The sequence below is a fragment of the Parabacteroides timonensis genome (genome assembly GCF_900128505.1).
GTDB lineage: Bacteria > Bacteroidota > Bacteroidia > Bacteroidales > Tannerellaceae > Parabacteroides > Parabacteroides timonensis.
In genome coordinates, this window is sequence record NZ_LT669941.1 from 1,424,048 (window position 1) to 1,481,718 (window position 57,671).

The 57,671-nt window shown below is 46.0% G+C and carries 43 protein-coding genes and 2 tRNA genes (1 of these 45 cut by a window edge); 10 read left to right on the forward strand and 35 right to left on the reverse strand.

Annotation, left to right across the window (positions count from 1 at the left end; genetic code table 11):
- Positions 1 to 377: 377 nt before the first annotated feature.
- Together BQ7394_RS13490 and BQ7394_RS13495 are read left to right on the forward strand one after the other, a co-directional pair.
- Positions 378 to 451: transfer RNA gene (locus tag BQ7394_RS13490), tRNA-Thr, on the forward strand.
- Positions 452 to 548: 97 nt separating this feature from the next.
- A tRNA-Tyr gene (locus tag BQ7394_RS13495) sits at positions 549 to 631 on the forward strand.
- 172 nt (positions 632 to 803) lie between these two features.
- On the opposite strand, the gene BQ7394_RS13500 is transcribed toward BQ7394_RS13495, so the two are convergent.
- The 24 genes from BQ7394_RS13500 to BQ7394_RS13615 form a co-directional block, all read right to left on the reverse strand.
- Positions 804 to 1,802 carry a glycoside hydrolase family 130 protein gene (locus BQ7394_RS13500; RefSeq protein ID WP_075557915.1) on the reverse strand — a complete coding sequence of 333 codons (999 nt, stop codon included), beginning with the start codon at positions 1,800 to 1,802 and terminating at the stop codon, positions 804 to 806.
- Positions 1,803 to 1,838: 36 nt separating this feature from the next.
- Positions 1,839 to 3,785: a sodium:solute symporter family protein gene (locus tag BQ7394_RS13505; RefSeq protein ID WP_075557916.1), complete on the reverse strand. Its 1,947-nt coding sequence runs from the start codon at positions 3,783 to 3,785 to the stop codon at positions 1,839 to 1,841.
- Between the two features lie 174 nt (positions 3,786 to 3,959).
- A complete protein-coding gene (locus tag BQ7394_RS13510) occupies positions 3,960 to 4,847 on the reverse strand; it encodes a beta-propeller domain-containing protein (protein WP_075557917.1) in 888 nt (295 codons plus the stop codon).
- 84 nt (positions 4,848 to 4,931) lie between these two features.
- The gene (lsrF, locus tag BQ7394_RS13515) at positions 4,932 to 5,804 is read right to left on the reverse strand and encodes a 3-hydroxy-5-phosphonooxypentane-2,4-dione thiolase (protein ID WP_075557918.1); all 873 of its coding nucleotides are present in this window, start codon (positions 5,802 to 5,804) and stop codon (positions 4,932 to 4,934) included.
- 36 nt (positions 5,805 to 5,840) lie between these two features.
- The gene (locus BQ7394_RS13520) at positions 5,841 to 6,455 is read right to left on the reverse strand and encodes a DAK2 domain-containing protein (RefSeq protein ID WP_075557919.1); all 615 of its coding nucleotides are present in this window, start codon (positions 6,453 to 6,455) and stop codon (positions 5,841 to 5,843) included.
- A 9-nt stretch (positions 6,456 to 6,464) separates the two neighbouring features.
- Positions 6,465 to 7,481: a dihydroxyacetone kinase subunit DhaK gene (locus BQ7394_RS13525; protein ID WP_075557920.1), complete on the reverse strand. Its 1,017-nt coding sequence runs from the start codon at positions 7,479 to 7,481 to the stop codon at positions 6,465 to 6,467.
- 36 nt (positions 7,482 to 7,517) lie between these two features.
- A complete protein-coding gene (locus tag BQ7394_RS13530) occupies positions 7,518 to 7,838 on the reverse strand; it encodes a VOC family protein (RefSeq protein WP_075557921.1) in 321 nt (106 codons plus the stop codon).
- Between the two features lie 45 nt (positions 7,839 to 7,883).
- Positions 7,884 to 10,331: a cytochrome c biogenesis protein CcsA gene (gene ccsA, locus BQ7394_RS13535; protein WP_075557922.1), complete on the reverse strand. Its 2,448-nt coding sequence runs from the start codon at positions 10,329 to 10,331 to the stop codon at positions 7,884 to 7,886.
- A 225-nt stretch (positions 10,332 to 10,556) separates the two neighbouring features.
- The gene (locus BQ7394_RS13540) at positions 10,557 to 14,561 is read right to left on the reverse strand and encodes an SUMF1/EgtB/PvdO family nonheme iron enzyme (protein WP_075557923.1); all 4,005 of its coding nucleotides are present in this window, start codon (positions 14,559 to 14,561) and stop codon (positions 10,557 to 10,559) included.
- A 37-nt stretch (positions 14,562 to 14,598) separates the two neighbouring features.
- Positions 14,599 to 15,336 carry a cupin domain-containing protein gene (locus BQ7394_RS13545; protein WP_075557924.1) on the reverse strand — a complete coding sequence of 246 codons (738 nt, stop codon included), beginning with the start codon at positions 15,334 to 15,336 and terminating at the stop codon, positions 14,599 to 14,601.
- 71 nt (positions 15,337 to 15,407) lie between these two features.
- Positions 15,408 to 16,502 carry a chorismate transformation FkbO/Hyg5 family protein gene (locus BQ7394_RS13550; RefSeq protein ID WP_075557925.1) on the reverse strand — a complete coding sequence of 365 codons (1,095 nt, stop codon included), beginning with the start codon at positions 16,500 to 16,502 and terminating at the stop codon, positions 15,408 to 15,410.
- A gap of 14 nt (positions 16,503 to 16,516) precedes the next feature.
- Positions 16,517 to 18,292, reverse strand: a complete 1,776-nt coding sequence (locus tag BQ7394_RS13555) for a YncE family protein (RefSeq protein ID WP_075557926.1) — start codon at positions 18,290 to 18,292, stop codon at positions 16,517 to 16,519.
- A 6-nt stretch (positions 18,293 to 18,298) separates the two neighbouring features.
- Positions 18,299 to 19,108 (reverse strand): IclR family transcriptional regulator, encoded by an 810-nt coding sequence (locus BQ7394_RS13560; protein WP_075557927.1) that lies wholly within the window; start codon positions 19,106 to 19,108, stop codon positions 18,299 to 18,301.
- A gap of 135 nt (positions 19,109 to 19,243) precedes the next feature.
- On the reverse strand, positions 19,244 to 20,341 hold the full coding sequence (locus BQ7394_RS13565; RefSeq protein ID WP_075557928.1) for an ABC transporter permease: 1,098 nt from the start codon (positions 20,339 to 20,341) through the stop codon (positions 19,244 to 19,246).
- A gap of 9 nt (positions 20,342 to 20,350) precedes the next feature.
- Positions 20,351 to 21,466 (reverse strand): ABC transporter permease, encoded by a 1,116-nt coding sequence (locus BQ7394_RS13570; protein WP_075557929.1) that lies wholly within the window; start codon positions 21,464 to 21,466, stop codon positions 20,351 to 20,353.
- Position 21,467: 1 nt separating this feature from the next.
- Entirely contained in the window at positions 21,468 to 22,202 is a 735-nt protein-coding gene (locus BQ7394_RS13575) for an ABC transporter ATP-binding protein (RefSeq protein WP_075560023.1), read from the reverse strand.
- Positions 22,203 to 22,601: 399 nt separating this feature from the next.
- Positions 22,602 to 23,507, reverse strand: coding sequence for an ABC transporter ATP-binding protein (locus tag BQ7394_RS13580; protein WP_075557930.1), 906 nt, complete (start codon positions 23,505 to 23,507; stop codon positions 22,602 to 22,604).
- A 20-nt stretch (positions 23,508 to 23,527) separates the two neighbouring features.
- The gene (locus BQ7394_RS13585) at positions 23,528 to 24,430 is read right to left on the reverse strand and encodes an HlyD family secretion protein (protein WP_075560024.1); all 903 of its coding nucleotides are present in this window, start codon (positions 24,428 to 24,430) and stop codon (positions 23,528 to 23,530) included.
- A 24-nt stretch (positions 24,431 to 24,454) separates the two neighbouring features.
- The gene (locus tag BQ7394_RS13590) at positions 24,455 to 25,747 is read right to left on the reverse strand and encodes a TolC family protein (protein ID WP_075557931.1); all 1,293 of its coding nucleotides are present in this window, start codon (positions 25,745 to 25,747) and stop codon (positions 24,455 to 24,457) included.
- On the reverse strand, positions 25,744 to 26,397 hold the full coding sequence (locus tag BQ7394_RS13595; protein WP_075557932.1) for a TetR/AcrR family transcriptional regulator: 654 nt from the start codon (positions 26,395 to 26,397) through the stop codon (positions 25,744 to 25,746). Before BQ7394_RS13595 ends, BQ7394_RS13590 begins: the two co-directional genes overlap by 4 nt.
- A gap of 150 nt (positions 26,398 to 26,547) precedes the next feature.
- Positions 26,548 to 27,492 (reverse strand): glycoside hydrolase family 43 protein, encoded by a 945-nt coding sequence (locus tag BQ7394_RS13600; RefSeq protein ID WP_235848834.1) that lies wholly within the window; start codon positions 27,490 to 27,492, stop codon positions 26,548 to 26,550.
- A gap of 66 nt (positions 27,493 to 27,558) precedes the next feature.
- Positions 27,559 to 28,761, reverse strand: coding sequence for an L-serine ammonia-lyase (locus tag BQ7394_RS13605; RefSeq protein WP_075557933.1), 1,203 nt, complete (start codon positions 28,759 to 28,761; stop codon positions 27,559 to 27,561).
- 28 nt (positions 28,762 to 28,789) lie between these two features.
- Positions 28,790 to 29,923, reverse strand: a complete 1,134-nt coding sequence (locus BQ7394_RS13610) for an acyltransferase family protein (RefSeq protein ID WP_075557934.1) — start codon at positions 29,921 to 29,923, stop codon at positions 28,790 to 28,792.
- A gap of 12 nt (positions 29,924 to 29,935) precedes the next feature.
- Positions 29,936 to 31,054 (reverse strand): acyltransferase family protein, encoded by a 1,119-nt coding sequence (locus BQ7394_RS13615; protein WP_075557935.1) that lies wholly within the window; start codon positions 31,052 to 31,054, stop codon positions 29,936 to 29,938.
- Positions 31,055 to 31,147: 93 nt separating this feature from the next.
- Here BQ7394_RS13615 and BQ7394_RS13620 point away from each other — a divergent pair, with 93 nt between their 5' ends.
- Positions 31,148 to 32,629 carry a cobyric acid synthase gene (locus BQ7394_RS13620; protein ID WP_075560026.1) on the forward strand — a complete coding sequence of 494 codons (1,482 nt, stop codon included), beginning with the start codon at positions 31,148 to 31,150 and terminating at the stop codon, positions 32,627 to 32,629.
- On the opposite strand, the gene BQ7394_RS13625 is transcribed toward BQ7394_RS13620, so the two are convergent.
- The 4 genes from BQ7394_RS13625 to BQ7394_RS13635 all read right to left on the reverse strand — a co-directional run bounded on the left by BQ7394_RS13625 (position 32,630) and on the right by BQ7394_RS13635 (position 34,667).
- The gene (locus tag BQ7394_RS13625) at positions 32,630 to 33,355 is read right to left on the reverse strand and encodes a tyrosine-protein phosphatase (protein WP_075557936.1); all 726 of its coding nucleotides are present in this window, start codon (positions 33,353 to 33,355) and stop codon (positions 32,630 to 32,632) included. It abuts the gene before it with no gap.
- A gap of 165 nt (positions 33,356 to 33,520) precedes the next feature.
- On the reverse strand, positions 33,521 to 33,688 hold the full coding sequence (locus BQ7394_RS25995) for a hypothetical protein (protein WP_165359875.1): 168 nt from the start codon (positions 33,686 to 33,688) through the stop codon (positions 33,521 to 33,523).
- A 35-nt stretch (positions 33,689 to 33,723) separates the two neighbouring features.
- A complete protein-coding gene (locus BQ7394_RS13630; protein WP_075557937.1) occupies positions 33,724 to 34,191 on the reverse strand; it encodes a glucosaminidase domain-containing protein in 468 nt (155 codons plus the stop codon).
- A gap of 17 nt (positions 34,192 to 34,208) precedes the next feature.
- Entirely contained in the window at positions 34,209 to 34,667 is a 459-nt protein-coding gene (locus BQ7394_RS13635; RefSeq protein ID WP_075557938.1) for an HU family DNA-binding protein, read from the reverse strand.
- Positions 34,668 to 35,046: 379 nt separating this feature from the next.
- Here BQ7394_RS13635 and BQ7394_RS13640 point away from each other — a divergent pair, with 379 nt between their 5' ends.
- The 5 genes from BQ7394_RS13640 to BQ7394_RS13660 all read left to right on the forward strand — a co-directional run bounded on the left by BQ7394_RS13640 (position 35,047) and on the right by BQ7394_RS13660 (position 42,154).
- Positions 35,047 to 35,271 (forward strand): DUF4248 domain-containing protein, encoded by a 225-nt coding sequence (locus tag BQ7394_RS13640; RefSeq protein WP_075557939.1) that lies wholly within the window; start codon positions 35,047 to 35,049, stop codon positions 35,269 to 35,271.
- A gap of 35 nt (positions 35,272 to 35,306) precedes the next feature.
- On the forward strand, positions 35,307 to 37,706 hold the full coding sequence (locus tag BQ7394_RS13645) for a DUF3987 domain-containing protein (RefSeq protein WP_075557940.1): 2,400 nt from the start codon (positions 35,307 to 35,309) through the stop codon (positions 37,704 to 37,706).
- Positions 37,707 to 38,097: 391 nt separating this feature from the next.
- Positions 38,098 to 38,391: an HU family DNA-binding protein gene (locus tag BQ7394_RS13650; protein WP_075557941.1), complete on the forward strand. Its 294-nt coding sequence runs from the start codon at positions 38,098 to 38,100 to the stop codon at positions 38,389 to 38,391.
- Between the two features lie 2 nt (positions 38,392 to 38,393).
- Positions 38,394 to 41,375, forward strand: coding sequence for a GLUG motif-containing protein (locus BQ7394_RS13655; RefSeq protein WP_161951800.1), 2,982 nt, complete (start codon positions 38,394 to 38,396; stop codon positions 41,373 to 41,375).
- A 590-nt stretch (positions 41,376 to 41,965) separates the two neighbouring features.
- Positions 41,966 to 42,154 (forward strand): hypothetical protein, encoded by a 189-nt coding sequence (locus BQ7394_RS13660; protein ID WP_075557943.1) that lies wholly within the window; start codon positions 41,966 to 41,968, stop codon positions 42,152 to 42,154.
- 9 nt (positions 42,155 to 42,163) lie between these two features.
- On the opposite strand, the gene BQ7394_RS13665 is transcribed toward BQ7394_RS13660, so the two are convergent.
- Positions 42,164 to 42,658 carry a UpxY family transcription antiterminator gene (locus BQ7394_RS13665; protein ID WP_075560027.1) on the reverse strand — a complete coding sequence of 165 codons (495 nt, stop codon included), beginning with the start codon at positions 42,656 to 42,658 and terminating at the stop codon, positions 42,164 to 42,166.
- A gap of 86 nt (positions 42,659 to 42,744) precedes the next feature.
- Here BQ7394_RS13665 and BQ7394_RS13670 point away from each other — a divergent pair, with 86 nt between their 5' ends.
- Positions 42,745 to 44,067 (forward strand): Gfo/Idh/MocA family protein, encoded by a 1,323-nt coding sequence (locus BQ7394_RS13670; protein ID WP_075557944.1) that lies wholly within the window; start codon positions 42,745 to 42,747, stop codon positions 44,065 to 44,067.
- Positions 44,068 to 44,172: 105 nt separating this feature from the next.
- A complete protein-coding gene (locus BQ7394_RS13675; RefSeq protein ID WP_075557945.1) occupies positions 44,173 to 46,755 on the forward strand; it encodes a hybrid sensor histidine kinase/response regulator in 2,583 nt (860 codons plus the stop codon).
- Between the two features lie 82 nt (positions 46,756 to 46,837).
- Here the strand turns inward: BQ7394_RS13675 and BQ7394_RS13680 are convergent, their stop codons facing one another.
- The 6 genes from BQ7394_RS13680 to BQ7394_RS13705 form a co-directional block, all read right to left on the reverse strand.
- On the reverse strand, positions 46,838 to 49,117 hold the full coding sequence (locus BQ7394_RS13680; protein ID WP_075557946.1) for a GH92 family glycosyl hydrolase: 2,280 nt from the start codon (positions 49,115 to 49,117) through the stop codon (positions 46,838 to 46,840).
- Between the two features lie 12 nt (positions 49,118 to 49,129).
- Positions 49,130 to 51,478 carry a GH92 family glycosyl hydrolase gene (locus BQ7394_RS13685; protein WP_075557947.1) on the reverse strand — a complete coding sequence of 783 codons (2,349 nt, stop codon included), beginning with the start codon at positions 51,476 to 51,478 and terminating at the stop codon, positions 49,130 to 49,132.
- Positions 51,479 to 51,644: 166 nt separating this feature from the next.
- The gene (locus BQ7394_RS13690) at positions 51,645 to 53,915 is read right to left on the reverse strand and encodes a GH92 family glycosyl hydrolase (protein WP_075560028.1); all 2,271 of its coding nucleotides are present in this window, start codon (positions 53,913 to 53,915) and stop codon (positions 51,645 to 51,647) included.
- A gap of 100 nt (positions 53,916 to 54,015) precedes the next feature.
- Positions 54,016 to 56,247: a hypothetical protein gene (locus tag BQ7394_RS13695; protein WP_087880603.1), complete on the reverse strand. Its 2,232-nt coding sequence runs from the start codon at positions 56,245 to 56,247 to the stop codon at positions 54,016 to 54,018.
- A gap of 104 nt (positions 56,248 to 56,351) precedes the next feature.
- A complete protein-coding gene (locus tag BQ7394_RS13700; RefSeq protein ID WP_075557948.1) occupies positions 56,352 to 57,110 on the reverse strand; it encodes a DUF3823 domain-containing protein in 759 nt (252 codons plus the stop codon).
- Positions 57,111 to 57,129: 19 nt separating this feature from the next.
- Positions 57,130 to 57,671, reverse strand: partial view of a RagB/SusD family nutrient uptake outer membrane protein gene (locus tag BQ7394_RS13705; RefSeq protein WP_075557949.1) — the end only. Its footprint extends 1,366 nt past the window's final position; the window shows 542 of its 1,908 coding nt (coding positions 1,367-1,908); its start codon lies off the right edge, out of view; it ends in the stop codon at positions 57,130 to 57,132.

Consider the following 57,671-nt stretch of genomic DNA (forward strand, 5'->3'; position numbering starts at 1 on the left):
CCCCTGGCGGGCGGACTGGTATCTTCGCCCTGAAGCGGTAAAACTCCTACTGCAGCCGGAGTAGATGCTCCCAGCTCTTTACCTACAACGATAGCAGCACTTCCGGCTAGCGATCTTCTTAGGAATTGTCTTCTGTTAATACTCATGATAATAGATTTATAGATTAAGTGAATATTATATGAATTGCCAAAATAAGAATTTATTTTCACACTTGCTATTTTATGAAAAAAAATAAACATTCTTTTTCAACTACAAATCAGACAGATAGATTGTTTTTGAAACGGAACAAGAGAAAAAACACAGAAAAAAACGGCCACTACTATTGCACGGTTTAAAATAATCACTACCTTTGCACTCGCAAAACAGAAATACTGAATGCCTCTTTAGCTCAGTTGGCCAGAGCACGTGATTTGTAATCTCGGGGTCGTTGGTTCGAATCCGACAAGAGGCTCAAAAAGAGTTGACAGTGGAAAGTTGACAGTTGACAGTTAATGTCACTTTCCAGTTTTAAATCTGTCAACTGTCAATTACCAACTGTCAACTTTTTAGGGCAGTTACCAGAGTGGCCAAATGGGGCTGACTGTAACTCAGCTGTCTTTCGACTTCGGTGGTTCGAATCCATCACTGCCCACAGAGAACCTCAGAAATTTATTTTCTGAGGTTTTTTTGTTTTGGTACGTTACGTATGGACAAGGTTATCATCCAGACAAAAAAGAAAGATTTCCAAAGTCAAAGAAATGTACTTTGACCCAGGAAATCCTTTATTTGAAAAGTAATTCTTATTTCAGTTATACCGAAATGAATTATACAATAGATGTCTTCTTCGTAAATTCAATGATTTCACTGATACGACCGAAGGCAAGCCCAGTTACAGTATCTGCACATCCGTAATAGATAGCGATACGGTCTGACTCCGGATCATGCAAAGCAGCACATGGGAATACCACGTTAGGAACATCTCCCATGCATTCATAATCTTTCTGCGGAGACAACAGGTATGGACCCGAACGGAATTTCACCTTCCAGGGTTCATCCAGATCCAACAGTGCGGAACCGAAGCTATATACATAACCGTTGCAGGAACGCAATACGCCATGATAGATCAACAGCCAACCTTCCGATGTCTCGATTGGAATAGGACCTGCACCGATCTTCATACACTGCCAGGCACTATCTTCGAACGCTGCCGGAGCCATTACATGACGATGTTTTCCCCAGAAACACATATCAGGCGATTCGCTGTAGAAGATATCACCGAACGGAGTATGACCGTTATCGCTCGGACGGCTCAACATAGCATAGTTACCGTTGATCTTACGAGGGAACATCACACCGTTACGGTTGAAAGGCAGATATGCATTTTCCAGCTGATGGAATGTTTCGAAATCGAATGTATAAGCCACACCGATCGTCGGGCCGTGATACCCGTTACACCAGGTAACATAATAACGGTCTTCGATGAAGCAGACACGCGGGTCGTATGCGTATACGAACTCTCCTATCTCTTTGTCGTCGCACTCAAATTCGAGCTTTGTCTCGGAGATACTCCAGTGAATAGCATCCGCACTAAAACCGACATGCAGACGCATACGACGGTTTGTATCGTCGCAACGGAACACACCGGCATAACCTCCCTTGAACGGAACGACAGCGCTATTGAATACACTGTTGGATGTGGGGAGAATATCGCGTGGAATTACAGGGTTCTGCGAATATCTCCAGATCACATCCTTACAATCAGCCGGGCGATCTTCCCAAGGCATATCAGGCAGCGGTTCGCCTACAATTTTCAGTTTATCCATTTCTTGTTGATTTATTTTATAATTGACAATGCAAAATTACCTCTTTTCATCCAGATTCAACTCTTTCATCAACGCATTATATTCCACTTCGTCCTTGCTCATCTTGTCATACCAGTTCTTCTTCAAGACCAAGGTAGTAATAGCCAGGATCAGGACACTGGTAAGCAGCGGCATTCCTTCGCGGATCACGATATACATCGGAATGATGGTCAGACACATCTGCCAGATGATACCGATAGCGACATTGAACATATCGCGTTTAAAGTTCTTATTGGCTTTCACCTGCGGATATTTGGCAACGACCTTATTGTAAACCGGTTTCCAGTAACCCCAGGGGCGTACGGTGATATAGAAGCGTTCCAGTGTTTCGTCATCCACCGGAGGAGCCGAGTAAGTTCCCACGATACAACCGATCAACGATACCACCAGCAACACCGGGAAGTAGAACAAAGGCAACATCGGTGCATTGTTGGCATACTCTCCTACTCTTTCTACGAAGTGTCCATCCACCATCGTGTAACCATCGAAGATAAACGGGCATACCATAGCAGCCAGGATACCGGTAATCATTCCCCAGAAATAACCGTTCCCGTTGAAACGCCACCAATGCCATTTCAATAAGTTAGCAGCAATGTATCCGCCGTACAGAGCCGAAGTGATCCATTGCAGGACAGAGTTTACACTCTCTACGAAGAACCCGATCACCACACTGACTACCACAACGCCAACCGTCACAATGTAACTGGCACGGATCATCGTCTTATTGCTGGCATTCGGATTAATATATTTCTTATAAATATCGTTCACGATATAAGCCGGAGCCGCATTGGCCGTAGAAGCGAATGTCGACATAAACGCCGCAAGCAATCCGGCAAGCAGCAAACCGCATACACCGACAGGCACGAACTGGTTGATCGCATTCGGAAGGATCAGCTCGAAGTCGATCGCTCCTGTTTTTGTTGTCAGATCCAGGTCTTTAAAGAAGGCCAAGGCAAGGATCGTAAAGCCCATGATCATCAGATAACGCGGTATTAATAGGATCACAGGAACGGAACCACTCATCAGGGCAGCTTCCTTACCGTTACGGCAGGAAAGGATCTTCTGCATATCGTAGTTCGGCGCAGGACCAGCCATACTATTGAATACACCTTTAAAGAGCATCATCATAATAAAGATACCGAACAAACCGTACTGGTCGTTCATGATCTTTTCGTTGACGTCACTGAATATATCCGTCCATTTCATATCGAGTGTCCATCCGGGCACCAGGCTATCCCAACCGGCAGGCACAATAGAGGCTATCGTTTCCGGACTTACTTTCATCATAGCAATAACGGCTATGGTTATACCTGCCACCGTCATAATAGCAAACTGGACCACATCCGTCCACACAATACTCAACATACCGCCCAACATCACATAAATAGTAGCAATAGCGGTAAAGAATATACCATAAGCATGCGGCACATATTCGGCCGGAATATTGAACGGAACATACTGGGAAACAAAATCCCAGGGGAAGAATATCTCCATAAACTTACCTACTCCGATAAAGCCGTAACTCAGGAAGCCCAGTACACCGATCAGGGCATAGATAACGACAATTGTATGCGACAAATTGGAGCCCCGGTTCTTTCCGAAGCGTGTCTGTATCCATTCGGCTCCGGTCAATACATTCGACCTTCTCAGCCAGACAGAAAGATAAACCATCAGGAAGATTTGGTTAAATACGGGCCACAGCCAGGGAACCCAGGCACTTTTTACTCCATAAATAAAGGCTAGTGTAACCATCCACATAGTGCCCGAGATATCGAACTGGCCGGATGCGTTAGACAAGCCTAACATATAAAAAGGTAATGTTTTTCCTCCTAAAAAGTAGGAGTCCATGTTTTTCGACGCCTTTTTCTTCAGTACAAGACCGATGACGATCATCGCCACCAGATAGAGTGCAATGATGAAAATGTCGATAGGTTGCAATTTCATGATATTGAATTTTGTTATTAGGTTTAACGTTTAGCAAAGATATATAAATAGTTGACAGTTGACAAGTGACAGTTGACAGTTATTTAGGCTTTCAGCCGAATAGATTCATTTTCATGAAACAAACTGTTACTTATCAATTGCCAACTGTCAATATAAGCTATAACTGTCAACTCGTTAATCGATTGTACTGATTGAAGAAATCATACCGAATGTATCATTGTCATTCAGGCTCCAGACAACCTTGTTGTTACCGTCGATTTCCATTAATTGCGGATTGTTCGATTCTTTAGCACTCGGATCATGTCCCTGCCAGTTACAGATATACAGACCGTTGTTAGATGTGGGCAGCAACTGAGCAACGAAGAACAAAGAAACACCGTCGATATCGTTTGCACCGATCTTACGAACCACTTCGCCTTTGTCCAGGTTTACTTCCATCAAAGAATGTCCGTCGCCACAAGCAACCATGTAGTTACCATTGTTCAGCAATACAGTGCTATACGGGGTACCTTCCAGTTTGGTTGTTTTAACCAGTTCGCCGGCCGGAGAGATTTCACGTACTTCAGAAGTAGCGAAAAGAGGCATCAGGTAGTTACCTGACTTGTTCTTGTTCACCTGGCGGAACTGGGCATGCGGGTTCTCGATACCTGTTTCATATACCGTTTCCGAAAGGATATCGCCCTTCGGGCTTACTTCCATGATCTTAGCCGGATGTCCACACCATGCCAACAGATAGTTACCATCAGGCAACACACGTGCAGTCTGCATTTCGCAAGTATCCGGAGCCGGAATGTTCCATAATTCTTTTTGATCGCGGGTGATCAGTTTTGCTCCTTTTTTATAAGCAAACAGGATGTTACCGTCCGGAGTAGCCACAGCCGAGTTACACTCCCAACCTTTTTGTATGGGATGTTCCCATTCGATCTGTTTTGTATTCTTGTCGATAATAACGATCTTATTCCAACCCGAGCCGGCCAGTAATAACTTCTGAGCTTTTTGCTGGCAGGATGTTGCTGCAAACAAGAAAAGAGCGGAGCACAGTAAAGCGAATATTTTTTTCATGGTAATTCAATGTGTGTATTATGTTATGTTCAGATACAACGAGGGGCAGAGCAGAGCCCCGCCCCTTCGGTGTTTATAGTTTGATTATTTTGATAAATCCTGGAACAATTCAAATCCTTGCTGAGGAGTCAATCCCTGATGAACCACTGCATGAACAGCCTGGATCATAGCAACCGGATTTTCAGACTGGAATACGTTACGTCCCATATCGACACCGGCAGCACCGTCGTTGATTGCTTTATAACACAGATCCAATGCTTCCAGTTCAGGCAACTTCTTACCGCCTGCGATAACCACAGGAACCGGACAAGCAGCAACTACCTTTTCGAAACCGTCACAATAGTAAGTCTTCACGATGTTTGCACCGTTTTCAGCACAGATACGTGAAGCCAGACCGAAGTAGCGGGCATCGCGAGCCATTTGTTTACCAACAGCAGTCACACCCATTACAGGGATACCATAACGAGATCCTTTATCTACGGCAGCAAACAAGTTGGCGATCGTTTTCGCTTCGTGTGCTTCGTCGCCGATAGCCAACATCACAGCCATAGCTGAAACGTTCATACGGATAGCGTCTTCGATATCGATCACTACGTTATCGTTGAGTTCTGTCAGGATAGATGTACCGGCATCCGAACGCAAACAGATCGGTTTATTTGTAGTTGTCGGGATAGTAGACTGAAGGATACCGCGTGTACACATGATACAGTCTGCATATTCTACCAGCGGTACGATATTCAGGTCGATACGCTCCAGACCGGAAGTCGGGCCCATAATGAAACCATGATCGAAAGCCAACATAACGGCTTTGCCTGTTTTCGGGTTGAAAATACGTGACAAACGATCTTTCATACCCCAGGGAAGGTTTTCAGCACCCTTTACATGGAAACTTTGTTTTTGAGAGTCAACACCTAACCCAAAGTTACTGCCTTCTCTCAAATCGTCTAAATCTGCCATTTTTCTATTTTCTAAATTAAAAAGTTAATTACTCAATTATAATGCTTCTGCGAAAGAAGCGAACATACAGCTCCAGGAGGTAGCACCGCTATCGGCATAACCGATAGAACGTTCGCCGTAGTTACGGGCACGTCCGAAGTTAGCTTTCATGTTTACGGTTTGTTCAGCACCACGCAGGGCTGCTTCAGCACCCGCCGTCATAATTTCCTTGATATCGTCGGAAGAAGATGCTTCGATCGCTTCGATAGCCGGGATCAGGGCGTCCATCATGGTTTTATCACCCTTCTTAGCCTGTGTCTGTTTCTGCACGTTTGCAAGACCTCCGGCGAACATCTTCTTAACAGCAGCCGCATCCAGTTCGGTTCCGGCAGCGTTGTCGCTCATACCCAGGAAAAATGCGCCTAACAAAGTACTTGTCGATCCGCTTGTTTCAAGCATTACGCCAAATCCCATATCATTCAGCATAGATTTGAATTCCGTACCTTTTTCCGAAGCCTTAACGACTACGGAGAAAGCAGTTACGATAGCTTGTCCGTGATCACCGTCACCAATTACCGCATCCAATTTAGAGAATTCGTATTCACGGGCTTTGATATGCTTTAAGGCGTTATTCAGCATAGCACGGAAGCCCTCGATTGTCAATTGTTTCATGTTATTTGTTTATTTACCGATAGTTGTCCAATAAGGTGCGTTTGCACTCTTGTTCTTTAAATAGTCAATATGATCTGCATCCAGAATACCCATGATCATCTGGAAACCGGCTTGTTCCTGTACTGTCAGGATTTCCTGGATACGGCCGAATACAACTTCCATACCACGGGCTTCCAGTTCTTTGTAAGCTTTGCGGAAGATGATATTCAATTCCATGTGGGTAGTTGCACCTACGCCGTTGATGATAAGCATCATTTTGTCGCCGGCTTTCGGTTGCAGTTGCTGACATAATAGGTCTACCATTTCAGCAGCAGTAGCATCGGCAGATACCAACGGTTTCTGGCCGCCACCACCTTCACCATGCTGTCCCATACCGATTTCCATAACACCGTCAGGCAGGTCGGTGATAGTTGCATTGTTCTGCGGGTGTGTACAAGAACGCATGGCCACAGCCAGAGTTGCTGTCTTTGCTGTAAAACGTTCACCGATCTCGATCAGTTCGTCCAGAGACTTACCTTCGTCGGCAGCAGCACCCAGGATCTTGAACAAAGGTACACAACCTGCCAGACCGCGACGATCGTTAGTCGGAGCACCGATACCGGCACTGATATCATCGTGAGTCAGGATCTGTTTTACTTTGATACCTACACGTTCAGCCAACTGGCAAGCCATGTTTGCGCTCATCACGTCACCTGAATGATTCAATACAACCAACAGGATACCGGCTTCACGTTTCATCAACTGCAAAGCCTGGAACAGACGCTGTGCACCCGGAGCTGCAAAGATATCTCCTACTACGGAGCAATCCAACATACCGTCGCCTACGAAACCACTCAGTGCGGGTTCATGGCCAGAACCGCCCAAAGTAACGATAGCAACTTTGTCTTCTCCTTTCGGATTGGCACGTACAACGATGTTTTCAGCAGCCAGTTTTACCTGTTCGGGATAAGCCAGTACATAACCTTCCAGTAATTCCGGAGTTACTTGTTCGGGGTCATTTATGAATTTAGTCTTAATTTCTGACATGGTGTTTTTCCTCCTTGTTTTGTTTAGGTTTATAAATTATTTGATTTCCATTAATTCGATAGCGATGCCTTCTTCTTCGATGAAAGCGATAGTCAGATGTTCGTCGCATACAGCCGGGCCAAAGATCACTTTAGTACCTTTCAGAGCTTCGTCCAGTGAAGGAACAGTGTAAGCCAGGTGACCATTAGTCTTTACCAGATCAGGTAAACAACTTTTAGCCGGATCATCAAATTTCAGGAATTCGATTTTATTAGGGCTCTTGCTGTAATCCGTTAACCATACGTTCAAACCTTCGTTGAACATAGCACCTTCTTTGTTTTCGTTGGTAAGAATACCTACATGATTAAATGTTCTCATGATCACTAAAATTTAATGTTAAACTACTATTTAATTAATTCTATTTTATTCTTTATCCTTCGTTTTATTATATCCGATCCGCGACAAGATACCGAGGACGATAACAAGCGCTCCGGCTATATACAGATAAGTGAAGATACCATGTACATTATCGTTCTGTCCATACGAGTGCATACCGCTCAGGAAATAATTCACACCGAAGAAAGTCATCAATACCGAGGAGAAAGCCACTACCGAGCAGAGGTTGAATAACCAGTCGCTATACCAGCGTTTCACCAGATGAAGGTGCGTTACGACCGCGTAAACAACCATTGTGATAAGTGCCCAAGTTTCTTTCGGGTCCCAACCCCAGTAACGTCCCCATGATTCGTTTGCCCAGACTGCTCCGAGGAATGTACCGATCGTCATCAAGGTAAGTCCGACCAGTAACGACATCTCGTTGACGATAGTCAATTCTTTCACGCGGGCTTTCAGCAAGTCTGTGTTCTTCTTTCCTGCAATGCTTGTCATCACCAGGTTTGTCAGTCCGATCAGGCAACTGATACCGAAGAAGCCATAAGCCGCCACGATCACCGCTACATGGAACATCAGCCAAGGCGATTTCAATACCGGAACCAACGGGTTGATCTCCGGATCCATCCAGTTCAGTCCCGACACAAAGAGGATAATGCCTCCGAACAGGGTAGCCAACGCAAAGGTCACCGTACTGCGCTTAACAAACAACAGACCGGCTAATACGGTAGCCCAGGCCACATAGACCATGGTCTCGTACGAGTTGCTCCACGGTGCATAACCGGCGATATACCAACGCATCCCCATCCCCAACATGTGGAAGAAGAAGACACCCAGGATAGCTATACCCAATATCCAGATACCTGCCGTCATCCATTTCTTCTGCTTGAACAGCATCACAAATGAGAATACGAGCAACAATCCGCCCAGGATCAGGTAACCGATCTTACAGTAGCGGAATATATCCATCTTGTTATATTTCAGCTCCGTTTCTATCTTTTTCGGAGAGATATCCAGTGTTTTGTTTTTGGCCTGCTGATAGGTAGCGATCATATCGACTACTTCATCCGATTTCGACCAGTCACCGGTTTGCAATGCATCCTGCACTTCGGCCAGATACCAATCCATGATACGGGATACAAACAGAGAGTCTTTGCCGGAGAAAGACGACAGGTCGTCACCCGGAGCATACCAGGTATGATTCGGATCGTCTTCTTTCGGGAAAAGATTCAACATCTGATGATTGATCAGTTGGTGGAAAATATTGATCTGTTCGTCCAGTTTAAGCAGGTCTTTATCGAAACGGTTGCGTTCGGCCGGCATCTTGTTGTAGGCCTCTTCCAGCTTTTCCTGTAACTTATAGTTTCCATTATTATCGAACACCTGAAGGTAAGCACACTCGCCGTCCGTCAGGTCATAGTAATTAGCCAGTTCCTTATTGGAAAGGGCAATAAACGGAACACGCATCCACATGTCCGGCATAGCCAGCATACTCAAGAGGAACTGGTCGGAATTCATCTTACCGATCTTATCCGCTTTATGCAACTTGCGAAGAATCTCCGAAGAGAATGTATTGACCGGCATCATACGGCCGCTACGCGATTGTATGGGCAACGAACCGAACTTAACGGCATGTTCCGGAGTAACCCTGTATTTCTGTACGGCGTCCAGCATGGGGGAAGCCTCCCCCTTTGCCTGTGCGGACACTGCCGAGAGAGCCAATAAGACCAATACGACCGTAGCCGACTTCGTAACCGAACGCAACTCTTTCATACGACGGCTCAGTTTCATAAAGCGGGTGTTCTTCCCTACAAGGGAAATAACCAATCCGATCACCAACAAAAGATAACCGGTATACGTTATATTCCGTCCTGCCACATCACGGTTGACAGAAAGGATGGTTCCACGTTCATCCGGGTCATAAGAAGCCTGGAAGAAGCGGTAACCTTTTACATCTAAAATATTATTCATGAATATCCGTTCGCGGCGTGTCGTACCATCTACATGAACCAAAACTTCGCTTTCATAAGAAGACGGACTCGAAGAGCCGGGATAACGGGTCAAAGTAAATTTCTCAAGTTCAACAGTGAACGGTAAGGTATGGAAAGTGGTCAGATCGCCCGAGCGGACTGCTATCTGATCGGTTGCTTCGCCTTCGCGAAGGTGAAGGATACCTTCTTCGCCAAACTGGAAAGAGGTAAGTGCGCCCAAAAGGATGATAATAAAGGAGGTATGAACAATCAACAGTCCCCATCTGCGTTGTTTGATGTATTGATATTTGACAAGAACGGCTATAAAATTAACTACTAAAAGGAATTGCAACAGAAAGAATAACGGGGAATAATAAACCATTGCTTTGGCTGCCGGCGTTCCATGGTACTTTTCTATAAAAGTAGCGATTGCCAGACCAAAACCATAAAGGAGTAACAGAACGATTGTCGTTACAAAGGAAGAGAGTATTCTTTCGAGAGTTGCTTTCATTTGTTGTTTTATTAAGTTATGTCGCCAAAGATAAAGAATTTCTGTTACAAGCCTGTTACTATTCAATCAGAGGCTGCTTTATTCTGATAAAAAACGTAAGCTTTTTTCCTGAAAGACGTACGCTTTCTCCACTAAAACTGCCGGGCTTTTTTATAAACAGTTGCCCGGAACTAGCCGGACAACTGTCTGATCTTCTATTTTTATCTTTTAGACATATCTTGTGGATTAGTCTTCAATTATTACACGGAAGCCTACGTTAAATACACGCTGGTACGGATAGTACGCCTTACGTGCATAAGAGGTAGAGAACTTCGGACGTTCGATATATGAACCACCACGAACCACTTTATGGTCTGAAGTGACCTTAGCCTTTTCATTATAAGGATAAGGAACATAATCTGAACGAGTCCATTCTGAAACGTTACCGTGCATGTTATACAAACCGAACGGGTTAGCCTGGTAAACCTTGTCACCTGTCTGGATCAACTGACCGTCGTCTACACCTTCTTCTTTAGGCAGGTAAGTATAATACTTATACCAATAAGAGTTAGGTGACATCGGTTTCGGGTCTACTCCACTTACTGCGAATAGTAAAGTAGTCTTGTCGGCCAGGTTCTCGAATTTACCAAAGTCTGTATTCATGTCGCCATACCAGAAATCACTGTCGCTACCTGCGCGGCAAGCCCATTCCCATTGTGCTTCGGTAGGAAGCGTAATGTTCAAGCCTGTTTTTTCGCTCAGTTGCTTACAATATTCCATAGCATCGTTGTAGTTTACACGGATAACCGGTTGTTTCGGTTCGTTAGCCGGATAACCCTGTACCACGTGGTCTTTCCACAACTGGTCAACGAAACGACTATCGTGATCCGGATAGATAACGTTGAACTGTTCGTTCGTTACTTCCATTTCACCCATCCAGAATGCTTTACCGATCTTCACCTTGGCAGTAGGATAAGCATCCGATTCGCCACGATAGCTACCCATTACGAATTCACCTGCAGGGATACGAACGAAGTTAATCTTCACACCCGGAGCGATTTCAACCTCTTTGCGGTTGCTCGTTTCTTTTGCAAGCATATCCTTGATAGCAGCCTTGTCGAACGGCCAGCCTTTAGCCTTCAATGTCTTTTCTTTTACAGGAGCAGACTTTTCAGGCATTACCGGAGTGATCGGACCTTGAGCTTTCAGATAATCGGCATAGTCGGCGATTTCTTTCTTCCAGTCTACACCCATGCCGTTAGCATATTTGTCAGTCAGTTCCTTACGACGTTTGATCTGATCGAATCCCTGGTAAGGAATGATTTCTTTACCCAGTACGTTAGCATCGAAGTAACCTTTATCAGGAGCGTTATAGTCGATCCAGTTATACAGTTTCAACCATTCTTCATCTGTCAGCTTCACGTTGTGGTGCCCCTTCTTCAGGATACGAACCAGTTCGCTTGTGTTAGGATGATATTCGTACGGCTGAAGAACAACCATATCACCTTCACCACCCTGACGGTGTACGTACGGATGGATATTCAGATATGATGTACCATAACCCAGTTTATCTTTCTTACCGCCACGCAGGTCGAATGCTTTGCCTTCACCGTTGTGACAAGCGATACAAGCACGATCGAGGATCGGCTGAACTTCCAGGTCGAAAGTGAATGAGCGAACACCACCTTCGGGAGCCTTCAACGGAGTAGCTGCTTTCTGAGAAGCGATCACACGTTTAGGAATAGGTATCTGGTTCTGGTCTTCGTGACAACCGATACAAGAGACTACTTCACCCGGCTGACCTGTAAACCAGCTACGCATCCACTGGATAGCTACGCCATCCTTATCGATTGGCTGGATAGAGATCGGAGTGTTAGCCGGCACCTTGAAGATAACCGAACCGTCTTCTTCAACAGGAACAGTACCCAGGATACGTTTGATATCCCAACCACTTTGGATACCATGCCAGTTATGGTCTGAACGAGTCTTCACATAAGCATATTCGTAAGCATGCAGACGAAGTTCTTTTACTGTTCCGCGAGGAATACCACGCAGACCTTCGCCTTCATAGATATCCTGGATGAATACAGTAGCCTCTTTCTGATCCAGCTTAACGCGGTCAGGAATTGACGGAGGAGTTTTTGCTTTCTTCACCAGGATCGGGCTGATATAACCTTCACCTTCTGCCTGCATCAAACAAGTAACGTTGTCATAAACGTCCACCAGATAAAGTCCCCACAATGACTGCGGATCCAATTTAGCGGCAACCAGGAAGTATTTATCGCTCAAAGCTGTCGGTTTAACGAACTGCGGCCATACGCCGTTTACCAGTTCATCTTTGATCAACTCCTGGATAGGACGGTTACGGTGAGGAATTTCCTGTACCATACCGCCAACGCTCTTACGTCCCTTGCTCGGATCGAATACGATCAGACGTCCTGAACGGGCAACACCGTGGTGACCGGAAATGATACCTACAAATGCAGATCCTTGTCCGGGTAACGGTTGAATATCGAATGTACTGTTCGGGAACATAGCACCGCTACCATAAAGGGCTTTGTTTTCTGTTCCGTCCGGGTTCATGTGCATTACTATACGGGAATAGTAGTGAGTCAAATCGGTATACTCCCAACGAGTGTACATAACACGACCGTTGTTCATTACAACCGGATTCCAGTTGGCATCCTGGTCGAATGTCAAACGACGCAGATTCTTATCCTTCGGAGTATAAAGAACCATGTTACCAACAGGGTCATCACCGCTAACACAAGGTACACCCTGGTAACCGATGTTAGAGTTGGCGATAATACGTCCGTCGGGCAGGTATGTACCGTCATAGAATTCCAGATCCGGTTCTTCGTTTTCAACCAACTGCTTGCAGCCGGTTCCGTCCAGTTTTACTTCGAATACATTCCAACGTTTGTCCGGCATCAATGTCGTGAACATAACACGGTCTGCATCCCAGTGCATTCTCAGGTCGGCAATAGAAGCATCTTCTACTGTGGGGCGGAAGATACTCTTCATCTGCATGTCGCCACGCAGATCGCTCAGCTCGACAATCTCTGCATTGAAACCGCTACGGCGTGCAGATTCCTGGTTACTCCAGTTATTAGCCTGTGTTCCCAGATCCGGAGCCATTGCCTGACGGGCAGTAGAACCTAACTTATAACGAACAGCTACAATCTTGTCTGCATCCAATAACGGGTTACCCAACAGGATAGCTTTTTTGTTACCCAAAGCCTTACGAGCATTTGCCAATGCTTGTTCGTCGCCTTTGTAAATACCACTGAAACCTTTCTGTTCGAGTTGTACCAACTCGTTCAGCATCGGTTCGTATTTGGCAGCATCAAAACCTTTCTGCTTTTTCATATCCGCAAAAGCAAGTTTAATTGCTTCTACGTTCAACCATTCGAGGTCGTTCTGCACAGCATAAACATCCTGAATCTTTTCAAACAACTCCAGATATTTACGAATCTGTGTGTTTACATCCTTTTCGGCAGCGATCTGCTGGATAACACTTTTATAGTATGAACCGTCTTTCAATTTGGTGATTAATGATTCTACCGCCTGCTTCTCGATAGAGGCATCGGGAGTAATCAACCAAGTATCCAGTCCGTCCATCATTGCGCCCAACATACCGATCTGTCCGGGATATTTAGCGATCAATTCGTCGCCAACGAACTTAGGCACTACGTTCAATGCCTGGAAATATACACTACCACCGGAAGAAGTATCGTCGATACCTACTTCAGCTTCAAAGCGAACATATTTTCCTTTTATCGGATAAACCAATGTACCATTTGCATGACAGAATACACCATGTTTGTATTCTTTGCCAGCAATAAAGATCTCATGGTCATAAGCATTCACATTCATTTTTGGTTTGGCCCAACCAGCCACACCATATTCGAAAGGAACTTCATCCAGCCATACGGAAGAACCGTCGGCAGCAATTAAGCGGGCATTACCCCAAACAGCCTGGTCGTAATCAGAGCCGTCCGGACCACCGGCAGTAATAAGCACCAGCTTATCCACGCCTTTCAAATCAACCGCAAACGGTTCTGCTTTTTCCTTGTGCTTCTTCCAGGTGGAAATGACAGGCATATTGGCCTTTTGAAGCTCATTGCGCAGTTCCGTCTTGGCTTTGATGGAGGCATCAATCCAGGTATCCACCTTTTTTTGCTTCGGGGCTGCCGAAGCAAAAAGGGAGGAGGATAAGAAGAGTGATACTAATAAAAAATATTTATTCATGTATCTTTAATATAAGGTGTTAACAACTACAATTGGATTACAGAGAAGCCTTCGGATTTGTAAAACGAAGACCGTCATTATCATGATAACATGCCCATTCGTCAACAATAGCACCTTCCGGACCAGCCATCAAGAAGTGGAATGATTCGATTTTCTTCAAAGGCAATACTTCACCCACTTTCTGAATAGTGAAGTTCTTACTCTTAATCGGACCGTGACTAGCGGGAATTGCAGGAGCGTTAGGAGTTTCATCTCCAATTTCAGAGAAGTTGTAAGCCCATCCCTTTTCAACCATCCATGTTTCATGTTTAGCCGGGAATTTGGTTTTTACGTGAGCGTGTTCTGGGATCATCTGACCCGGAAGCAGATAGATAGCGTGAGCGAAGTATCCGTGTTCTGCATCGTTGATCCAGAAGATACCCCCCATACCTACATTTTCGAAGTCGCCCAAACCGAAGTCTGTTACCCAGATGTCTTTAGCCATCAGGTCGGTGAAAGGAACACCGTAGAATTCAAACATGTCTTTCATTGCTTTCAAAGCAACTTCCTGATCGAACTTGCCGTCTTTATAGAAATCGGCGTTTGTGTACTTTTTAGAATAAGTCATTTCTTTATTAGTTTTACAATTAGAATTTTTATCGCATTTGCATTGTTCAGTGCATCCGCCCTCTCCGTTGCAACAAGTAGCGTCACTTGTTTTGTTGCCAGTACATGCCACCATAGAACTTAATAAAAGCCCTACAGCCATTGTTTTAATACTTAATCCTTTTTTCATTTCGCTTTTAATTTATGTTAGTAATATTTGCTTTCTTTCGTCAAACGGTCAACATGATCCGGCAGAGGTCATCATAACACTGCAATCCCTTCAATCTCTATTAGTAATTCATCCCTGCAAACATCCGCCCACATATAGGAGATGGGGATATTCAACTTGTAGTCATTCAACAGTCTTTCTGCTTCCTCATAGAATGACTTGTCTTTCAGATACACCCGGAGCATTTTCAGTTTTGCTTCACCGATCAGTTCGGCAATATTCTCCATCGTGATATGGAGCTGACGCCCCAACCCTACTCCGATCAAGCTTTCTTCACCGCGGATGGCTGCCGTCCCGGAGATATAGATCAACTCACGGTCGCCGAAGGTCATACTCTTTGCACGTTCAAACTTCGGAGTTGTCTTTTTACAGTTAGCCGCTTCCAGCACTCCTTCCGAGTAAGCGTGTGCAGCAATCTGCAATTTATTATCGATCGGAGTCGCAAAGCAATCCGGGTTCGAGAATACGGCTGCATCCAGATCAACCAGTACACCACCCAGGTTTGCACCGATACCTGTCGCTGCAGGATAACCGTTCTCCCAGGTCGTCTTGGCATAATACTCACTACGGGAGTTATTAAATATCTGGTAATGCTGGTCGTCACCATCGAATTTAGTGATCTGTTCGATATAATTCCACTGACGGATGATACTGTTGATCGGGAAACCCTCTCTCCGCATCAAGTCGGACACCAATTGGAATACTTCCTTCGATTGTACCTCGATACCAAAATTTATAACGTCGCCATGGAAACCTCCGGCAAACAGAAAACGGCCGCTACCATTTTCCAGTATAACATACGGGAACGTTCCGATATGTTTATACGTAATATGATCTCCCGCATCGGGAGTATATGTATGGGCTTCAAGGATCAGTCCTCCGTTCAACGGCGGTTGAGACACATAGCTCAATACCGGCTCATGATTCCCATAATACTTACGAACCTTTTCACGCAGCAATATACGGCGTGAAACATACTGTTCGTTATCACTCGGCATACCGAAAAAGGCTAGCCTGAATATTTGTTCATTCTGCGGAAGCTGGGCAAGCAGCTTATCAACCATCTTTCCAAATTCCGCTTTTTCAGTAGTGTAAATGTTGTATTCTATCTTATCGCAATAATTCATCGATTCCTCCTTACTTAGAGTGAGTTAACATATTCAGTTAAGGCCTCAATATCTTTTTTGGAAACTTTCTTGTCGATACCGTGCTTATGCACTTCGAACACTTCTTCCATTGTAGCGGCACGTCCGTCGAAAAGATACGGAGCTGTACGCCATACCTCCCTTAACGTCGGAGTGTCCCATCCCTTTTCAAATTCAATATCTTCACCGATACGGTGCATTTTCATATCCGTATAATAAGGCCCGCTGTGGCAATCGCCGCAACCCAATTTTTCGAACACTTTACGTCCTTCTTTCGCTTTATCGGACAATTCGCCATTCACCAGGTAAGGACTGGGCACCGGACGCAATGACATCAGATAATTATCTACGCACAGAGCATCGTCTTCAGTTATATCAAAGAACTGGATGAAGTTATAACCCGCACGTACTGCGACTTCGGCAGAAGCACGGATACCGGAAATCATATTGGGAGGTGTAACATGGCTAAACAACAAACTTTTACAGTTCTTGGAGTTACCCACACCGTCGTTCATCAAGTCCCAGTTCATACCGTCCGTACGGGCGTCTCCCGGGTGACAACCGTTACAACTCTGCCAGTTCTGGAAACAATGAGAGGCATCGTTGAAATATTTCTCTCCTTTATTGATGTCAGACTCCGTACGTCCCGGGTTCAGTTCGGTAGCAGTTACCTCACGGGTATTGATATCTACGACGTTCAGTACGTCCGCAAAATAGGTCGGAAGGATCAGCTTATCGGCTGTCAGCACCATAGTACGGGGACCGTTACCCTGCAAAGGAACACGTTCGCGGATACCATAGAGGAAGTTCAGGTCATAATCCAACATCGCTTTATTAGGATAATTCTCAAACTTTTCGCGTAATGCAGGATGATCGATCACACTTATCTCATGGGTTCCCGAATGAGAAATAAAGATAGACTCTTCATTACAATCAATACTCCAGATTCCCGCAGCTCCCCTTTCTGGTTCATCTACAACCACAGCACCCACAAATTCCTGCTTGTCGGTATCGATCACACTGAAAGCACTGGTATTCATCCAACCCTGCTGTAATTGTGAAGTCGGTACGGTAAAACGTCCCAGGTTATGGGAAACATAAACGTACTTACCATCCGGAGTGATACAGATACCACGCAATGCATTACTACCGTTAGCCAGTTGAATATCTTTCACTTTGGTAAAACCATCCATCTCGATAACGGAAACACAAGCTGCAACATAATCCAGGTCGGCCCGTTGTGCCGGAAGGAAGTTAGTAACATACATATATTTACCGTCTTTGCTGAATACAGCCGACTTCGGCTCACGAAGTACTTTCACCGTACGCAACACTTTATGATTGACCGGATCGATCTCCGATACGCTGTTATCGAACTGGTTGCAAACATAAACAGTCTTCTTGTCCGGTCCGAACATCGGATGGCAGGCTCCCGAACCTGTCGGTATAGCCGCCTCTATCCTACCCGATTCCAACAGTAAAATCTGCAACTTCCCCGTATTCTCGAAAGTTGTTACATAAGCCTTATCCCCATCGACAAGGATACCTGTCGGTGTTTCGTCCATAGGATAAGAGCGTAATAATTGCTTACCATCGGCAGAGAAAATATCCACCCGTTTCAAGCCTTTTTCCGTCAGAAGCATTTCTCCCTTATCATTCAGCTTGATGTCTGTGGTGAAAAATGGTGGGTTGTCAGCTGAAGCAAAGGAGATGCAACAACTGACAAAACAAGCCACCAATGAGCTTTTAAACATGTATTTCCGTGTGTTCATGGTATGTTATTTTTTTGTGTTCTTACTATATCCTAACTCAGCAGAGATAGATTGTACTACCTCCTTAATATTAGCGACCGTCGAACGAAATATCTCATTTGTCAACCGGTCTTTAGGACCGGATATCCAAATAGCTCCACAAGGGTAACCTGTATAGTTAAAAATAGGAGCGCCTACACAAATCACTCCGTTTAGCTCTTCTTCATTATCCATAGCATAACCTACCTTACGAACTTTTTCCAGTTCCTCCAAATAGGCTTCACGTGTAGTTATTGTTCGGGAATTATACTTTACGAAAGTCATATACGACAAATAACGGTCGCGAACCGTATTCGGCAGATAGGCCATGATAGCTTTTCCCGGTGCTGAGCAGTGCAATTCAAAAGGTTTCCCCGGCGACAGAACGAAGCGGAACGTATGATGTCCCTGTGCCTGCTCGATAAAAATACCCTTTTCATTTCCTAGTACACCAAAACAGGCAGTCTCCCCCACTTTATCGCGCAACTCACGCAAACGAGGCAAAACTGTTTCCAGTAAATTATGTTCATTCAACGATCTGAAACCCAAAGTTAGCAATTTTCTCGATAACTTATAACGCTTCGTATCCTCATTATAGTTAAGATAATCCAAACGAACCAATGTATTCAAAATACGGTAAGCAGTTGTTTGTGAGATATCCAACTTACTCTTAATATCCTGCAGCGTCTCACCCTGTGGGCGGAGCGAAAGATATTCAAGCACCGCAATCCCCTTTTCAAGATTAGGCACCTTATAATTCTCTTCTCCTTTTTCCATATTTGGAATAACGCTTTCCATATTTGAAATATTGTTTCAGATTTGAATCAAATATAAAAGAGTCGCGTTAAAAACAGCTATGATCTGTGTAAAATTTGGTTAAGTATGCTGTAAAGCATATAAAAGGTCAAAGTTTTATTTTTAAACCTGTTTGGTTTATTTTTTCCTGTAACTTACAACCGCCAGCACATTAAATAAAACAGCAAAAAGACAAACTATAATAAAATGTCCGCTCAAGTCTGAAAATGTACTTCCTTTCAGGTAAACCATACGCATTGTTTCCACAAAATAACGGACTGGATTGAACAAGGTTATATTCTGTGCCCATTGCGGCATACTGCTGATCGGTGTAAAAAGCCCGCTTAGCAATGCAAAAATAATCAAAAAGAAAAAAGCAGTAAACATGGCTTGCTGCTGGGTGGATGATATTGACGAGATAGCCAACCCGAAACCGGTAAAAGCGATCAGATAGACAGCAGCAAACAAATAAATAACACCCATATTTCCTATCGGTACCAAACCATATATTATCCAGGCCACAAGCGCACCGATAGTCAGTAATATCAAGCCGATAATCCAGAAAGGTATCAATTTAGAGAGCAGGAACAAGGTTTTAGGGACAGGCGTTACGTTTATCTGTTCGATAGTCCCTTTTTCCTTTTCACTGACAATATTCAGCGCTGAAAGAAAACCTCCGATAATCGTAAGCAGAAAGACCATGATACCGGGAACCATATAGTTCTTATAATTCAGATGCGGGTTAAACAGATTCGTGGAGCGAATGCCGCCACTGAGAGCCGAACCGGAAGTAAAACCTTTCTCCCGGTTAAAGTCCTGAATGATCTGGGACAGGTAAGAGCTTCCCATCCCGCCTTTCGTTCCGTTTACGGCGTTGGCGGCAACCAATACTTCGGCCTGCCCTTCGCGTCCCAGATCCTTTTCAAAGTTGACTGGTATTTCCAGCAACACGTCAGCCTCGTTGCTCTCTATGGAGCCGATTGCCTGGTCGTAACTGGAAGAAACATTCGTCAGACGGAAATAGCCGGACGAAAGTATTTTCTCCGTCAACTGGGTGGATAAGACCGTATGATCGTTATCTATCACCCCCAGATTGATATTACGCATTTCAAAGTTTGCCGCAAAAGGCAGGATAATCAGCTGCATCAACGGAACCAGGAAGATGATCCGGGGTAAGAACCGGTCACGTTTGATCTGTTTGAATTCCTTTTCAAGTAAATATCGTAATGTTCTCATAACTTTCTATCATAAACGGGTCTTAAAACGCTTTACACTAAGGATTACCAATAAAACTACCATCAAGAGCAGGACACCGATCTCTTTCACGATCGCACCCGCTCCAAGTCCTTTTATCATCACATCCTTTACGGCGATGATATACCATTTGGCAGGTACTATATTCGAGAGCCATTGCAGTATATCGGGCATATTCTCTATCGGGAATACCATGCCGCTAAGCAGGATCACAGGAAGCATCAATACCATAGCACTGATCAGCATAGCAGCCTGTTGTGTGTCGGCTATCGTGGAGATCAATAGTCCAAGACAAAGAGAAACCAATGCATACAGTATGGAGATGGAAAACAACAGCGTCAGACTGCCCGCTATCGGCACTTCCAACAGGAAGTAAGACAGGCAGAGAATGGTGGCGATATTCACAATACTAAGCAATAGATAGGGAGCTGCTTTAGCTAAAATTATGTAAATTGGTTTCATGGGAGAAACCAGTAATATTTCCATTGTCCCCATCTCTTTTTCCTTTACGATACCGACCGAAGTCATCAGGGCACAGATCAGGATCAGGATCAACCCCATCACACCGGGCACGAAGTTATAGGCTCCTTTCATCATCGGGTTATACAGGAGATGAACTACCGGGACAATCCCGGCCTGAGACAATCCGCCACCACCCGAGGGTTGCAATAATTTGCCTTGTATTTCGGCTTTGGCTGAAGCGATAACAGCCGTTGCATAAGATGTCAGCTGTGTTGCCTCATTCGGATCGGTCGCATCTGCCAGTAACTGAACGGATGCATCCGGAGTCGATGCATACTGAACGGGGAAAATAATAGCCAACTTCACTTTGCCTTGTTTAAACAGGGACTGGGCTTCTTCTTCGCTATCGATCATCTTATACAGGTTAAAATACTCACTTGCACCCAAATGTTCAGTAATTTTTCTGCTCACTTCATCCCGACTCTGATCGAATATGGCGATAGGTACGCTTTTTATTTCAGTGGTAATCGCATAACCGAACAGGATAATCAGGATAATAGGCATCGCCAGCAGGATCATCATAGTCCGCTTGTCACGGAAAATGTGATAAAATTCTTTACGTATAAAAGATAGAAACTGTTTCATACTATTCACCTCGTTTGGCCTTCCGTGCCAGGGCATGAAAGACTTCGTTCATATTATCGGCTTTGAAAGTAGCTTTCAGTGCAGCCGGGCTATCGAGTGCCTCGATCTTTCCATCCACCATAATGGAGACACGGTTGCAATATTCAGCTTCATCCATATAATGGGTGGTCACAAATACAGTGATATGCCGTTCAGCCGCCTGATAGATCAACTCCCAGAACTGACGGCGGGTGACGGGGTCGACTCCTCCGGTGGGTTCATCCAGGAATACGATACGGGGTTCGTGAATGATGGCGACGGAGAAAGCCAACTTCTGCTTCCAACCCAAAGGTAAGGCATCGACAAGTGTATTCCGTTCGGCTTCCAGATTCAATACCGCAAGCAGTTCGTCCGTCTTGGCGGCTAGCTTTTTCTTCGGCAGACCGTAAATACCTCCAAACAGACGGATATTCTCCCACACTTTCAGATCGCCATAGAGGGAAAACTTCTGACTCATATAGCCGATATGCCGTTTGATCTGTTCGGTCTCCTTATATACATCGAAACCTGCGACACGGGCTTCACCGGAAGTCGGGTTAGACAGGCCGCACAGCATACGCATGGCCGTTGTTTTCCCGGCACCATTAGCTCCGAGGAAACCGAAGATCTCCCCCTCGCCTACCTCAAAACTGATACGATCTACCGCCGTAAAGGTTCCGAAGCGCTTGGTCAGGTTGTTTGTTTCTATTACGTTCATTATATATTTATATGAAAGTTCATATTTTGTCAGTTTTGAGCCTATTTGTCTCATTGTCTTTTATGGGGCAAAGCCCCATGCCGCAGGCTCTCTTTTGCCGTCTGCTTCAGCTGACGGAGATAAAAGACAGGAGGCAAAGCCTCTTCCTTTGTGGGCTTAAGCCCCTTTATTAACGGGGCTTCTTTCCTATATGAAGAAAGGGGTTAAAACCCACAGAGGATCCGGCAAAGCCGGAGCATTTAATCTATCCGTCGGTTAAAAACCGACGGCAAAAGAGAGCCTGCGGCATGAGTCGGAGCCTCATAAAAAAACTCACCTTTTTCTAGTTCCGATCGCGAAGCCCAACTGTCACTTGTCAACTGTCACTTGTCAACTGAAAAAGGTGAAACCTTTTTCTAATCATAATGCCATGAAGCAATCTTCCACGCTCGGCTCCACCGATTCTATCGTCACGTCGGTATATCCTTTTCCTTTCAGATACTGTTTCAGGGCATCCATCTCACCGCCATCCTCTTTCAATGTCAGATGATGCGCATCCCCAAAGGCATAACAGGAATAGGTGCTGGAAAAAGCCCGAAGGTCGACCAACAGCCTATACATAGCCGACGAACGCACAGTCCACAACTGCCTGCCGAAGGAGGAACGGATGCCTACTGGTGTATCGACGGACAAGCACCGGCCGGAACGCATCAATGCGATACGGTCGCAACGGGAGGCTTCATCCATGTAAGGCGTAGAGACAAGGATCGTTATCCCCTGCTTCTTCAGGCGATCCAGCATATCCCAGAACTCCACACGGGATACAGGATCGACACCGGTCGTCGGCTCATCCAGGAAAAGTACTTCCGGGCGATGGATCAGGGCACAGCACAATGCCAGCTTCTGCTTCATCCCTCCCGATAGCTTTCCGGCTTTCCGTTTCTTGAACGGTTCGATCTGCACATAGATGTCGCGCACCAGTTCATAGTTTTCTTTTACTGTCGTATTGAATACGGTTGCAAAGAAATTCAGGTTCTCCTCGACGGACAGATCCTGGTAGAGCGAAAAGCGTCCCGGCATATAACCAACTATCGTACGGATCTTCTTATAATCGCGCACTACATCCAGACCGCAAACCGTCGCCGTCCCTTTATCTGCCAGCAACAAGGTAGTCAGTATACGGAACAAAGAAGTCTTACCGGCACCGTCAGGTCCGATCAGTCCGAAGAGTTCTCCGGAATGAATATCGAGGGTGATATCCTGCAAGGCCTCCACGTCGCCGTAGTTCTTGGATATACTGTCTATTTTTACTTCGTTCGTACCCATTAGTTTCCTATTCTCTATTCTCAATTAAACACCGTTTCCCCGTACTGCCCGATCTTCAGATAGCCGTCATTCTTCACGGCGATCTTGATGGCATAGACCAGATTGGCCCGTTCGTCTTTGGTCTGGATGCCTTTCGGGGTAAACTCCGACTTATCCGATATCCAAGTGATAGTGCCCGGATACTCCCGGCGGTCGCTTTCGCCATAGTCGGCAAAGACACGGACAGCCTGTCCCTGTTTCAATGTAGAAAGCTGGTCGGCCGTGATATAGGCACGGAGATAGAGCAGGTCGGTATCCGCTATTTTATATAAAGGCTTACCGGCAGCCGTCACTTCGCCTGGTTCGGCATACTTCACCAGGACAGTTCCGGCCTGAGGATTTACGATCCGGCTTTTCTGCAACTGGTCGTCCAATTGCATAATCTGGTAAAGGATGCTTTCGGCTTCCGCGTCGGCACCTCCGGTCGTTTTGTTCAGGGTCGAATATTGTGCATCCAGTTGTTTCTGCAAATATTTGATATTGTTTACGATATCGTCTACCTGCTTTTGGTTGCCGGCCTTGGCTTTAACCAGGTTCTCCATACGCTGCTGCTCGGTACGGGCGGTAGCGATCTGTTGTTCGAGGGCGGCGATCTGTTTACGGATATCCGGTTTACGTACGTCTACGGAACGCAAGCCGGCAGCCAACTGCATCTTCTTCAGATACAATTGCGTACTATCCACATAGCCTAACATAGCTCCGGCATCGAGGCGGTCGCCCTCCTCTATATTCAGTTCCATGATCTTTCCGTTAGCTTCGGACGATACCAGTATTTCGGTCGCCTCAAAGGTTCCGGTGGCATCGAAGTTATTGTCTCCCCTGTTACATGCAGCCAGACAGAACAACCCTGTCGTGATAATTGCAAAAGAAGCCAGTCGTTTCATATTCTCTTTCATGATTAATTCTGATTATTCGTTGTTTGTCGTGTACATATAATTATAGACAGCATTCAGGTGCTGGATACGGTGGGCGGCGGCAGACTGTTTAGCCAGGTCTTCCGCATTGATCTCTCGGATCAGGTCGGTGACAGAAATCACGCCGTTCGCCAACTTCACTTCCGCAGCATTCTTGATGCTGGTACGCAGTCGGATTATTTCATCATCCGCCTTCATCAGGTCGGCCATCTTCTGTATCTCCGTATTCTGTTGCATCAGTTGCAGCGAGGTATTGAACAGGAATGTTTCACGCTGAACTTCTATTTGTTGAAGATTGGTCGACACCTTACGGCGGTCGTTCTTCAAGGTATATAGCTTACCCATATTCCAGGAAAGGCGTACACCTGCAATATAGAAGGGATTAAAGCTATCCTCCAACATATTCAACCCCGGCCGACCGTATCCTCCCTGCACGAATGCACCGATGCGAGGCATCAGGCCACTGGTGATCTGTTTGTTCTGAACCTCCAATAAACGGCTTCTGGCATCCAGTGCCCGCAGTTCGGGGCGATCGATCTCAGCCGACAACGGATTACCCGGCACAGCAGGAATCTCCAATACCCTATCTTTATCATAAGGCTTCCCAATCAATGCACTCAACATCCTGCCAAAAGCCACCCGCGATGCTTTCAATTCGATCTCCTTCTGGCGGGCATTCAATAATTCCACCTCCATACTTTCGCAATCTGACTGGTTGGCCACGCCGTTTTCCATCATCGCCGTTATCCGGTCGATATTGATTTGCAACTCTTTTTGAAGCAATGCATTCTGGCGGATCAGTTCTTCCTGGAGCAGACAACCGAAATAAAGCTGGTTCACGCGGTCGTTCAAGGTATAAAGATCGCTTTCCAATTGTTCCCGGTCTGCGGCGGCCTGCGCTTTCGTCAGTTGCCGGGTGGTATGGATAGTTCCGCCATCCCATATATTCTGGTTCACCTCGGCCAGTACCTGATACTGGTCTTTACTTAAGGTCGGGATATCGAGTCCCGGCATAACAGCCGACAGTTTTTCAGTGTCGAAAGGAAGCTGGGTTACTTCACTCTGATAGGTTGCTTTCGCATTTACTGTCAGTTGGGGCAACCATCCTTTTCCTGCGTTCGACAGGTTGTATTGCTCCGTCTGTCCGATCAGTCCATACTGGCGTATCTGGGGATAGTTGGCACGGGCCCATTCATAACATTGTGCCAGTGTAACCGTCTCCTGCCCTTTCGCAATCCCCGACAGCAGGGGAAAGCATAAGAATAAGATCATGTAAATCCGTTTCATTGAGGTATCTGTTTATTCGGTGTATTATTATCCGGACTCAACAACCGGATCATTATATCGGTAACGAACGGGATACGTTCCTGTAAAAAAGCTTCGTATTTATCAGTATCCCCTTCCATAAAAACAGCCGTAAACGGGTTTCTCACCAACATGGGAAAAACCAGCAGGCTTATCAATGTTGTTGCAATATAATATACCGGAAGTTTCTTCATCAGCCCTTTCTCCATCTCGTCCTCCATTTGCTGGCGCATACGAACAATCGGTTCCACCCGTCCGGGGTTCTTCAGGATAGAATGATAGATATGCTCCGGCGCACGCTGTAATTCATTAATAACAAAAATCGGGAATAAAGGGTTTCGCTGTAATGTCTTTACATATTGGTCGATAATTTTAGGCAACTTCTCCATAAAAGAAGTATGTTCATCGATGATCGCTCCCAGGTTGGGAAGCAACGCATCTATCAACTGGTCGAAGATTGCATCGAACAACATCTCTTTGGTTCGATAATAATAATGTAAGGCGGTACGTCCGATACCGGCTTCGGTAGCCACGTCACCCATCTTGGTCGCTTCATATCCTTTCATCACAAAGACTTGCTTGGCTGCTTCCAGGATACGTTCTTCCATCGTGTTTACTTCTTCTGTACTCATTGTATATCTTGTTTTTACTTCATTTGTCACCACTGTCTGTCTATTATGTCTGACATTATTGTTTGACAGATATGTCAAAAGTAGTATAAAAAAATAAGGATGCAACTACTGCACCCTTATTTTAATATCTTTTATACAATGAAGGAAAGCTTATTTTATCTTTCTTTCCGCTACACCTTCGAAGGTCATCTTTACAGGATTGATATATCCGTTCTTGTCGAAAGTCATCTTATCGATACAAGTCGCCCTATGGTCGCGTCCCGTATCGTTCAGCGGACGGCGATGGTAAACGATATAATAATCTTCCGAATTCGGCACATGCATAATGGAATGATGGCCTGCACTGGTCGCTACCGTCGAATCCTGCTCGAGAATCTTGGCTATCCGGTTAAACGGTCCGAAAGGAGAATCGGCAATCGCATAAGCGACACAATAGTCGGGGCCGCCCCAGCCGCCTTCGCTCCACATAAAGTAGTATTTTCCATCCTTCTTCAACATGAACGGGCCTTCCACGTAGTTCTCCGGCGTTATTTCCTTATAGATAGTTCCGTCTTCAAACGGCACCAGTCCGGTAAAGTCGTCATTCAACTGTACTACGTTGCAATGTCCCCAACCGCCATAATACATATAATAGTTATCGCCATCCTTATAAACGAACTGGTCGATAGGCTGTGCCCCGTTCACAATTTCGTTGATCAACGGTTTACCCAGTAAGTCCTTGTACGGACCTTCCGGCCGGTCGCTGACAGCAACACCGATACCGCCTATTTCACCTTCGTGCACATCGTTCGCACTAAAGAAGAAATAATACTTCCCATCCTTACTGATGACAGACGGCGCCCACATGGCACGCTTCGCCCATTTCACCTCGGTCGTATCCAGGATGGAAGAATGCTTCGTCCAGTTCACCAGGTCTTTAGAAGAGAAACAGTCGAAGAAAGTCTGATTCTCGTATAGATCACTCCAGGTGGGGTAAATCCAATAAGTATCATCATAGATAATACCTTCGGGATCGGCATACCATTTTTCAAACACAGGGTTGCCGCTCATCGCCACCTCTTTAGACTGCTGTTTCTGTTGTCCGCAAGCCGACATCAGGGCAGCGGCACAAACAGCAATAACACAACTTTTATTCATATACATTAGATTTATAAAATAGTCTTAGTCTCCGTACTTCTTGGCCAGACCACCTTCGGAAGTTTCCTTATACAGACTGGGCAGGTCGTTACCCGTCTGACGCATCACTTCCACTACCTGGTCGAAGCTCACCCGGTGTTTACCGTCAGAGAAGTTCGAGAAGGTATTCGCATCCAGTGCACGTGCGGCAGCAAATGCATTACGCTCGATGCAAGGTATCTGTACCAATCCGCAAACCGGGTCGCAAGTCAGGCCCAGGTGATGTTCCAACCCCATCTCAGCAGCATACTCGATCTGTGCGGGTGTTCCACCGAACAACTGGCTGGCAGCGGCCGCAGCCATTGCACAGGCTACTCCCACCTCACCCTGGCAACCAACTTCAGCACCGGATACCGATGCATTCGTACGGACCACATTACCGAACAGTCCGGCAGTAGCCAAAGCACGCAGGATACGCGAATCGCGGAAGTCGCGGGTATCTTTCAGGTGATACAATACAGCCGGCAACACGCCACAGGAGCCGCAGGTAGGGGCCGTCACGATCCTTCCCCCACTAGCATTCTCTTCGGAGACGGCCAAAGCAAAAGCGTATACCATGCCGCGGCTTTTGATGCTGCTGCCGTATCCTTTGGCACGGATCAGGTAGTCGGAAGCCTTACGGCGTATACCCAGGCCACCCGGCAGGATACCTTCTGCTTCCAAACCGTTGAGCACAGCCTGTTGCATCACTTCCCATACCTCGGCCAGATAATCCCATATCTGCGGGCCTTCGCATTGCTCCACATACTCCCAGTAAGAATGTCCTGTCTTTTCGCACCAAGCCTGAATATCCTTGATGGTACTCATTTCGTAGACTTTGGCAGTCTTCAACTCGTTAAAAGTCTCGTTGGCAAGCGTACCGCCACCGATACTGTAAACTGTCCATGCTTCCAGCCTCTCGTCTTTATCGTTGAACGACTCAAACAGCATCCCGTTCGGGTGGAACGGCAGGAATGTTTTAGGTTCCCAAGTAATATTCGTCGGAGCCACGGGTTGCAGCACTTCCAGAATGCCGGCATCCGTCATGTGACCCTTTCCGGTAGCAGCCAGGCTACCATACAACGTTACATTGAAACGTGCAGCCTGTTGGTTGCGTTCCAAAAACATCCGCGAAGCACGTATCGGCCCCATCGTGTGGCTACTCGACGGGCCATGGCCGATCCGGTATATCTGTTTGATAGATTCCATTTTTCAGTTTCTCCTGTTTTTTGTGTTTTTAAACTTTAAGAAATATATTACGTTTATAAAGCCACCACAAAATTACATAAATAACCAATATGTTTGACAAGCTAATCAAAAAGGAATAATAATTCCCCATATATTGCTGAAACCCATAAAACAAGGACTCGCCCAAACAGCTGAAATTAACGACATTAGCCAGCATATACGCCACGATAGAGTTCATTCCGTACACTTTCAACCAGGTAATATTTTTATTATATCCCTTATAATCGATCAGATAATAGAACAATCCCATCAACAGGAAACAGTAACCGCTGCTGACCAGTACCATAGAACTTGTCCATATCGTTTTAATAACCGGCATCTGCAATCCCCATAACCATCCGGCTGCCACCATAGCTGCTCCGGCCCCGAAATACCATTTCAGTTTATACACATCGCTCGTTTTATCCTTGGCAATATAGCCGGCAAACAATCCGGTCAATACGGTTACACCGAAGTTCAAACTGCTCAGTATCCAGGTATAATGATACCCCGGAGAAAAGACCACTTCGCCATCCACCACTTTTGCTCCATCCCGGAAACGTCCCAGCACGGCACGGTCTACCCATTCCGCCAGGTTTCCTTCGGGTGTATAATTACCGCCTCCGTAACTGCCGACCGTGATAAACTGCATCGCAGCCCAGTAAACAAGCAATAAGGCGACCGCCACACCGATCTGTGTACGACGACTTGCATAAAGAAACAATACGGCAGTGATCAGGTATCCCGCCGCAATAGACTGCAACGTATTCGAATATAAATAGATACGATCCGGATCGAGGCCGAGCAGGTTACCCTGGCACATCATACCGAATATCCAAAGCAACAGGATACGTTTACCCAACCGTCGGAAAAGAGCTTTCTTGTCGGAAACTCCTTTAAAACGGGATAAGGCAAACGGCATAGACGCCCCCGACATAAACAGGAATAACGGCATGATCAAATCCCAGGGAGAAAAGCCCACCCAGGCTTCATGGCTAAATAGCCACATACTACTGTGCAACCATTCCACATCGGCCGCACGGGCCAGTGAATGTGCCAACGGGCCTAAAGCCACCAGAAAGAAAAGATCGAAACCGCGAAGGGCGTCAAGCGACTCCAGCCGCTTATAAGTAGTTTTTTCCATTTGATAATTATTTTAGACTTTTAAGAAAATACGTTGACGATAGAGGAAATAAAGGAAGCCCCAACAGACAGCGATATAGGCGATCGCCCCGAACAGAGGTTGAGCCGCTTCCGGTGTCAGTCCGATCAGTCCGCCGAAGATGGCATTCGCTGTAAAAGTGAAATTGACAAACTCCTGGGCCAGGTAAATAGTAATAGAATTCATACCGATCACTGTAAAGAAAGGCGTCCAGCCTTTTATCCCCTTCACATCCACGATATAATAGAACAAGGCAAACAACAACATGGAAATACCACCGACAGTACAAACGAACGAGCTCGTCCACAAATACTTATTGATCGGGAAAAACAATCCCCACAGCAATCCGATCACCAATAGGACAGCTCCCGCACATAACATATAGAGAACCTTCTTCGTCTCCGTCAGCTCTTTCTTTTGCAGCTTGATAAACTCTCCGGTGAACATCCCCAGCAACGCCGTTCCGATAGCCGGCAAGGTAGACAGGATACCTTCGGGATCATAGTTTCCGCCATGCAAACGTCCCGGCAATAACAACCGGTCGATGTAGCAGGCCAGGCAACCTTCACGGGTGAATACGTCCGTTCCGTTCCCGTCGGGAGCCGGGACAAAAGCCAACAACAACCAATAACCGACCAGGATCGCAACCACGATCCACACCCGCGTAACCGTCCGTGTATTTACAAAGATCAGGGCCCCGAACATCCAGGCCAGACCGATACGTGCCAACACACTGGCATAACGTTGTGTCTCGAAGTCGAAGTTCAACAGGCCGTTGTAGACACAGCCCAGGATGACCAGGGTAATCCCCCTGCGGATAATTTTCTTGTAGATGGCCGCCTCCGGCATTCCGCGCTCCCGCTGTTTGGCCAGGGAAAAGGGGAAAGAGATCCCGGCAATGAACAGGAACAGAGGGAAGATAATATCCTCGAACGTAAATCCGGCGCCCCACCGTGCATGATGCATCTGGTCTGCTACCGATTGAAAGAAAGGAGTCGGGATCAGGGTGGCCAGTGCGATGAAGAGAGAGCCGCCTCCCATGATAAAGAACATATCAAATCCCCGCAAGGCATCCAGCGATTGGAGCCGCTGGAGTTGTTTTTGTTTTTCCATTGTATCAAAATTAGAAATTAGAATGTAAGGAATGCAAATATAAGAAATAATGTAATAAAACTATCCTGCTTTTTCATTAGTTTTGCAGCCATGATAAAACAACACCTGAAACCGATCATGTTCGTTGGCACTTGTTCCGATGCGGGAAAAAGTGTGATCAACGCAGCCTTCTGCCGTATCTTCAAGCAAGACGGATACCGACCTGCTCCTTTCAAGGCGCAGAATATGTCGCTCAACTCCTACTCTACCCCCGAAGGCGGCGAGATGGGCCGTGCCCAGGTGGTGCAGGCCGAAGCATGCGGTATCGCTCCGCATACAGATATGAACCCGGTTCTGCTGAAGCCGACCAACGATAAAAGTTCGCAGGTCGTATTGAACGGCCGGCCGGTCGGCAACATGTCTGCCAAAGACTATTTCGGCATTCAGAACCGGAAAGAAGAGTTATTCAGGGAAGCCATCGCCTCTTTCAAACGCCTGGAGTCGCGCTACAACCCGATCGTATTGGAAGGTGCGGGAAGTATCTCGGAGCTGAACCTCCGCGACCGCGACATCACCAATATGCGCATGGCCATTCAGGCGAATGCCTCCACTTATCTGGTGGCCGATATCGACCGCGGAGGCGTATTCGGTTCCGTTTACGGCACCATCGCACTGCTCAGGCCGGAGGAACGGGCACAGATGAAAGGGATCATCATCAATAAATTCCGTGGCGATGCCTCGTTGTTTGAAGAAGGACGCGCGATATTGAAAGAGCTGACGGGTATCCCGGTGGTCGGCGTCATTCCCTGGTTCCGCGATATCAAGATAGAGGAAGAGGACTCGGTTGCCCTGGATATGAAAACCAACACCTGGCAGGAAGGCAAGATCAACGTGGCGATCGTCCTGTTGAAACGTATGTCCAACTTCACCGACTTCGACGTATTGGACATGGACCCTCGCTTCAATCCTTACTACACAAGCAATATCGACGAAGTGGAGAAAGCGGATATCATCCTCCTGCCCGGTTCCAAAAACACATTGTCGGATCTGCAAAGCATCCGCGCCAACGGCATTGCCGATGCAATCGTGCGGGCCTACAAGAAAGGGAAGAAGGTGATCGGTATCTGCGGCGGCTACCAGATGATGGGTGCCCGCCTGGAAGATCCGGAAGGGATAGAAGGTAACCTGCCTGCGGTTCCGGGACTCGGATTACTTCCGCAATGCACGGTGATCGAACAGGAGAAAGTCACGAAGCAAAGCACATTCACTTTCCTTCCGGGTAACGACTCTACCTGCCGGGGATACGAAATACATATGGGACACACCACCCTTTTAGGCAACGCTCCGGAAAGTCCCGTGGCCCGCCTCGAAGACGGACGACTGGACGGATATTACCTCGACAACCGTTGCTGGGGGAGCTACATGCACGGCATACTGGATAACCCCGTTGTATTGGATTGCCTGGCGGAAGGCTTCGACAAAGAAGCTGACGCCGCTCCTTTCGATTATGCCGCTTTCAAAGAAGAACAATATGAAAAACTGGCGGATCTGGTACGGGGGCATGTGGATATGGAGTATATTTACAGTACGCTGTAATCACTCCCACAACATTTCATTCCCCTGCATCAGTTTTTTCACCGCCTCAAATTGGTCTTTTTTGAGTTTGAGGGAGTCGTAGAGACTGCGGTAATTGAGGGAATGGATATCGGTTCCGACGAAATCATAACAACCTTTCTTCAATAGAGAAGAGGCAGTCTTATGAGGTAACGGCCCGTAGAAGCCGGCCAGGGAGAAAAGGTTCAATTGGAATTTGCATCCGTGCTCTTTTAGTTTCAACAACTCATTCATATTCCAGAAACCGAAACGTTCCGGATGAGCCAGGACCGGGATATACCCGTTCAGTTGCAAATCATACAGTTTCTCAAACAGATCGCTGGGGGCCTGCATAAAGGAGACTTCCACCAATACGTGCTTTCCGTCATACGACAGCAACCCTTCGTTCATGCGGTCGTAAAAACATTCGTCCAGCATATACTCGGCAGCCAGACGAAGGTCGATGTCTATACCCGTACAATTACCGCGGAAAAGGTCGAACCTCTCCTGGAGATATGTGCTCCGGTTCTTTGCCAGATCAGCCATTATATGCGGCGTCAGAAAAAGGTGTTTCACCCCGCATGTACCCAGGAACGAGAGCATATCGAGACTCTCTTCTTCCGACGAAAACCCATCATCTACACCCGGTAGCAAATGCGTATGGACATCGGTCATGCCCGGCCACAGAGGCTTTTTCCGGGTAAATAAATCAGAGAGGAATGCGTTCATAATATATCTGTATTGAAAAAATAACCATCAAAGGTACTACAAAGTACAGCGATTTCCAAATCGAACTCCCTTCCCTCCCCCACAAACGACAAAACCCGCCGCCCGTAGCCGTCCGTACAGGACAAGCCACTGGCAGCGGGAGCAGGTTACTATCTGATACCTATCCTAAGGGATAGTTTCAAACAAAGGATCAGCCCTCGCCGAAGCAGGCGGCACAGGACTCGGATAAGACTCGGCAACATCGGGTGTTTCATCATCCGGTACAGGTTTAAAGTGAAACAAAAAATTAAGCAAAGCCAGGATAAATTCGATGATTCGTTTGAATTTGGACATAAGAAAATGTTTATTAGAATGAATAATTTAACCTATCACTGAATAATCGCCATCACCGCCCGGATTGTCCGCTCGATACTGACCAGGCTACATCGGTAAACCTCGCGGTCGTCGCCATTGAGTTCGCTGATGTAGGGGCTGTAGGCTATCTCTTTGGCATAGGCGGCGATGTCGTTGCTCACCAACCAGGCGGAACGGTAGTTGTTACGGATCAGTCGGGCGAAATCGAGGAAAGAGTTCTCGCACGTATCGTAACGGCGGAAGTCCATCGCATAATCGGCGGCCTTTACGGTCGTTTTCCCGCCATGCCAATACTCGTTGGCAGCTCCGTAGGCAGTCAGGCCAAAGAAGTTACGGCTGTTTCTCGACAGGTCGCTGGTTCCCCACCCGCTCTCAAAGGCCGCCTGCGAAAGGATAGCCACCGGATTCATGTTAAAAGCTGCTCCTGCCGACACGGCCGCCGGCAGGAGGTTTCTTACGAAATTGATTTGTTGTGCAACCATAGCTTTACGATTTACTGTTACTCGATCACAGGGCGGTCGTCTTCCCCCCCTTCTCCTTCGTTGCCTCCGGTAGAAGAACCGGTTTCCGCATCGATACGTTCGAAACTCACTTTGTCGAGAATCTCCTTCAATTCGACACCCGGACGGAATACGATACGGGGCTTACGAATCAGGGCGGCTTTAAATTCCTTGGCAGTAGCCACCCCCCTACTGCCCACATTGATCTGGAAATTCCCGACATCCCCCATCTGCACGATCTCACCGCGCAACAGGGCGTCTTTCATGAAAAACATCAAGCCGTCCAACACCACTTTCACATCACCGGGCGAAGCCGTCGAATAGGCGGCGATCGACTGACACATCTGCTTGAAAGGCAGCGTACCATTGTTGTTGACGGATGCATAATACTTCTGTGCTCCCGCAGGAGCATCTTTCGACAGGTCTTTACGTAAGACCAGTTTGTACCTTACTGACATAATTTTAAATTTAAGGGTTAGTGTTTTAATTAGTTGACAAGCGACAGATGTAATCATATATATATGTATAGAAGGCCTCATATTTGATTACATTACAAAGATACGACACGGTAAGGCGCCGGGACGGCCATAGTCAGGTACAGGAGTGTGTAATGGGATATTTAAGGATAAAACAGGATAGAGTAATCCGATGTCATATTAGCAACGGAGACAAAACTATTATATAAAGCAAACAAGGCAACCTCAAATGAAGCTGCCTTGTTTCTTTACACATTTATTGTAAAAAATCACAAACAAAACATGATTTTCAACACATAAACATTTGTTTTTTTCAGATTAAATAGCTACCTTACATCTGTAAATCAATACAATTAGAACCATGGAAGAAAAGCAAAATTACTGCCGTGTGTGGGCATTTTACGAACTGGCCCTGTGTTATTTCCCCGGATCGACACCCAAGACGGCCAGTGAGAAGCTGACACGATGGATCAGGCTTTCGGGAAACCTCAAAGAGAAACTAATCGCCCTGGACTGGAAACCGGGGCAGAAACTACTCACGCCCAAACAAGCAATGTGCATTGTCAATCATCTGGGTGAACCTTAGTGAACCCAACAGTTTACAACTTTAGTGTATTACTTATGAAACAAAACAAAAAACAGGAATTCTCCTGGTATGGCAGTCTTTACAAGACCAGGGAAGAAAAGAGAGTGACACTCGGCTGGCTCGATGCATTTATTAAAGGCAACTATCTTCAGTTTATTACTAAAGAGATCCGTCGGCTAAGTGCCGAAGGCCGTCACCAGGAAGCCAAACGAACGAAACTGCAACTGCCCGCCATTGCCGTTTCGGCACTGTTTCCCGGTGAAAGACTGACGGAACAGGCTGGCGAACATACCGGCTACGTACTGGTGGACGTTGACGGCATGAAGACACCCGTTGCCGAATACATGGAACGAAGCAAAGGCTTTCCCTGGCTGGCACTGGCTTATGTCAGTGCACGGGGCGGCGGCGTACACCTGATCTTCCGGGTGGAAACGGATACCACACATCATCTGGAAACCTGCCTGGCATTGTATGATATTGTTGAAACGACTTTGGGAGAAGCGGTAGACAGGGGATGCACCGATATCACACGGACAAGTTTGGTTTGCTGGGATGCGGACTGCTATTACAATCCGGAGGCGGAGACGTTCAGGATGGAAGCGGCCGTTGACACATATCCTGGTCCTGCCGTTGACACACCCCCTACCCCCTCTCGAGAGGGGAAAAGCTACTCCACACACTGTGAGAAAAAGACGGCGACAGAAATGGAGCCATTGACGGAAACGGAGCGGCTGGATCTCTATCTGGATCAGGCAGACCTCGGAAACAGTTGGGTAAAAGGACAACGCCATGCCCGGCTGGTCAGCCTCGCCTTCTGCCTGAACCGCGCCGGCTTCGGACAGCAGGCCGTGGAAAATGAATGCGTGCGCCGTTATGCCGAGCCCGATTTCGATGCGAAGGAAATCGCCAAGACCATCGCCTCCGTTTACGGCAAGGCACGGGCAGAACATGGGACGAACCGGCGCGAAAACAAGGCCCTGAACGAGAAAAAGTTCGCCATTCCCGCCACTTTCGCCACTAAAGATACCGGAAAGTATCCACCTGCCGAAAACGAAGCGGATATAAGTACCAATCAACACGTTACTCCCGAGCTATCCTACGTAGACCAGGCTCTTTTCAATGCCGCCCCGACCCTGTTGCGGGACATGATACGCCCCGGTCTCGAAGGACGCCAGCGGGATATGGCAATCGTCGCCGCACTGGCTATGATCTCCACCGTGATGCCCCGTGTGAAAGGTAACTATCATGGCGATTCTGTCGCCCCGATGCTCTACCTCTATGTCGTGGCACGTGCCGGCTCCGGCAAGGGAGTGCTCAACGGCATGTACCAACTGCTCCAACCCTGGCACTATTACGTCCGTTCGAAATCAGCTTCGTACGTCAAGAAAAACAAGGAAGAGATAGAGGCCTACGAACTGGCTGCGGCACGAAGCAAGAAAACCGGAAAGCCGGTCATGCTCACCCGCCCTGACGAAGTCGTCCAAATGGAACTAAAAATTGCCGGAACCATCACCCAGGCCAAGCTGGTGAAACAACTGAGTGCCAACGAACATTATCCCGGACTGATGCAAGAATCGGAAATCGGTATCCTGATCGAAGCCATCCACAACGATCACGGCAAATACACCTACCTGCTCAACCAGATCGCCCATCAGGAAATGATCGACCGGTCATCCATTTCCGGCGGAACAGTGAGTTGCAACCGTCCGCTAATGGGACTGCTCACGAGCGGAACCTTCGGGCAGTTCGTACGGCTCATCCCTTCGGCCGACGATGGTCTTTTCAGCCGTTTCCTGGCTTACACCTTCAACGAGGCTCCGAAATGGAAACTCCTGACCAGCGAAGACGACAACATACATGCCGACCGTTATTATGCAAAGGTAGGCGCCGCCATCCTCGAAGCCGGCATCTACCTCGACAATAACCCGACCTTCGTACGTTACACCGAGCAACAGCGTAACCGCATGAACCACCGTTTCTCCCGCATGTCGGAACAGGCCCGGTTGTTCGGCAACGAAGACCGCCTGAGCGTGGTACACCGCCTGGGACGTACTCATTTCTGTATCAGCATGTTTCTCACCGCCCTGCGCAAAGTGGAGCGACAGAGCACGTTGGATGAACAGGTCGTTTCAGACATAGACTTCGATATTGCCATGATGTTCGTCCTTATGTTTCAGCAGCACATGCTCACATTAGGTACGATGTTAAAGCACGATGCCGATTTCACTCCACCCAGCGATCCCAATATTTACGAAACATTCTTCAACGACCTCCCCGCCACCTTCCGCACCTCCGAAGCCAAGGCACTCGGCATGTCCCGGGGAATCCCCGAAAGAACCATCGACCGTCATTTGGGAAAATGGATACATGAAGGGATAATCAGCAGATTATCAGTCGGGAAATACCTGAAAAAGATAACAAAGTATGGTAGTTGAAAATGAAATAACTTTAGTGGCATAAATGGCGAATGTGGCAAACTTTTGAAATACAAAATGCGAAACAAATGTCATAAATAAGAAGTATTCAATATAAAAAGACTAAGTATTTCGGACAAAAAACATAAGTATTATCAGATAAAGCCGCAAGTATTTTACTAAAAGATATATCAGGGAATGACTAGATTAAACGTTCGTTTTAATTTGTCACAAAGTTACGGGTTATATTTTTATATTCAAATTTATCGGACATAAACTTTGATAATCTTGTTTTCTCTTGTTTTTCAACAATTTTCAAATCTTACCTACTCTAATTTACCCATAAACATTTATTTTTTATGACACTTCAGAAAATGACTAGAAAAAACGAACGTTTTTTCTAGTCATTCTTATGAACAAGCAACAATTGATCAACACGTTAGCCCATAAAACAGGGCAAACACAAATTGCCGTCAAAAAGGTTATCCAATCTTTGACCGGCATTATCACCGACGAACTGAAACAAGGTGGAGAAATCCGCTTGACAGGTTTCGGCGTCATTACAAGATGGCACCAGGCCGAACGCCTGGCACGAAATCCCAAAACAGGAGCCCCTCACATGATTTCCGAACGTTTCTCCGTAAAGCTGAAACCGGGAAAAGAACTTCTTGAAGAATTAAATAATACCCAAACTAAAAATAAATGATGATGAAAAAACATTTACATCTTATTTCGTATCGTCTGTTAATAACGATAGCGTTTCTCTGTTTCTTCTCCAAAGGGATGCGGGCAGATGATACCACACCGGATACATGGGAAAACCTGGCAACCCCACCTGCGGACTGGAGTACTTCTTCAACTGAGATCAACATATCTTCCGCAGCCGAACTAGCTTGGGTAGCGAAAATGGTAAACGAAAACGAAGATACCGGAAATTCCGGCAAAAAAGGGTTTGAAGGGGTGGCGATAACACTCACCCAAGATATTGACTTGGCTGATCATAATTGGATACCAATCGGAGAAAAGGCCACTTACCCATTCAAAGGTTCTTTCAATGGAGGAAATTTCAAGATACAAAATATATATGTATCTACTTTAGACGCAGCCGGTCTATTTGGAATAACAGATCATGCGAACATAAAGGACATTCAATTAACCGATTGTGACATAAATAAAAAAGTTGATTATACTTCCAGCGATTATGACGATTATGCCGGAGGGATAGTAGCCGCCGGTAAATATTCAACTATCGATCATTGTACGGTAAACGGTAAAATCATTTATCAGGAAGCAAAAGGGGGAGCCATCGGAGGTATCGCCGGAGTCAACTATGAAGGAACTGTTACAGATTGTAGTTTTGAAGGTATATTAACTTCCGGTCGAAAAGACAACGATCATACGTCTGCTTCTATCGGAGGAATAGTTGGAGAAAACAGCTTTACTAGTCAGACTATACCAACCATAACAGACTGCAATGCAAATATCAGTATTACATCAGTCGGAGGATACGCAACAGGAGGAATTACTTCAAAAAACGGAGGTTGCATAAAAAATTGTACCGCACAAGGAAAAATAGATTTCATTCCTAATTTCCAAAATGAAGGATGTGGAGGGATTGTAGGTGGCAACCAGTCTAATGTCATAAGTGGATATTCAATCGAAAAATGTACTTCTTCATGTGATATACATGTAAAATACCAGACAAATATCCCCCCAAAAAATACTAATGAAAGGCTGTATTTTATCAAAGCCGGTGGTATTGCCGGTATGAGTGAAACGTCCTATCCCATTGACCATTGTACAACCTCAGGAACCATTAAAATGGAATTAACATCCGATGCTCCCAACAATATAAAAGGCTATACCTATTGCGTCGGTGGGATTGTTGGATATAATAAGACTATAATTACAGCATGTGAATCAGCAACCTGCATTTTTTCATCTGCCAATTTCGCAGAAACGACCACATACGCAGGAGGTATCGTGGGATATATGATGTATAATACTATTACAGACAGTAAATCATCCGGTATAATAACGGTTGACGGGGCTCTGAGTTACATCGGTGGAATAGTCGGATATATATCCACATATGAAACTATTACCGATTGTAAATCATCTACCCGGTTTAATGTTAAAGGAGAGGATAATTATGTTGGAGGAATAACCGGATATAGCTTTGTCAATTTAACGAATTGCCAATATAATGCAATTGATAACAGAGAAGAAAACCAACTGATACATTATTCAACGCCAACAAGCGACATATCCACTATAGGACAAACAAATATCATAGGAGGTCTTACTGCATTAAATTATCGAAGTATAAAAAATTGTTATTCAACAGCTAACATTACGTCTGAAGGAGGAGAAAACTATATCGGTAATTTGGTCGGATGGAATTACGATAAAAAATCTGTTCATAGTGAAATACAAGATTGCTACACAACAGGGAATATCTCAGCAAGCGGAAAAGAAAATTACATCGGAGGGATTGCCGGGTACAATCCCGGAAAGGTAACAAACTGTTATGCCACAGGTAAAGTAGAAGCAATCAAAACCGAGGGTGATGAAGGACATGTCGGCGGTATTACAGGAGAGAATTCGGGTTCTATCTCGAATTGCGTAGCTCTTAATACTGTTGGCGTTATCAACTATGCGGCTTCCACAGGACGTATTGCAGGAACAAATTCAGGCACTACAACTAGTAATTATGCACATTCAGACATTCCTGGCCAGTGGGACACTAGTAATACATCTCTGAATGGCGAAGAATGGGACGGAGAAAATTATCCTTTTTCACCATCCGATGCCTGGGATTTCAATACCAACACCCTGCCTAAACTAAAAAAAATTAATAACGACAATACTTACGGGGTAACGATAGATAACCAACCCAGTATCCCCCTTGTAAGCTTGAGTCTTTATACCATTACTTTCGACAAGCCTGATCATGGTGAATTAACCATTACCGACCAGCTTGCCAGTACGATAAAATCCGAGGATAAGGTACAAGGCGGAACCCAACTTACCATCACAGCCACCCCAGAAGGCAAATACAAACTGAGCGAGCTAACGGTAAATGGCACCCCTTTCAATTCCGGAAATACATTGACCGTATCGGAAAACATCACAATCTCTGCTACTTTCAGCAAAATCCCAGATCCCCAGCCCGAACCTGATCCTGAGCCAACTCCAGTTCCTCCGGTTTACCACCTCGTCACCCTCCCTCAAATAGAAGGAGTAACCACCGACCCTATAGCCGGCGAGTACGAAGTAGAAGCCTGGAGCAGTTTCCGTTTTTACCTCACGCTCGACAAGGAATACGACCAGTCTTCTCCCATCGTCACCACCGACCGAGGCGAAACGATCACTCCACGTTCGAGCGACGGTGCATACATTATCAAATATGTACGCCAACCTATCGCGATCAGTATCGACGGTATCGTCCGCAATCCCGACCCGGTTGCCAACGAAACAATCTGCACAAACGATACGAAAGTCCGGACGGAGGATACCTATCTGCATATCCATACCTCCCACCCCGAAACCGTATTCATCTACACTTTCAGCGGGACACTCTTACATAAATACGATAATCTATCGGGAGATAAGTCTCTTTGGTTACCGCAAGGCAATTACATTGTCGTAGCAGGAAATAAGAGTTTCAAGATACAGATACAAAAATAACACGAGGACTCCCCAACGAGGCAAACCTTGTATATAGTTCAGTTATTATCAAATTTGAATGTAGTGTCGTTGGTAGGGGCGGTTCGCGAACCGCCCTTACAGGTGCCGTTGTCTTCAACAAGGCAACGCCTTGTGCCGCAGGCTCTCTTTTGCCGTCGGTTTTTAACCGACGGATATAAAAGACAGGAGGCAAAGCCTCTTCCTTTGTGGGCTTAAGCCCCTTTAAAACAAGACAGTCTTTATATATTCAAAGGGGTTAAAACCCACAGAGGAATCCGGCAAAGCCGGAGCATTAATCTATCCGTCAGCTGAAGCAGACGGCAAAAGAGAGCCTGCGGCATGAGGCGTTGCCTCATAAAAAAGACTCAAATATTGTTCCTACTTGAAGCTCACCTTTTTCTAATTCCGATCACGAAGCCCAATTGTCAATTAAAAAAGACTCACCTTTTCCTAAATATAAACTATATTTTGGTGAGATTGCCCTGTCTGTATTAATATAATTGAAAACAATTTCTATCTTTGTAATACTATTCATCGAACAAATAGATCAGATAGAATAAGGCTAATACAAACCTTAAAAGAGAATTAAAATGGATGCAAATATGAGACTGGATGCAGATAAAATAGAATTAGCGAAAGCAATCCTATCTATCACAAGTAAAGAAGAACTTCATGCCCGTATCGACCACTCTATTGCAGAGTTAGATGCAGGAAAAGGTATTCCCAGTAGCGAGGTTTTTCATAAAATGGAACAAAAATATCCTTGGCTATGCAAGTAATATTCCCAATTATTTCAACCTATTCACCCGCGCCACATCCGTCAGCTTCACACAGACTGTTGCGCCCAGTTGCTCCAGGAAGAGCATGAGGTGGTTCTTTTTTATCTTCTTTATCTTTCCGGAAACATGCCGCATCGCACCGGTTAGAATCTCTACCTCCTCACCCGGGCAAAGTTCATGTTCGGCAGCCTGTTCCAGGAACTCTTTAATGGCATCGATTTCGACCTGGCGGACAACTGCCGGTTTGCTGTTATAAAAAACAATCCGGATAACGCCGTACACCTTCAATAAATCGCGTAAAACAGTATCCGTACACCTGACAAACACATACGAACTGAACAAAGGTATCTCGACAATCTTCACACGATCCGACCATACACGGGGAGTACGATGCAAGGGCAACCAGCATTCTACTCCCAACATATCTATTCGTTCTTTTACTTGCTTTTCGGCGCGTGGAGCCGTATATAAAACATACCAGTTAGTATCTTGAGGGGATATCATCGACATTTTCTTTTATTCAGGGCACAAATATAGAACTATTTTTCGTATTATTGCAAAGCTGTTCGCGAACACATAATTTAAATACCATGAATAGAAGAAATTTTTTACAAAAGTCCGCATTATCTGCTGCCGGACTAAGTTTATCGCCATTGTTCGGTAGCGCATACAGCGCTGTCTACGGACAAGCGGCTCCCAGTAATAAAGTAAAAGTAGCCCTGATCGGATGCCGTTCGATGGGCTTTTCCAACCTCAGCAATTTCCTGAAATACCCGGAAGTGGAATGCGTCGCCCTTTGCGATATAGACGACGAATGGCTGAACAAACGGGCTGCCGATGTTGAAAAAAGCACCGGTAAGAAAGTCGCTAACTTATACAAAGACTGGCGTAAGGTCATAGACAACAAAGACGTAGACGTAGTAATCATCGGGACTCCCGACCACTGGCACTGCCTCCCTACAATCTTTGCCTGCCAGGCCGGTAAAGACGTATATGTTGAAAAACCGCTTTCCAACACCATCGAAGAATGTAACCTGATGGAGAAAGCCGCCCGCAAATACAACCGTATCGTACAGGTAGGCCAATGGCAACGCAGCGATCCGCATTGGGACGAAGCGGCCAACTACCTGAAAGCCGGCAACATCGGCCGTATCCGCACCGTGAAGGTATGGGCTTACCAGGACAGCAAACCTACCCTACCCATCATACCCGACAGCCCGGTTCCCGCAGGAGTGGATTACGACATGTGGCTAGGCCCGGCTCCGAAACGTCCGTTCAACACCTATCGTTTCCATTATAATTTCCGCTTCTTCTGGGATTATGCCGGCGGCCTGATGTCAGACTGGGGCGTGCACCTATTGGATTATGCCCTCGAAGGCATGAACGCCGACCTGCCCAGCCGCGTATTCTCCGGTGGCGGTAAGTTCGCCTATCCCGACGATGCGATGGAGACTCCCGATACCCTGATGGCCACTTATGCTTATAAGGATTTCAATATCATCTGGGATCATGCCTGCGGTATCAACCACGGCCCGTTCGATAAGAAAGAAGGACTGGCATTCTTTGGCGAAAACGGGACATTGGTACTCACCCGCGCCGGCTGGGAAGTGCTGCCGGTTGTGGTAGACAAAACACCCCGTATGGAGGCTGTCCCGTTCAAAAAAGGAGAAGGAAAAGGCTTGTACAACCACGTAGGAAATTTCCTGGAATGCATAAAAAGTCGTGATTTGCCCAATGCCGACATTGCCATCGGTGCACGGGTAGCCAAAATGTCGCACCTGGCAAATATATCATGCCGTCTGCAACGCGAAGTTCGCTGGGACGATACCAACAGTCTGTTTATCGGTGATAATGAGGCTACTGCATTATCAAAAGCTTACTATCGGGCTCCCTGGGTATTGCCCAAAATATGAAACGACAGGTCTATATTATACGAAAGCCTTGAAATTCTTTTGATAATCAATATTTATATGTACTTTTGTATTTAATACAACAACATATAAACTTCGTAGACCTATATGAGCAGCGCATACACTAACTATTCAAGAGAAGAGTTGATCCGTGAAATTGAGATCTTGAAAAAGGAATGCCCTTCTTCTAGTGATGGTGATTTATATAAGAACCGGATGCTGACTGATATGATCGCATTACGGAAAACACTCTCCGATGTACTGTCGCTCTTACTGAGGTCGGAACAAAACGAAGCCATCGACCAGGCTCTATTGATTGTCCTGAAGTTTTTCAAAGTAGACCGCGTATATATAGGCATCTTCGACGATGAAAAAAATATGGTAGACTTCACGCATGAAGTGACGCACGAAGGTGTGGTCTCCATGCGTGAAGATCTGTTGCGCAAGTTGTCGATAGAAGATATCCCCTGGTGGATCGAACAGATAAAAGAGAATAAGGATGTCATTATCCCCGATGTGGAAATAATGCCCGAGGAAGCTGCAACCGAACAACATCTGCTGCGTTTGCAGGATATTGTCTCCCTGTTGGTCCTTCCCGTGCTTCATCTAGGAAAAGTCAACGGATTTATCGGACTGGATTGCGTGAAGGCCCACCGTGCATGGAATGCCATAGACGTGGAGAACCTGCGCATGCTGACCGACATCGTCTCCATTGCCATCGAACGGGAACATGCACAGGGGATGATGGAGAACTCCATGAAGCAGGTGCTGCAAAGCGAATCCAAATTCCAGATCATATTCGACAAGTTACCCTGGGGAGTAGAGTTGTATGACGAGAAAGGAAACCTGCTCGACCTGAATAACGCAGACCTTGAAATATTCGGAACCACGCGCGACCAAGCCATAGGATTAAACGCTTTCGAGAATCCCAATATTCCGGAATGGGTAAACGATAAACTGAAAAAAGGAGAAGATGTAGCTTTCACACTGTGCTATAACTTCAAAGCGGTTTCCGATACAGGCTACTACCGGTCGACCGTAAAGGATCATGTTAAATATTTACAGGTAAAAGGTGTTGTATTGAAAGATAAACAGGATGTTATCTTCGGATTCTTTTATATCGTGTTCGATGATACGGAAAACTATCTCAAAGCGGAGCAGACCCGGTATAACCTGACTAAGCTGAAAGTTGCCGTCGATACCGGCGACTCTATCATCTGGGAATATGATGTGGCTTCCGACAAACTGAATGTAGATTTCAGCCTGAATGAAAATATTACCGAGAACAAGCTATTATCCTACCTGAGCCGGGAGAACCTGAACTACCTGCAGGACTTTGCCGGCACGTTGCATCCGGAGGACTTCGACAGGGTGTACAACCAGCAGTTCAAAAGGCTACTCAATGGTGAAATAAACAGTTATGCGTCCGTGTACCGCCGTATCCTCGACGGTAAAACATACTGGATCAATTCGAATGTTCGCTCTTACAAGCTGAACGAAGATGGTACGCCCAGCAAAATAATAAGCTACACGTCCAATATCACCAAGCAGCGGGAAAAAGAGATCGAACTGATCAAGGTAAAGGAGGCGGACAAACTTAAATCGGCTTTCCTGGCAAATATGAGCCACGAAATACGTACCCCCCTGAATGCTATCGTCGGCTTTTCCGACCTGATAGCGGAAACGGAAGATAAGGAAGACAGGCAGGCATACCTGGATATTATCCACAAGAACAACAACCTGTTGCTCAACCTGATCGGGGATATCCTGGACTTTTCTAAAATAGAATCGGGCACTTTGCAGTATAACATAGCACAAACGGATATCAAAGAGCTCTGCCGGGAAATACACCAGGCAGAATCACTCAAGATGACTTCGGATGTCCAACTGTTGTTCGACGACAAATTACCTTCCGTCATCCTCAAGACAGATCCACAGCGGGTGATACAGGTGATTACGAACTTTATAAACAATGCAATCAAATTTACTTCCGAAGGCAGTATCACCCTTTCTTATGCCAGGAAGAGAGGCTTCCTTAAAATAAGCGTCAGAGATACCGGTATCGGTATCGCCGAAGAGAACCGGAGCCGTATCTTCGACCGTTTTATCAAGATAAACGACTTTAAACAGGGTACGGGACTCGGCCTTACGATCAGCAAAATGATTGTGGAAAACCTGGGGGGCAGTATCGGGGTAGATTCGGCACAGGGAGAAGGCTCTACCTTCTGGTTCACACTTCCGCTTGAACAGGACAATGAAGATATATCTGAAATACCGGAGGAAGAAGAAGCACCTCTCCCACTGCCCGTAGTCGAAAAGCCTGTTTCCAAAAGGAAAAAGGTACTGATCGCCGAGGATGTTCCCGAAAACTATTTCCTGCTGCAAACGTTGTTCGGGAAAATATATGAACTATACCATGCCTGGAACGGGGACGAAGCGGTAGAGATGTACCAGAAGTATGATCCCGACCTGATCCTGATGGATTTGAGAATGCCGGTAATGGATGGCTTCCAGGCAACCCGCATCATCCGTGAATTGTCGGAGACAATACCGATCATCGCACTGACAGCGTTTGCTTTTGAAAGGGAAAAAGAGATTGCCCGCGAATGCCGTTTTACGGATTATGTGGTCAAGCCGGTCGATATTAATAAATTAAGGGAGTTGGTTCACAATACATTATATAATAGATAAGGCAATAAAAAAGAATAAGTAAGGTAACAAAAAAGCCGGTTGAAAAAGAATCAACCGGCTTTTTATTTATACTGTATTTCGATTATTTCGGCATCGGAGCAGCAGAAGGCGGAGGTGTTGCAGTACCCCATGCCTTATTAGCCCGCGGGCCCATTTCCAATTCCAACAGACCACCCTGAGCGATATCGCTGTGCTGGAACCAAGGCTGGTTCAGTACTTCACCGTTCAATTTGGCCGACTGTACGTACTTATTCTCTTCGGAGGCATTGTTTGCCTTGATCTCGAACGTATTGCCATTACCCAGGTCTACCTTCACATCGGTAAATACCGGGCTACCTATATTATACGTAGGTGAACCGGGAGTAACCGGATAAAAACCCATCTGGCTGAATACGACAAATGCCGACATTCCACCACCGTCTTCATCACCCGGAACACCCATCAGGTCGTTGCGGAACCACTGGTTCAATAGCGTACGGATACGTTTCTGCGTTTTCCAGGGTTGGCCGGCGTAGTTATACAGATACGGGATATGCAAACTAGGTTCGTTCGCCATCGAGAACATTCCCACGTTACCGGTATGGTCAGGCAGGAAAGAATAAAAACTCCATTTGGACATTCCCAGCGGTTCGTTGAACATAGAATCGAGAGCCGAAGTGAAGACTTTGTCGCCACCGATCATAGAGATCAGGTCGCCGATGTTATGCTGTACGTCCCAACGATATATATAACCGTTGTTTTCGTCATAATAATCGCGTGCTCCCAGGCCGCCGTCGTAACGGTAATCCATCGGTTCGATGAATTTGCCGTCTTTATCCTTCGGATGGAAGAAACGGGTTTCAGGGTTGAACACATTGCGGTAGTTGTACGACTCACGCAGGTAATGCTTTGCTTCGTCTTCCTTACCTAATTCGGTCGCAATCTGTGAAAGACACCACTGGTCGTAAGCCGTACCTAAAGTAACGGCAACAGGCTGGCGTTTTTCCCAGATAGAAACATTCGCTACTGTTTCTTTTTCGCCGGGTTTCAATGCCGGGATATATCCGTGTTCCTTATAGAACTCGTCGAGCCATCCGGCAGGAGCTGCCGACCAGGGGATCAAGGTCTTTTCTTCGATACCTTTCTTCGAAGCTATATAGGCTTTCTCCAGGTCGAAACCGCGTACGCCTTTTCTCCAGGCATCGATCACGGTAGCTACGGCATGGTTGGAGTTCATACGGCGGGAATCGCCGGTTACTTCGGGGAAAGTAGGCATCCAGTTAGTACCCATCTGTTCGGCCATCAGCAAGAAGGAGTTGATCATATTGCTTTCTTCCTCGTTGTCGATCAAGATACGCAGCGGATGAGTGGCACGGTAAGTGTCCCAGATCCAGTCGTCGGTATAGAACGGGCGACCGCCGTCTTCGTGTATCTTTCCATCGAAAGCGCTGTAATAACGGCCGTCTTCACTCAGGTTGACCGGACGTTCGTAGCAACGGTAGAGAGAAGTATAGAATACGATCTTGTCGTTATCTGTTCCGCCTTGTGTCTGGATCTTGCCAAGGGCTTCGTTCCAGTCGTTGCGGGCAATCTTGGCTACTACGTCGACATCGTAAGCGGCAATCTCGCGTTCGAGGTTCTTCTTTGCCTGTTCTTCGCTGATAAAGGAGATACCGTAACGAATACCCAATTGCTTGACATCGTTGCCGTAAGCCAACACCAGGGCGGCGTCTTTTCCTTCCACGGAGGTTTCCCCGTACTTCACGGTGCTGCCGTCGAGCGTGCCGCATTGCTGCGGAGTTTTGTCGGTTTCGGCATAAAGGTAGACCTTGGTCTTCCGGTCGACGAACTGATAACCGCTGATGTTCTTGCCATCGCTCATCAACTGACCGTTGCGGCTGTTGAATACCAGATAGGCAGGCCCTTCCCCTTCGAAGGTGATATTATATACGGCACTCTGGTGAGACGGAGCGTAATCTACGGCGATATTGTTATCATCCAGATATACCTCGTAACGATACGGACGGATCTTTTCATGATCGTAGCTGTAGTTGATAACCGGCTTCAGTCCGGATGCTTCTCCCTGATACGGGCTCAGGTTAAAGGCGGAACTTCCACGGTGGCTGGTCACGATAATAGGTAATCCGCTTAACATATCGCCTGTAAAGTCGGCACGCTCCGGATAAACACGGAGCATGCTGTTAGGTAAATGTATCGTCGGATAGGTAGGCACCAATAAGTGGCTGATATTTCCCATATAAGGGTTCACATAATCTACCGGGCTTTTCTGTGGAGAGACATCGCCTCCGGCTGCACAAGAGGCCAGCAGAAATACGGAAGCCAATAGGGCCACACCTGTTTTAATTTTCTTGTTTACATTCATATACCTGTCTGTTTATTTCTTTTTTGACTTTGCAGCCGGAACCAGCTTCTTAAAGTTCTCGTCGTTGACAGAGAATGAATAAGGAAGGTCTTCCGGGTTAACGCCTCTGTTCAGGTTGGGTTTGTCGCCCATCTTGATATCGAGAACACCGCCTTTCAGCAGTTCGTTATGGTCGAGATAGTTCTTGGTATAGTTCACACCGTTGAACGACATCGACTCGATATAGATGTTCTTGTCGCTGTTTTCAGGAGCGTTGATCACCAGGTTCTTTCCGTTTTCGAAATGCAAAGTTGCTTTCTTGAACAACGGAGCACCCAAAACATACTGTGTCGTTCCCGGAGCTACCGGATAGAAACCAAGAGCGGAGAATACATACCAGGCAGAAGTCTGTCCGTTATCCTCGTCACCGCAATAACCGTCGGGAGTCGGAGTGTACATCTTGTTCATCACGTCGCGTACCCAGTACTGTGCTTTCCAAGGTTGTCCGGCGTAGTTGTACATGTAGATCATGTGCTGGATCGGCTGGTTACCGTGTGCATAGTTACCCATGTTCATAATCTGCATTTCGCGGATCTCGTGGATCACCTGTCCGTAATAGCTGTCGTCGAACAACGGCGGAACGGCAAATACGGAGTCGAGCATCATAACGAAAGAATCCTTACCGCCCATCAGGTCGATCAATCCCTGCGGATCATGGAAGACAGACCAGGTGTAATGCCAGCTGTTTCCTTCGGTAAAGGCATCCCCCCATTTCAACGGAGAGAACGGTGACTGGAATGTACCGTCGGCATTCTTGCCGCGCATCAGTTTGCTTTCCTTATCGTACAAGTTCTTATAGTTCATCGCACGCTTTGCATACAACTCGAGTTCTTTCTTCGGACGGCCCAGTTCTTTGGCGATCTGGTAGATACACCAGTCGTTGTAGGCATATTCAAGGGTACGAGCTGCGTTCTCATTGATCTTCACATCGTAGGGAACATAACCCAGTTTATTGTAGTATTCATGTCCCAGACGGCCGGTAGAAGAAACAGTAGGATGTACGTTTTCCGTTCCGTGGATCAGGCCTTTATAAAGGGTTTCCAGGTCGTCTACTTTCACACCTTTCATATAAGCGTCTACCAGAACAGAAGCCGAGTTGTTGCCGACCATACAGCCACGATGACCAGGGCTTGCCCATTCAGGGAAGAAACCGCTTTCTTTATAGGTATTGATCAGACCTTCCTGCATTTCCTTGTTCATAGTCGGGAACATCAGGTTCAGGAATGGGAACAGGGCACGGAAAGTATCCCAGAAACCGGTATCGGTAAACATATAGCCGGGCAATACTTCGCCGTTATACGGGCTGTAGTGAACCACTTTGCCTGCTGCATCTATTTCGTAGAATTTGCGGGGGAAAAGCAGGGCACGGTACATGCAAGAATAGAATGTGCGATACTGGTCCAGCGAACCACCTTCCACCTCGATCTTACCGAGCACATCGTTCCAGGCTTGTTTGCCTTTAGCCATCAACGTTTCGAAAGAGTCGTTACCCAGTTCCTTCATATTCACGGCAGCCTGGTCGAAGCTGATGAATGAAGAGGCAACCTTGGCATGAACGATCTCACCTTTACGGGTCTTGAAACCGATCACAGCTCCTACGTGTTTGCTGGTCTGTTCCTTTGCTCCTTCTTTCAAAGAGTTATCGGCAAAAGTAGCTTCATAAGTGAAAGGTTTGTCGAACTCTATAATAAAGTAGTTCTTGAAGTTTTCGGGTACTCCCCCACTGTTCTTTGTCGAATAACCGATGATCTTGTTTTCTTCGGGGATCACCTTGATATACGAAGCATTGTCGAGTGCATCGACAACGATATAAGAATGATCATTCTCCGGGAATGTGAAACGGAAAAGAGCGGCACGGTCGGTCGGTGTCAACTCAGTGATCACATCGTGATCTGCCAGGTATGCTTTATAATAATAAGGTTTTACCACCTCACTCTTATGTGAGAACCAGCTGGCACGTTTATCCTGGTCAAACTCGGGAGCACCTACGACAGGCATAATAACAAACTGTCCGTAATCGTTGATCCACGGGCTCGGCTGGTGAGTCTGTTTGAATCCTCTGATCTTATTGGCGGTATATACATACTGCCATCCGTCACCCATCTTACCAGTCTGGGGTGTCCAGAAATTCATACCCCACGGACGGGCAATGGCCGGATACGTATTTCCTGTCGACAGCTCGAAACTCGATTGGGTTCCCATCAACGGTAGTGCGTACTCTACCGGATCAAACGCTTCATTTCCTGAAGCAGCCATGGCGGGCTTTCCTACAAAAGCCAACATGGCGGCCAAAGCGAAAGCGCATACACTTTTTCTTTTCATGATTTAGTTTATATTTGGTTCAATTACTAATATATTCATTGATCTTTAATAGCACAAAGATAATCACTATTTTATAGCAGAAGAACACAATTAAAATTAATTGCGTTTGAATCTATTAAAGAAATACCAAGGTATACCGATAACAGATTACTTTTCTCCCCTATTATCAGTCAGAAAGGGAAAAAGGACGATCCTGCTCCGATATTCCGCGGCCGACAGCCGGAGTATCGCCCATTTGGTAACGGATAGTTCCTCCCTTCATCAAATCGTCATACAAAAGATAGTTTTTGGTGAAAGGTTGTCCATTGAATGAAGCAGACTGTATATAAACATTTTCAGCACTATTATTGACGGCCTCGATGACCAACTTCTTACCATTCTCCAACTGTATCGTCATTTTTGGAAAGACAGGGCTTCCTATCACATATTCCGTAGTGCCCGGACAAACGGAATACAGTCCCATAGCACTGATCACATACCAGGAAGATGTTTGCCCCTGATCTTCATCACCCGGATAACCATCAGGGGTCGAACTGTATAACTCGTCCATGACCTTACGAGCCCATTTCTGGGTCTTCCAGGGTTCTCCGGCATAATTATAGAGATAGATCATGTGTTGGATCGGTTGGTTACCGTGTGCATATTGCCCCATATTGATCATTTCCATTTCTGCCATCTCATGAATAACACGATTATAAGTACCCACCTTAAATGTATTCGGTACCGAAAAGACGGAATCCAGTTTAGCGACAAACGCTTTATCGCCACCGAGCAAACCGATAAGTCCTTTCACATCGTGGAACACCGACCACACATAATGCCAGGCACACCCTTCGGTAAACGGGCCACCCCATTCAGTCGGATCAAAATCGGGCAACCAGTTGCCATCCTTTTGTCTTCCACGCATAAACCCGACAGAAGGATCGAATACATTGCGGTAATTATATATTTGCTTTTTGAACAGTTCTTCATAAAAGGGTTGTCTGGTCATCTTTGCGAACTGCATGGCACACCAATCGTCGTAACAATATTCCAACGTTTTGGCTGTCGCTTCACGACAATCCGGATAAGGAACGTATCCATAGATAAAATAATCTTTCCAACCGTCACGTCCGTTGGCCGGGCCACCCGGTCCTTTGTTCGTTACTTCATGAAACATGGCCTCCATTGCATGCTTCGGATCGTACGAACGGAATCCTTTAGCCCACGCATCGGCGATAAGCGACAAGGCATGGTTTCCTATCATTCCTCCCTGATGGCCGGGGAATGACCAAGAAGGTAACCACCCGCTCTGATCGTAAGCGGTAATCAGGCTGGTTATATAATTATTATGGAATTCCGGATGCAGAATAGCATTCAACGGGAACTGGGCACGGAAGGTATCCCAGAAACCATTGTCGGTATACATCCGTCCTTTATGTATTTTTCCATCATACGGGCTATAATAGACCGGTTCCCCATTGGCATCATGCTCATAGAATTTGCGTGGGAAAAGCATGGAACGGAAAAAACAGGAATAGAACGTTGCCTTTTGCTCTTCCGTACCTCCTTCCACCTTTACTTTATTCAGCTGTTTGTTCCATGCTTTTTTAGCCGCCTCGCAGGTCTGTTCCAATGACTTCGACGAGCCCAATTCTTGTTGAAGTGTCAGTTCAGCCTGTTCATAACTAATATATGAAGAGGCTATCTTGGCCTGAACTTTCGATCCTTTTTTAAACTGGATATAAGCACCTACATATCGGTCTTCTGCTTCCATATTTCCGGAAGAGATCGAACCGTCGTCACCGCTCCATGTCCCATACGAAACAAAAGGTTTATCGAATTCGATAACAAAGTAATTTGCAAAACCGTCCGGTACGCTATGGTTTGCATTTTTGTTATAGCCGATTATCTTACGCTCTTCCGGAATAATCTGAACACGGCTTCCTCCATTATTCGCATCAACCACTACATACGAATCACCTGTCCCCGGAAATGCAAACCGCATATGGACACCTCTTTCCGTCGGGGACATTTCGGTCGTGATCTTATTCTCAAAGGTTACTTTATAATAATGTGGACGGGCAATCTCATTTTTGTGACTGAACTTAGCAGCTCTCTTGTATTGGTCGACTTCCAGCTTTCCACTCACAGGCATCAGAGAGAAAGCCGCATAATCCCGGGTCCATGAGCTACATTGGTGGGTTTGCCTGAACCCGCGAATGGAGTCTTTAAAATGTTGGTAGATCCATCCGTCACGATTAGGCCCAGTTTGGGGTGTCCAGAAATTCATACCCCAGGGTAAGGCAGTAGTCGGATAAGTATTTCCCCGGGTCAGTTCATGTTTTGAATTGGTGCCTTGCAAAGTATTCACATAATGTGTCAGATCAGGATCCTGGGCAGAAAGTTCCATACTTGTACCGACAATAAGGCATAAAGAAAAAAGAATATGTTTCATCATGTTATAATATTTAAAAGTAAAAAGCGAGGATATCACAAAATGAATATTTGCAATATCCTCGTCGTTTTTAATCCAGCCTAAATTATTCAGGACTATATTACCAACCTATAGATATGGCGATACCTTCCGGATCATTATCAAAAGTCAGAAAACAGGTTTTGCTCGTTTCGTCCCAGTTATAGGCGACATTGGCGGCTTCCTTTCCCGTAACTCCCGAAACCGTTATCTTTTCAGGCTTCTGCGGTAATAAGACACGCATCACATTCGTTGTGTTGATCGGGCTTTTAGCGACAAACGAATAAACATTTTTGTTTACTTTTTCATCATACACACGTGCTGCACCGCATAATACCTGTGGCTTACTTTGATCTTCTACCCGGTCTATATTTACCAAATAGGCTTGTTCACCCGGTTTTACTACTTTTTCACTCAGGACAGGCAATTCTGGATCAAACAAATCAATCAGTCTACCTTTTACGACATACGGTTCATTGCTAATCATGCCTTCATCCAGTACGGCTATTAAATCGTAAAAACCTCTTTCCAAGCTGAAGCTGTTCTTGAACTGAAGATTTCCGGCATTTGCTTTTTCTTCATACAAACGTTTTACCGTAGCCACATACTCTTTGTCGGCATCTGCTTTCAAGACAAACTCTTTCGGGTCCTGGCGGATAACGTAAACCGTTCCTTTGCCATAAGTATATTCACCCTCTTTGGCCTCTTTATCTATTCCCATCAAACCAAACAGGTGCTGAGAGGGTGTTTTATACTTTTCCGCATCCTGGTTCCACCATTCCTGTACCGACTGGAAAGGGTCCGTATCGCGTGTACTGTATACCAATACTCCTCCGTTTTTAACCCATTCGGCAATATACTTATGTGTTTCCTTTTCCAGAGGTTTCATATTGGAATAAGTCATCAACAATACTTTCGTATTTTTCCAGGTTTCCGGATAAGACACATTCTCGAGATGCAACAGATGTACAGGAACTCCCCGTTTCAGGAAAGGCAGAGCCTGACCGTAAAAATTGGATAACTGCGGATCGTCATAACCAGCAACCGGCTGGGGTGCCCGCTGGAACATTAACGAGTTGGCCATCAAGACACTGATACCGGAAGAACCAGATACCTTATTGTCGGATAAAGGCATATTATTCAGTGAATTGATCATAACCTGCATCTGGGTGGAGTAGAAACGCGGGATGCGTGCTTTCTCTTCACTGTTGGCACTTTTGCGATATAATCCTTCATAAATACGGTCCGGCCAGGGCATTACTTCGTAGTTATTATTGTTCGGGTACAATAGCTTGGCTGTAAAGGTTGCCTGATAATTCTTCTTATAGTCTGCCCAGTCGCGAGGCCAGTCTTCAATCGGGTCGGTCAGGAAAAAGACCTTACGTCCGGTCGGGGCTGTCATCGATTCCATACAACCGTATTCCAGGAAGGCGGTTTCGAATACGCGTTCTTTAGCAACACCGTTGAAATAGTTAGGTTCGCGGGATGTCCCCGTCCATACCTGGGCGATATATCCATCCACACAAGGCAGAGAGGCCAGGCTTGCTTCCGGACTTACGATCTGCCACTGGGAATAGTTCACCAGCGAATGGGTAGGTACATAACAGCGCACATCCATTCCTTTGCTTTTTCCATATTCTTTCGCATAGGTGAAACATTCGTTCAATGCACGGTAATACAGGTGATATTTCAGTTTGTTGGAAAGATATGTATTCTCTGCCGATTCATGTTGCGAACGCCAGTCGAAACCATAATACTCTTTCCATTCCCTTTTGAAAGCTTCACTATAACCGCCACGAGCCCAGAATTCAGGTTCTTCCAGGTAAATGGCATCGATACCGGCATCGATCACCCGTTTAATATGTCGTTCCTGCATATATTTGATGAAGTTCATAGACGGAACGATGTAAGGTACCATATGCCCATGCCAGATCGTATCTCCCTTCATGGTTACCTGTCCTTCGTCCAGATGCCACTTGCCATCCCATTCTCCGGTAAAATAATCTTTATACTCTCCCCAGGCTATACCTGTCATAAAATGAGCGATATAACCTTTATCACGCCAGCTCTGCACACGTTGTTCAAAAGTCAATCCCGAACGTTTTTCCGAAGGATTACCTCCTACCCCATATACGATAGCGACATCCGCCCGTACATCGGTAGTCGGTTTCCAGGGTTGTCCGGTTTGAAAAGCTGTTTTCTCCCGTCTTTCGGGTTGATCGGTATTAGTCGTTTTCGGAGCTAACTGACAAGCTATTGCCAAGGAGGAAAACACAACAAATCCACTTAATAGCACTTTTACATTTGTCTTCATATTATTATATTTAAAAGATAACAAGGGGCATTTTAAGGTATGAAAGTAAAGGCGTATCCTTAAAATGCCCCATAAAAATAGATATTTAGCCTTACTTAGGCAAACTAAGGAAGCTTAATTTCTTTCACTTCCGTGTAATTATAACGTTTCGCACCGGCAATATCCTTATCGATACGGGCACCAACACGAATATACCAGGTACGACCGGTCGGTAGTTCGCCGGTAGTTGTCAGTGTAACTGTTTTGCCAATCATATCACTTACATCATCACCGGTCAGATGCTGATCATAGCGGTCATCGTAATTGTTATTACCTACATACGGACTAGAACCATTGATAAATAAGCATACATCTGATAAATCCTGCTGATAATCCGGGTTACTTGTACCACGTGTGATCTTCACCTGTACACTGATACTATTCCCATTAATTACAGGTTCTCCTACATATTCTACCCGCAGGAATGGATCAACTTCAAAATTTAAAGTAACCGTTCCTTTTATGTCCATTGTAACGCTTTCATCCGAGGTTACCTGTCCGTTACTATCGGTTATTACCAACGGGACAAATGCTCCCTGAGGTTCTATATTGTAGTTACCTTTAAATATTTTAGTATTGGTAAATGTACCATCCTGCTTCACATAGAAATAATACGGAGTCGGATTATCGCTCCAACTATATTCCAACAGTTTCATTCTGACACCATTTTCAGCGACTTCTGTCTGGAAAGGTTGCTGTGTATCCTTGTCGATTATCGCTCCCTGCAATGTCTCTTCCGGTTCATCGTAATTGTCAAATTTCTGACAAGATGTTCCACCTAAAATGGACAAACCGGCAATGAATAAATAAATTATTTTTTTCATGTTCTTCCTCTTCTTAAGATTAATAACCTTGATTCTGTACAATTCCGTCACTATTGATTACATCTGTCGGAATCTCTACATAATACCAGCGAGTATCAAATGTGTAACGACGGTTTTCTTCATCATAACGAGCATCGAAAAACCATTTGTCTGCTTTGTCTGCATAGAAAGGCATCAGGACACGGTACATCTTGTTGTTCTGTTCCTTATCCAGGATTCTCCAACGTTTCTGGTCCCACCAAGTCTTATTCTCAAAGCCAAGTTCCTTACGTCTTTCCGTACGGATAACATCCTTTGTCAATTCTGCCGTACCGGTAAGTAAAGTGGCACCGGCACGTTCACGGATCTCATTGATACAATTATATGCATCGCTCAGATAATTTCCGTCCTGTCCGGCTTCCGTCAATTCAAAAGCAGCCTCAGCACGATTCAATAAGACTTCTGCATAACGCAGTTCGATCCATGACTGCTCGGATCTGTTTTCAACAACCAAAGAGGCTTCCATATCAGGATTCAAATATTTTCTGACAGAAAAACCAGAGATTGCACAAGCACCATCTC

Excerpts from the sequence above, each read along its gene's own strand:
- BQ7394_RS13500 (WP_075557915.1), bottom strand. The coding sequence starts at position 1,802 with ATGGATAAACTGAAAATTGTAGGCGAACCGCTGCCTGATATGCCTTGG.
- BQ7394_RS13505 (WP_075557916.1), bottom strand. The coding sequence starts at position 3,785 with ATGAAATTGCAACCTATCGACATTTTCATCATTGCACTCTATCTGGTG.
- BQ7394_RS13510 (WP_075557917.1), bottom strand. The coding sequence starts at position 4,847 with ATGAAAAAAATATTCGCTTTACTGTGCTCCGCTCTTTTCTTGTTTGCA.
- lsrF (WP_075557918.1), bottom strand. The coding sequence starts at position 5,804 with ATGGCAGATTTAGACGATTTGAGAGAAGGCAGTAACTTTGGGTTAGGT.
- BQ7394_RS13520 (WP_075557919.1), bottom strand. The coding sequence starts at position 6,455 with ATGAAACAATTGACAATCGAGGGCTTCCGTGCTATGCTGAATAACGCC.
- BQ7394_RS13525 (WP_075557920.1), bottom strand. The coding sequence starts at position 7,481 with ATGTCAGAAATTAAGACTAAATTCATAAATGACCCCGAACAAGTAACT.
- BQ7394_RS13530 (WP_075557921.1), bottom strand. The coding sequence starts at position 7,838 with ATGAGAACATTTAATCATGTAGGTATTCTTACCAACGAAAACAAAGAA.
- ccsA (WP_075557922.1), bottom strand. The coding sequence starts at position 10,331 with ATGAAAGCAACTCTCGAAAGAATACTCTCTTCCTTTGTAACGACAATC.
- BQ7394_RS13540 (WP_075557923.1), bottom strand. The coding sequence starts at position 14,561 with ATGAATAAATATTTTTTATTAGTATCACTCTTCTTATCCTCCTCCCTT.
- BQ7394_RS13545 (WP_075557924.1), bottom strand. The coding sequence starts at position 15,336 with ATGAAAAAAGGATTAAGTATTAAAACAATGGCTGTAGGGCTTTTATTA.
- BQ7394_RS13550 (WP_075557925.1), bottom strand. The coding sequence starts at position 16,502 with ATGAATTATTGCGATAAGATAGAATACAACATTTACACTACTGAAAAA.
- BQ7394_RS13555 (WP_075557926.1), bottom strand. The coding sequence starts at position 18,292 with ATGAACACACGGAAATACATGTTTAAAAGCTCATTGGTGGCTTGTTTT.
- BQ7394_RS13560 (WP_075557927.1), bottom strand. The coding sequence starts at position 19,108 with ATGGAAAGCGTTATTCCAAATATGGAAAAAGGAGAAGAGAATTATAAG.
- BQ7394_RS13565 (WP_075557928.1), bottom strand. The coding sequence starts at position 20,341 with ATGAGAACATTACGATATTTACTTGAAAAGGAATTCAAACAGATCAAA.
- BQ7394_RS13570 (WP_075557929.1), bottom strand. The coding sequence starts at position 21,466 with ATGAAACAGTTTCTATCTTTTATACGTAAAGAATTTTATCACATTTTC.
- BQ7394_RS13575 (WP_075560023.1), bottom strand. The coding sequence starts at position 22,202 with ATGAACGTAATAGAAACAAACAACCTGACCAAGCGCTTCGGAACCTTT.
- BQ7394_RS13580 (WP_075557930.1), bottom strand. The coding sequence starts at position 23,507 with ATGGGTACGAACGAAGTAAAAATAGACAGTATATCCAAGAACTACGGC.
- BQ7394_RS13585 (WP_075560024.1), bottom strand. The coding sequence starts at position 24,430 with ATGAAACGACTGGCTTCTTTTGCAATTATCACGACAGGGTTGTTCTGT.
- BQ7394_RS13590 (WP_075557931.1), bottom strand. The coding sequence starts at position 25,747 with ATGAAACGGATTTACATGATCTTATTCTTATGCTTTCCCCTGCTGTCG.
- BQ7394_RS13595 (WP_075557932.1), bottom strand. The coding sequence starts at position 26,397 with ATGAGTACAGAAGAAGTAAACACGATGGAAGAACGTATCCTGGAAGCA.
- BQ7394_RS13600 (WP_235848834.1), bottom strand. The coding sequence starts at position 27,492 with ATGTCGGCTTGCGGACAACAGAAACAGCAGTCTAAAGAGGTGGCGATG.
- BQ7394_RS13605 (WP_075557933.1), bottom strand. The coding sequence starts at position 28,761 with ATGGAATCTATCAAACAGATATACCGGATCGGCCATGGCCCGTCGAGT.
- BQ7394_RS13610 (WP_075557934.1), bottom strand. The coding sequence starts at position 29,923 with ATGGAAAAAACTACTTATAAGCGGCTGGAGTCGCTTGACGCCCTTCGC.
- BQ7394_RS13615 (WP_075557935.1), bottom strand. The coding sequence starts at position 31,054 with ATGGAAAAACAAAAACAACTCCAGCGGCTCCAATCGCTGGATGCCTTG.
- BQ7394_RS13625 (WP_075557936.1), bottom strand. The coding sequence starts at position 33,355 with ATGAACGCATTCCTCTCTGATTTATTTACCCGGAAAAAGCCTCTGTGG.
- BQ7394_RS25995 (WP_165359875.1), bottom strand. The coding sequence starts at position 33,688 with ATGTCCAAATTCAAACGAATCATCGAATTTATCCTGGCTTTGCTTAAT.
- BQ7394_RS13630 (WP_075557937.1), bottom strand. The coding sequence starts at position 34,191 with ATGGTTGCACAACAAATCAATTTCGTAAGAAACCTCCTGCCGGCGGCC.
- BQ7394_RS13635 (WP_075557938.1), bottom strand. The coding sequence starts at position 34,667 with ATGTCAGTAAGGTACAAACTGGTCTTACGTAAAGACCTGTCGAAAGAT.
- BQ7394_RS13640 (WP_075557939.1), top strand. The coding sequence starts at position 35,047 with ATGGAAGAAAAGCAAAATTACTGCCGTGTGTGGGCATTTTACGAACTG.
- BQ7394_RS13645 (WP_075557940.1), top strand. The coding sequence starts at position 35,307 with ATGAAACAAAACAAAAAACAGGAATTCTCCTGGTATGGCAGTCTTTAC.
- BQ7394_RS13650 (WP_075557941.1), top strand. The coding sequence starts at position 38,098 with ATGAACAAGCAACAATTGATCAACACGTTAGCCCATAAAACAGGGCAA.
- BQ7394_RS13655 (WP_161951800.1), top strand. The coding sequence starts at position 38,394 with ATGAAAAAACATTTACATCTTATTTCGTATCGTCTGTTAATAACGATA.
- BQ7394_RS13660 (WP_075557943.1), top strand. The coding sequence starts at position 41,966 with ATGGATGCAAATATGAGACTGGATGCAGATAAAATAGAATTAGCGAAA.
- BQ7394_RS13665 (WP_075560027.1), bottom strand. The coding sequence starts at position 42,658 with ATGATATCCCCTCAAGATACTAACTGGTATGTTTTATATACGGCTCCA.
- BQ7394_RS13670 (WP_075557944.1), top strand. The coding sequence starts at position 42,745 with ATGAATAGAAGAAATTTTTTACAAAAGTCCGCATTATCTGCTGCCGGA.
- BQ7394_RS13675 (WP_075557945.1), top strand. The coding sequence starts at position 44,173 with ATGAGCAGCGCATACACTAACTATTCAAGAGAAGAGTTGATCCGTGAA.
- BQ7394_RS13680 (WP_075557946.1), bottom strand. The coding sequence starts at position 49,117 with ATGAATGTAAACAAGAAAATTAAAACAGGTGTGGCCCTATTGGCTTCC.
- BQ7394_RS13685 (WP_075557947.1), bottom strand. The coding sequence starts at position 51,478 with ATGAAAAGAAAAAGTGTATGCGCTTTCGCTTTGGCCGCCATGTTGGCT.
- BQ7394_RS13690 (WP_075560028.1), bottom strand. The coding sequence starts at position 53,915 with ATGAAACATATTCTTTTTTCTTTATGCCTTATTGTCGGTACAAGTATG.
- BQ7394_RS13695 (WP_087880603.1), bottom strand. The coding sequence starts at position 56,247 with ATGAAGACAAATGTAAAAGTGCTATTAAGTGGATTTGTTGTGTTTTCC.
- BQ7394_RS13700 (WP_075557948.1), bottom strand. The coding sequence starts at position 57,110 with ATGAAAAAAATAATTTATTTATTCATTGCCGGTTTGTCCATTTTAGGT.